The 57430-nt window shown below is 55.2% G+C and carries 55 protein-coding genes and 1 pseudogene (1 of these 56 cut by a window edge); 36 read left to right on the top strand and 20 right to left on the bottom strand.

All coding sequences use genetic code 11. From position 1 onward, the window contains the following. The 8 genes in view from ACAM29_RS08330 to ACAM29_RS08295 are tightly spaced (each overlapping or abutting the next) and all read left to right on the top strand, a layout consistent with a single transcriptional unit that may run on beyond the window. A protein-coding gene (locus ACAM29_RS08330) for an outer membrane lipoprotein carrier protein LolA (RefSeq protein ID WP_369623842.1) crosses the window boundary here: on the top strand, window positions 1–382 show its 3' portion. Its footprint begins 182 nt before the window's first position; the window shows 382 of its 564 coding nt (coding positions 183–564); its start codon lies beyond the left edge, outside the window; its stop codon occupies window positions 380–382. Beyond that, window positions 379–2718: an MMPL family transporter gene (locus ACAM29_RS08325; protein ID WP_369623841.1), complete on the top strand. Its 2340-nt coding sequence runs from the start codon at window positions 379–381 to the stop codon at window positions 2716–2718. The genes ACAM29_RS08330 and ACAM29_RS08325 overlap by 4 nt, the downstream gene beginning before the upstream one ends. Beyond that, window positions 2693–3925, top strand: coding sequence for an NAD(P)/FAD-dependent oxidoreductase (locus ACAM29_RS08320; protein ID WP_369623840.1), 1233 nt, complete (start codon window positions 2693–2695; stop codon window positions 3923–3925). The genes ACAM29_RS08325 and ACAM29_RS08320 overlap by 26 nt, the downstream gene beginning before the upstream one ends. After that, window positions 3913–4467 carry a DUF3261 domain-containing protein gene (locus ACAM29_RS08315; RefSeq protein WP_369623839.1) on the top strand — a complete coding sequence of 185 codons (555 nt, stop codon included), beginning with the start codon at window positions 3913–3915 and terminating at the stop codon, window positions 4465–4467. Before ACAM29_RS08320 ends, ACAM29_RS08315 begins: the two co-directional genes overlap by 13 nt. After that, window positions 4464–5633, top strand: a complete 1170-nt coding sequence (locus ACAM29_RS08310; RefSeq protein WP_369623838.1) for a beta-ketoacyl-[acyl-carrier-protein] synthase family protein — start codon at window positions 4464–4466, stop codon at window positions 5631–5633. The genes ACAM29_RS08315 and ACAM29_RS08310 overlap by 4 nt, the downstream gene beginning before the upstream one ends. Then, window positions 5630–6082 carry a hypothetical protein gene (locus tag ACAM29_RS08305; protein ID WP_091827387.1) on the top strand — a complete coding sequence of 151 codons (453 nt, stop codon included), beginning with the start codon at window positions 5630–5632 and terminating at the stop codon, window positions 6080–6082. The genes ACAM29_RS08310 and ACAM29_RS08305 overlap by 4 nt, the downstream gene beginning before the upstream one ends. Continuing rightward, entirely contained in the window at window positions 6079–6804 is a 726-nt protein-coding gene (locus ACAM29_RS08300) for a 3-ketoacyl-ACP reductase FabG2 (protein ID WP_369623837.1), read from the top strand. The genes ACAM29_RS08305 and ACAM29_RS08300 overlap by 4 nt, the downstream gene beginning before the upstream one ends. Further along, on the top strand, window positions 6804–8030 hold the full coding sequence (locus tag ACAM29_RS08295) for a beta-ketoacyl-ACP synthase (RefSeq protein WP_369623836.1): 1227 nt from the start codon (window positions 6804–6806) through the stop codon (window positions 8028–8030). Before ACAM29_RS08300 ends, ACAM29_RS08295 begins: the two co-directional genes overlap by 1 nt. Window positions 8031–8137: 107 nt before the next feature. Here ACAM29_RS08295 and nadC read toward each other — a convergent pair whose 3' ends face one another. Then, window positions 8138–8983 (bottom strand): carboxylating nicotinate-nucleotide diphosphorylase, encoded by an 846-nt coding sequence (gene nadC / locus ACAM29_RS08290; RefSeq protein ID WP_091827452.1) that lies wholly within the window; start codon window positions 8981–8983, stop codon window positions 8138–8140. A gap of 97 nt (window positions 8984–9080) precedes the next feature. Between nadC and ampD the strand changes: the two genes are divergently transcribed. From ampD to ACAM29_RS08270, 4 genes are all read left to right on the top strand, one after another. After that, a complete protein-coding gene (ampD, locus tag ACAM29_RS08285; protein WP_369623835.1) occupies window positions 9081–9626 on the top strand; it encodes a 1,6-anhydro-N-acetylmuramyl-L-alanine amidase AmpD in 546 nt (181 codons plus the stop codon). 61 nt (window positions 9627–9687) lie between these two features. Continuing rightward, on the top strand, window positions 9688–10752 hold the full coding sequence (locus ACAM29_RS08280) for an ABC transporter ATP-binding protein (RefSeq protein ID WP_091827383.1): 1065 nt from the start codon (window positions 9688–9690) through the stop codon (window positions 10750–10752). 156 nt (window positions 10753–10908) lie between these two features. Further along, window positions 10909–14307 carry an ATP-binding protein gene (locus ACAM29_RS08275; protein WP_369623834.1) on the top strand — a complete coding sequence of 1133 codons (3399 nt, stop codon included), beginning with the start codon at window positions 10909–10911 and terminating at the stop codon, window positions 14305–14307. Next, entirely contained in the window at window positions 14304–15215 is a 912-nt protein-coding gene (locus ACAM29_RS08270; RefSeq protein WP_091827381.1) for a response regulator, read from the top strand. The genes ACAM29_RS08275 and ACAM29_RS08270 overlap by 4 nt, the downstream gene beginning before the upstream one ends. 5 nt (window positions 15216–15220) lie before the next feature. On the opposite strand, the gene ppiC is transcribed toward ACAM29_RS08270, so the two are convergent. The 9 genes from ppiC to ACAM29_RS08225 all read right to left on the bottom strand — a co-directional run bounded on the left by ppiC (window position 15221) and on the right by ACAM29_RS08225 (window position 23236). After that, window positions 15221–15499, bottom strand: a complete 279-nt coding sequence (ppiC, locus tag ACAM29_RS08265; RefSeq protein WP_091827380.1) for a peptidylprolyl isomerase PpiC — start codon at window positions 15497–15499, stop codon at window positions 15221–15223. Window positions 15500–15647: 148 nt separating this feature from the next. Beyond that, entirely contained in the window at window positions 15648–16886 is a 1239-nt protein-coding gene (locus tag ACAM29_RS08260; RefSeq protein WP_369623833.1) for a hypothetical protein, read from the bottom strand. Window positions 16887–16964: 78 nt separating this feature from the next. After that, window positions 16965–17510: a DUF6624 domain-containing protein gene (locus tag ACAM29_RS08255; RefSeq protein ID WP_091827376.1), complete on the bottom strand. Its 546-nt coding sequence runs from the start codon at window positions 17508–17510 to the stop codon at window positions 16965–16967. A 246-nt stretch (window positions 17511–17756) separates the two neighbouring features. Beyond that, on the bottom strand, window positions 17757–18101 hold the full coding sequence (locus tag ACAM29_RS08250) for a hypothetical protein (protein ID WP_369623832.1): 345 nt from the start codon (window positions 18099–18101) through the stop codon (window positions 17757–17759). 190 nt (window positions 18102–18291) lie between these two features. Then, a complete protein-coding gene (locus ACAM29_RS08245; RefSeq protein WP_091827374.1) occupies window positions 18292–18693 on the bottom strand; it encodes a DUF2007 domain-containing protein in 402 nt (133 codons plus the stop codon). A gap of 93 nt (window positions 18694–18786) precedes the next feature. Then, entirely contained in the window at window positions 18787–19221 is a 435-nt protein-coding gene (locus ACAM29_RS08240) for an HIT family protein (protein ID WP_369623831.1), read from the bottom strand. Window positions 19222–19322: 101 nt separating this feature from the next. After that, window positions 19323–19865: a hypothetical protein gene (locus ACAM29_RS08235; protein ID WP_139253929.1), complete on the bottom strand. Its 543-nt coding sequence runs from the start codon at window positions 19863–19865 to the stop codon at window positions 19323–19325. Between the two features lie 729 nt (window positions 19866–20594). After that, on the bottom strand, window positions 20595–21185 hold the full coding sequence (locus ACAM29_RS08230; RefSeq protein WP_369623830.1) for a class GN sortase: 591 nt from the start codon (window positions 21183–21185) through the stop codon (window positions 20595–20597). After that, window positions 21182–23236, bottom strand: coding sequence for a marine proteobacterial sortase target protein (locus ACAM29_RS08225; RefSeq protein ID WP_369623829.1), 2055 nt, complete (start codon window positions 23234–23236; stop codon window positions 21182–21184). The genes ACAM29_RS08230 and ACAM29_RS08225 overlap by 4 nt, the downstream gene beginning before the upstream one ends. A 229-nt stretch (window positions 23237–23465) precedes the next feature. Here ACAM29_RS08225 and creB point away from each other — a divergent pair, with 229 nt between their 5' ends. Next, window positions 23466–24134, top strand: a complete 669-nt coding sequence (gene creB, locus ACAM29_RS08220; RefSeq protein WP_369623828.1) for a two-component system response regulator CreB — start codon at window positions 23466–23468, stop codon at window positions 24132–24134. Continuing rightward, window positions 24131–25597, top strand: a complete 1467-nt coding sequence (gene creC / locus ACAM29_RS08215) for a two-component system sensor histidine kinase CreC (RefSeq protein ID WP_369623827.1) — start codon at window positions 24131–24133, stop codon at window positions 25595–25597. Before creB ends, creC begins: the two co-directional genes overlap by 4 nt. A gap of 126 nt (window positions 25598–25723) precedes the next feature. On the opposite strand, the pseudogene ACAM29_RS08210 reads toward creC, so the two are convergent. The 3 genes and pseudogenes from ACAM29_RS08210 to ACAM29_RS08200 all read right to left on the bottom strand — a co-directional run. Beyond that, window positions 25724–26011, bottom strand: a pseudogene (locus ACAM29_RS08210) (transposase); the annotation flags it as partial. Window positions 26012–26154: 143 nt separating this feature from the next. After that, a complete protein-coding gene (locus ACAM29_RS08205; RefSeq protein WP_217633024.1) occupies window positions 26155–26691 on the bottom strand; it encodes a hypothetical protein in 537 nt (178 codons plus the stop codon). A gap of 161 nt (window positions 26692–26852) precedes the next feature. Next, window positions 26853–27128: a hypothetical protein gene (locus ACAM29_RS08200; RefSeq protein ID WP_369623826.1), complete on the bottom strand. Its 276-nt coding sequence runs from the start codon at window positions 27126–27128 to the stop codon at window positions 26853–26855. A gap of 331 nt (window positions 27129–27459) precedes the next feature. Here ACAM29_RS08200 and ACAM29_RS08195 point away from each other — a divergent pair, with 331 nt between their 5' ends. After that, window positions 27460–28410, top strand: coding sequence for an IS110 family transposase (locus tag ACAM29_RS08195; RefSeq protein WP_369625128.1), 951 nt, complete (start codon window positions 27460–27462; stop codon window positions 28408–28410). 28 nt (window positions 28411–28438) lie between these two features. Here ACAM29_RS08195 and ACAM29_RS08190 read toward each other — a convergent pair whose 3' ends face one another. Then, a complete protein-coding gene (locus ACAM29_RS08190) occupies window positions 28439–28918 on the bottom strand; it encodes a hypothetical protein (RefSeq protein ID WP_091827361.1) in 480 nt (159 codons plus the stop codon). Between the two features lie 57 nt (window positions 28919–28975). Next, entirely contained in the window at window positions 28976–29941 is a 966-nt protein-coding gene (locus ACAM29_RS08185; protein ID WP_091827360.1) for a DUF4238 domain-containing protein, read from the bottom strand. Window positions 29942–30446: 505 nt separating this feature from the next. Between ACAM29_RS08185 and ACAM29_RS08180 the strand changes: the two genes are divergently transcribed. Together ACAM29_RS08180 and ACAM29_RS08175 are read left to right on the top strand one after the other, a co-directional pair. Further along, the gene (locus ACAM29_RS08180; RefSeq protein ID WP_091827040.1) at window positions 30447–30764 is read left to right on the top strand and encodes an MTH1187 family thiamine-binding protein; all 318 of its coding nucleotides are present in this window, start codon (window positions 30447–30449) and stop codon (window positions 30762–30764) included. Window positions 30765–30775: 11 nt separating this feature from the next. Beyond that, entirely contained in the window at window positions 30776–31288 is a 513-nt protein-coding gene (locus ACAM29_RS08175; protein WP_091827041.1) for a M48 family metallopeptidase, read from the top strand. A gap of 33 nt (window positions 31289–31321) precedes the next feature. Here ACAM29_RS08175 and rlmF read toward each other — a convergent pair whose 3' ends face one another. Continuing rightward, window positions 31322–32275, bottom strand: a complete 954-nt coding sequence (gene rlmF / locus ACAM29_RS08170; protein ID WP_369623825.1) for a 23S rRNA (adenine(1618)-N(6))-methyltransferase RlmF — start codon at window positions 32273–32275, stop codon at window positions 31322–31324. Between the two features lie 307 nt (window positions 32276–32582). On the opposite strand from rlmF, the gene urtA reads away from it, so the two are divergent. The 13 genes from urtA (at window position 32583) to ACAM29_RS08105 (ending at window position 43896) form a co-directional block, all read left to right on the top strand. Then, window positions 32583–33869, top strand: coding sequence for an urea ABC transporter substrate-binding protein (urtA, locus tag ACAM29_RS08165; protein WP_091827043.1), 1287 nt, complete (start codon window positions 32583–32585; stop codon window positions 33867–33869). A gap of 61 nt (window positions 33870–33930) precedes the next feature. Beyond that, window positions 33931–35544 (top strand): urea ABC transporter permease subunit UrtB, encoded by a 1614-nt coding sequence (gene urtB / locus ACAM29_RS08160; RefSeq protein ID WP_369623824.1) that lies wholly within the window; start codon window positions 33931–33933, stop codon window positions 35542–35544. After that, a complete protein-coding gene (gene urtC / locus ACAM29_RS08155) occupies window positions 35541–36686 on the top strand; it encodes an urea ABC transporter permease subunit UrtC (RefSeq protein ID WP_369623823.1) in 1146 nt (381 codons plus the stop codon). Before urtB ends, urtC begins: the two co-directional genes overlap by 4 nt. Further along, window positions 36683–37516, top strand: coding sequence for an urea ABC transporter ATP-binding protein UrtD (urtD, locus tag ACAM29_RS08150; protein ID WP_369623822.1), 834 nt, complete (start codon window positions 36683–36685; stop codon window positions 37514–37516). The genes urtC and urtD overlap by 4 nt, the downstream gene beginning before the upstream one ends. Further along, complete coding sequence (urtE, locus tag ACAM29_RS08145; RefSeq protein WP_354409223.1) at window positions 37513–38208, top strand: urea ABC transporter ATP-binding subunit UrtE; 696 nt, start codon at window positions 37513–37515, stop codon at window positions 38206–38208. The genes urtD and urtE overlap by 4 nt, the downstream gene beginning before the upstream one ends. A gap of 10 nt (window positions 38209–38218) precedes the next feature. Further along, window positions 38219–39106, top strand: a complete 888-nt coding sequence (locus tag ACAM29_RS08140; RefSeq protein ID WP_369623821.1) for an urease accessory protein UreD — start codon at window positions 38219–38221, stop codon at window positions 39104–39106. 40 nt (window positions 39107–39146) lie between these two features. Next, on the top strand, window positions 39147–39449 hold the full coding sequence (ureA, locus tag ACAM29_RS08135) for an urease subunit gamma (protein WP_206840752.1): 303 nt from the start codon (window positions 39147–39149) through the stop codon (window positions 39447–39449). A 13-nt stretch (window positions 39450–39462) separates the two neighbouring features. Continuing rightward, window positions 39463–39807 (top strand): urease subunit beta, encoded by a 345-nt coding sequence (locus ACAM29_RS08130; RefSeq protein WP_091827049.1) that lies wholly within the window; start codon window positions 39463–39465, stop codon window positions 39805–39807. Next, window positions 39807–41513 (top strand): urease subunit alpha, encoded by a 1707-nt coding sequence (ureC, locus tag ACAM29_RS08125; RefSeq protein ID WP_369623820.1) that lies wholly within the window; start codon window positions 39807–39809, stop codon window positions 41511–41513. The genes ACAM29_RS08130 and ureC overlap by 1 nt, the downstream gene beginning before the upstream one ends. Window positions 41514–41523: 10 nt before the next feature. Next, window positions 41524–41976 carry an urease accessory protein UreE gene (gene ureE, locus ACAM29_RS08120; RefSeq protein WP_091827051.1) on the top strand — a complete coding sequence of 151 codons (453 nt, stop codon included), beginning with the start codon at window positions 41524–41526 and terminating at the stop codon, window positions 41974–41976. Then, window positions 41954–42625 carry an urease accessory protein UreF gene (locus ACAM29_RS08115; RefSeq protein ID WP_369625127.1) on the top strand — a complete coding sequence of 224 codons (672 nt, stop codon included), beginning with the start codon at window positions 41954–41956 and terminating at the stop codon, window positions 42623–42625. Before ureE ends, ACAM29_RS08115 begins: the two co-directional genes overlap by 23 nt. Before the next feature lie 29 nt (window positions 42626–42654). Further along, a complete protein-coding gene (gene ureG / locus ACAM29_RS08110) occupies window positions 42655–43302 on the top strand; it encodes an urease accessory protein UreG (protein WP_206840760.1) in 648 nt (215 codons plus the stop codon). Window positions 43303–43329: 27 nt separating this feature from the next. Continuing rightward, complete coding sequence (locus tag ACAM29_RS08105; RefSeq protein ID WP_206840762.1) at window positions 43330–43896, top strand: HupE/UreJ family protein; 567 nt, start codon at window positions 43330–43332, stop codon at window positions 43894–43896. A 60-nt stretch (window positions 43897–43956) separates the two neighbouring features. On the opposite strand, the gene ACAM29_RS08100 is transcribed toward ACAM29_RS08105, so the two are convergent. From ACAM29_RS08100 to ACAM29_RS08090, 3 genes are all read right to left on the bottom strand, one after another. Then, the gene (locus ACAM29_RS08100; protein ID WP_369623819.1) at window positions 43957–46557 is read right to left on the bottom strand and encodes a DUF349 domain-containing protein; all 2601 of its coding nucleotides are present in this window, start codon (window positions 46555–46557) and stop codon (window positions 43957–43959) included. Window positions 46558–46697: 140 nt separating this feature from the next. Further along, window positions 46698–47858 carry a hypothetical protein gene (locus ACAM29_RS08095; RefSeq protein WP_369623818.1) on the bottom strand — a complete coding sequence of 387 codons (1161 nt, stop codon included), beginning with the start codon at window positions 47856–47858 and terminating at the stop codon, window positions 46698–46700. Window positions 47859–47923: 65 nt separating this feature from the next. Next, window positions 47924–48352 carry a YchJ family protein gene (locus ACAM29_RS08090; protein ID WP_369623817.1) on the bottom strand — a complete coding sequence of 143 codons (429 nt, stop codon included), beginning with the start codon at window positions 48350–48352 and terminating at the stop codon, window positions 47924–47926. An 87-nt stretch (window positions 48353–48439) separates the two neighbouring features. Between ACAM29_RS08090 and sbcB the strand changes: the two genes are divergently transcribed. Both sbcB and ACAM29_RS08080 read left to right on the top strand, forming a co-directional pair. Next, window positions 48440–49894 (top strand): exodeoxyribonuclease I, encoded by a 1455-nt coding sequence (gene sbcB, locus ACAM29_RS08085; RefSeq protein ID WP_369623816.1) that lies wholly within the window; start codon window positions 48440–48442, stop codon window positions 49892–49894. After that, window positions 49860–50483: a hypothetical protein gene (locus tag ACAM29_RS08080; protein ID WP_369623815.1), complete on the top strand. Its 624-nt coding sequence runs from the start codon at window positions 49860–49862 to the stop codon at window positions 50481–50483. The genes sbcB and ACAM29_RS08080 overlap by 35 nt, the downstream gene beginning before the upstream one ends. Here the strand turns inward: ACAM29_RS08080 and ACAM29_RS08075 are convergent. Beyond that, a complete protein-coding gene (locus ACAM29_RS08075) occupies window positions 50462–53326 on the bottom strand; it encodes an insulinase family protein (protein ID WP_369623814.1) in 2865 nt (954 codons plus the stop codon). The genes ACAM29_RS08080 and ACAM29_RS08075 overlap by 22 nt on opposite strands. A 151-nt stretch (window positions 53327–53477) precedes the next feature. On the opposite strand from ACAM29_RS08075, the gene ACAM29_RS08070 reads away from it, so the two are divergent. The 4 genes from ACAM29_RS08070 to ACAM29_RS08055 are packed head-to-tail and all read left to right on the top strand — an operon-like array spanning window position 53478 to window position 57344. Further along, window positions 53478–53861: a DUF6394 family protein gene (locus tag ACAM29_RS08070; RefSeq protein ID WP_091827060.1), complete on the top strand. Its 384-nt coding sequence runs from the start codon at window positions 53478–53480 to the stop codon at window positions 53859–53861. 4 nt (window positions 53862–53865) lie between these two features. Next, complete coding sequence (locus ACAM29_RS08065; protein WP_369623813.1) at window positions 53866–55569, top strand: TrkA family potassium uptake protein; 1704 nt, start codon at window positions 53866–53868, stop codon at window positions 55567–55569. Then, window positions 55569–56465: a DMT family transporter gene (locus ACAM29_RS08060; RefSeq protein WP_369623812.1), complete on the top strand. Its 897-nt coding sequence runs from the start codon at window positions 55569–55571 to the stop codon at window positions 56463–56465. Before ACAM29_RS08065 ends, ACAM29_RS08060 begins: the two co-directional genes overlap by 1 nt. Window positions 56466–56474: 9 nt before the next feature. Continuing rightward, window positions 56475–57344: a TIM44-like domain-containing protein gene (locus ACAM29_RS08055; RefSeq protein ID WP_354409187.1), complete on the top strand. Its 870-nt coding sequence runs from the start codon at window positions 56475–56477 to the stop codon at window positions 57342–57344. The last annotated feature ends 86 nt before the right edge of the window (window positions 57345–57430 follow it).

Below are 57430 nucleotides of genomic sequence, written 5' to 3'. Positions count from 1 at the left end.
CGAACAGGATGTCGAAATCAGCTGGCATACGCAGGTTCCCATCGAAAGTTTGCTGCGGTTGACGCCCAACCAGATCACCAGTGAGCAGGACGGTACATTACTGTCGCAGCTGGAAACACGCAGTAACCCTGTTGTTGAGCTGTTCAGCGAAATTTTTTTCGGTGTAATGACCGCACGCTGGGACAGGCTGGATAAGCATTTCAGTGCCGAGACCCATGTCAGTGGTTCCGATTGGCGTGCAACGCTGATACCCCGAGAAGCACGTGTGAAAAGGGTTATATCCAGAGTTGAATTACAGGGTGACCGCAACCTCAGACAGGTGCTGCTGTACGAAGAGGGAGGGGACTGGACCCGTATCCAGTTCCACGATTTGCAGCAATGATAACGTCTCGTGCTGGCAGCAAAGTGGCTGCCTGGGGGTGGCTGTTGGTTGTGCTGGCACTCGGCTTTGGTGCCTTGCGCCAGGGGACTGTCATCGATACCAGTTTGATGGCACTGCTTCCAGCCAGTGAGCAGCAACCGCTCATTCAAAAAGCGACCGAAAAACAGGCAGCGGCTTATGCCGACAAGTTGCTGCTGGTGATTTCGGCGGAGGATGAAGCCTTGGCGCGGGCGGGTGTTCGGTTGGCGGTAGAGCGCCTGAAGGCTCTGGATACCCAAACTCGTCTGACCTGGCAGGCCCCTGAGTCAGACGCTGAACTGGCTGAACTTTATCCCTACCGTTTTACCCTGCTGAGCGATGAAACCCGGAAGAGACTGTCAACCGACAACGGTAGCGTGCAGTTTCAGTTGGCTCTTCAGCGGTTGTTGAATCCCATTTCCGGGTTTGCGAATGAGCCTTTGCAGGATCCCTTTGGTCTCTATACCGACCTGATGGTTTCATTACAGTCGGGTCTGCCAATTCGTTTCGACTCCGGCTTGTTGCGTCTTTCTGCTTCAGATAAGCCAGCTTACCTGCTTAGTCTGCAATTGCTTGAAGATCCGTTCAGCCTTTCGGTACAACATGCAGTCACTGCCGTGCTTGATCCGCTGATGCTGGAACTGGAACCGCAGGGGATAAGTCTGCAGCGCTCGGGGCTCCTACTGCATGCCGCTGCCGGTGCCGACCAGGCTCGTTCCGAGATGTCCACCATCGGGCTGGGTTCGGTGCTGGGTATCATCCTGTTGATCACCTTCGTGTTCAGAAGTGCTCTGCCGCTGGCACTGGTGCTGCTGCCTGTCGCAACGGGTGCTTTGGTGGCCATGGCAGCTACTCAACTCTTGTTTGGCCGTATCCATATGATCACGGTGGCCTTTGGCGCAGGCCTGGTGGGGGTGGCCGTTGATTACGCGTTGCATTTTCTCTGCGAGGCCCGCGTGTTGCCGTCTCACGAGACAGCCCGAAAACTGTTCGCCGGGCTTCTTTTGGGGCTGATTTCCAGCGTACTGGCCTATGCTGGGCTGGCACTGGCTCCTTTCCCGGGACTTCGTCAGATGGCCCTGTTCTGTGCAGTAGGCCTTATCGCTGCATGGCTGACCGTACTGCTCTGGCTGCCGGTGCTGAACCGCCAAAAAGCAACAGGCCCGCTATCTGCAGCGGTTTGGCTGGACCGTTGGCGCAAGGCTTGTCCGCAGATCAGCCAGTCGCCCTGGTTGGCTGGGTTACTGCTGATACTGGGCTTGGGCAGTACTGTTGTTATCTGGCAGGGGAGCGCCCGTGACGATGTGACGTTGCTGCAAACCTCTCCGCCGGCACTGTTGCAGGAAGACCGAAACGTACAGTCCCTGCTGGGGAATGGCAGCAGCGCTGCTTTCCTGTTGGTGACGGGGAGCGACCTTGAGCAGGTGCTGCAGACCGAAGAACGCATTCACTCAGCGCTGATAAGCCTTCAGAAGGAGTCATCTTTGCAGGGGTTCAAGGCTCTGTCTCAGGTGCTGCCCTCGCAGCAGCGCCAGCTGCAAAATGCTGAACAGGTGCGTGCACTCTATGCTACCCAGTGGCCGCGGCTGGCCGACCTGCTGAAACTGTCTCCACAGCAACGCGCCACAGCCCTTGAAAATATGCAGCGTGCCACCGCTGCAGTGCTGACGCCTGAAGAGTGGCGGCAACAGCGACTAAGTGGGGCATGGTCACAACATATCATCAGTGATGATACTGATGTTGCGACCGTCATCCAGCTACAGGGCGATGTCAGCAGTTCTTTGAAGCAGGCGCTGACGGCTCTGACGGAGCAGGAGCCCGATGTGTATTTTGTCGACAGGATGAGTGATATGACTGATCTGTTGGCGGGGTATCGCACCGAAATAACATACTGGCTATTGCTGGCCTACGGCTGCGTGATCTTGATGCTGGTGCTTCGTTATCGGCAGCATTGCTGGCGTATTCTGTTGCCGCCGCTGCTGGCTTCCCTGATTACCCTTGCCGGTTTCCTGCTGTTCAACGGCGGTTACAACCTGTTTAACCTGATCGCATTGATGCTGGTTCTGGGCATTGGTCTGGACATGGGTATTTTCCTTAACGAAACCGGTGACAGCGATCATACCTGGCTGGCGGTCAGTCTGTCGGCGCTGAGCAGCCTGCTGGCGTTCGGGCTGCTGACCTTGAGCCAGACGCCGGTGCTTTATCATTTTGGTGTCATTATCCTGCCCGGCCTGCTGCTGACCTGGCTGCTGGCACCCCTTATGCGCAACCCCTCTACAGGAGAGATAGTGAATGGCAGAGTTACAGGGACGTTATGATGTAATTGTGATTGGCGCTGGTCCCTCCGGCTCTGTCGCAGCTACATCATTAGCGAATTATGGCTACCGGGTGTTGGTCCTGGAACAACAGCATTTTCCCCGTTTCTCCATAGGCGAGAGCCTTTTACCGCAGAGCATGGAGTTTCTTGAGCAGGCCGGCATGCTGCAGGCCGTGGTCGAGGCCGGCTTCCAGTACAAGAATGGCGCCGCGTTCTGTCGAGGTCATGAGTATGACTATTTTGACTTCCGGCAGAAGTTCTCTGAAGGCTGGGGTACCACCTTCCAGGTGCAGCGCGGTCGCTTTGACAAGACCCTGGCCGATGTGGCGGAGCAACGTGGGGTCGAAATTCGTTACGGCCAAGTGGTGACAGCGGTTGATCAGTGTGCAAGTGACATTGCTGTAGAAGTGCAGCCTGAGCAGGGCGACGCTTACCGCGTGAGCGCGGATTTTCTGCTCGATGGCAGTGGGTTTGGGCGTGTCCTGCCGCGGTTGCTGAGTCTTGAAAAAGCGTCCCAACTCGGCACACGCATTGCGCTGTTCACCCATATTGAAGACAACATTCGTGACAAACGTTTTGATCGCAATAAAATCCTGATCACGGTACACCCTGAAAACCCGGAAATATGGTACTGGCTGATTCCCTTCAGTGATGGACGTGCATCGGTGGGTGTCGTGCTGCCGCGATCGCTGTATGACGATGTCAGTATGGAGCAGCAGGCAACTCTGCAGCGTTATATTGGTGAAGGCGGGATGTTGAGCGAAGTTTTAGCCAATGCGGTATTTGATACTCCAGTCAGGACACTGGGTGGGTACTCCTGTGATGTAAACAGCCTTTATGGTGAGCGTTTTGCCCTGCTGGGCAATGCCGGCGAGTTCCTGGATCCGGTTTTTTCATCCGGTGTGACCATCGCGCTCAAATCAGCCACTCTGGCGGCAGCCACTGTGCACCGACAGTTACAGGGACTGGAGCCCGACTGGCAGAGCGAGTATGCAGCTCCCCTGAAAACCGGGATCGATACGTTCAGGGTATTCGTGGAAGGCTGGTATGACGGTCGGTTGCAGGATGTCATTTTTGCCGACAATAAAGGCGATGCGATCAAGGCAATGATCAGTTCCATTCTGGCGGGCTATGCATGGGATACGCGCAACCCCTATGTTCGCGAGCCTAATCGACTGACTACGCTGGCCGAATTATGTCGTGCTTGATGCGTTATCTGTTGCCGGCGATGCTTTGCCTGTTATCTGGCTGTTCGCTTTTCAGTCCTGCGCCTGATCTGCCTCCGGCTCTGGCACTATTGCCTCCGTCTGAAGGTCCGGCACCGGTACTGTTGAAACAGACCGTTGCCATGGAAGCGCAGGGCGAACGTTTTCAGTTTCTTGTTGTGAGCCGTTTTGATGCCAAACAGGCCCGGCTGGTGGCATTAATGCCGACCGGCCAACAACTGACAGCACTGGAGTATGACGGCGTACGACTGCAGCAAAGTGCTGCTGTTCCGCTGGAGCTGCCGGGCAGGGCGATCCTGGCTACCATACAGTTCGCTCTCTGGCCGGAAGCGTCGGTACGCAAGCATTACCCGGCAGTGCAGGGCTGGACCCTTCGTCTAGAGGCGAATCGGCGTCAGTTGTGGCATCATGGCGCACGTTTTCTGGATATCGTCCAGGAGGTGGATACCACGCGAGTACGCAACTATCCGGGTGAGTATCAGGTAATCATCAAGACACTTGAGCAAAAGGACCTGGAACAGTGACCCGGTGCTATCTAAATGCCTTGTCAATGGTCAGTGCCCTGGGAGCCGATTGCAGTGCTGCATCGGTCAGTTTGACAGCGGGCGAGCCGCGATTGACTGTGACGGACCAGTTCAGCCCCGGGACAGCGATGCCACTGGGCCTTTATACCGGGGCCTTGCCGGAAATAGCGTTGTCAGAGCCGTATTGGCACAGCCGCAACAATCGCATGGCCCTGCTGGCCTTGAATCAGATTCGTGAAGCGGCTGCCGAAGCCCGACACCGCTTTGGCTCTCACCGCGTTGGCGTTGTCATCGGTACCTCAACTTCGGGCATCAGTGACAGTGAAGCCTGCCTGAAACATCGAGCTGCAACCGGGGGCTTGCCGCAAGAGTATCACTACCGATTGCAGGAAATGGGCGCTACAGCCGCTTTCATAGCTGCCGAACTCAAATTGACCGGGCCTGTATATGGTATTTCTACTGCGTGCTCATCCGGTGCCAAAGCGCTTGCTTCGGCACGCAGGCTGCTGAGAGCAGGTGTCTGCGATGCGGTGATTGCGGGCGGTGTTGATACGCTGTGTCATTTGACCGTGCAGGGCTTTTCTTCATTGGAGGCAGTCAGTCATAAGCGTTGTAATCCATTCAGCACGAACCGTGACGGCATTAACATAGGCGAGGGTGCCGGCTTGTGTCTGCTCAGTCGCGAAGAGGGGCCACTGGAGCTGGCCGGAATTGGTGAAAGTTCGGATGCACACCACATCTCTGCACCTGACCCAACCGGGGCCGGGGCGATGCGCTGCATGCAGGCAGCTCTTGATGATGCGGACATTTCCCCTGAAGCCGTTGGCTATATCAACCTGCACGGCACGGCGACAGAGCTGAATGATCAGATGGAGGCGCACGCTGTGGCCGAAGTATTTGGCAGCACGGTGCCCTGCAGTTCGACCAAACCGTTTACTGGCCACACACTGGGGGCTGCGGGCGCAATTGAAGCCGTGATTTGTGGCCTTGCACTGTTGGATAGGTTTATTCCCGGTCATGTCTGGGATGGGCAACCGGACCCGAATTTACCCCCCCTGAATCTTGCCGCCCTGCAAAGTGAAGTCACTGATTTTGACTACGCCTTAAGCAACTCCTTTGCTTTCGGCGGCAACAACATCTCCGTGATTTTGAGACGAACCACATGAGAGCTGAATTCAGTGTTGATCAACTGGTGCCCCATTCAGGGCAGATGAGCCTGCTGTCGGAAATTACAGGGTATGGTGAGGACTGGTTATCTGCGGCGGTTGATATCACCCCAACGTCCATGTTCCTTGAAGAACAGGGAGTTCCCGCCTGGGTCGGGCTGGAATATATGGCGCAGGCGATAGGAGCCTACGCGGGTCTGCAGGAAAGGCTCAAGGGGCATGAGCCCAGGGTGGGGTTCCTGCTGGGAACACGCCGGTACAGTATCCCCGTGCCTTATTTCGCACCGGGGGAGCGTATTCAGCTGAAGGTTATCAAGAATATGCAGGCAGAAAACGGCCTTTGTGCCTTTGATTGCGAGCTGACGGGGAATGGCTACACAGCGACGGCCAGCCTCAATATTTATCAGCCGGATGATGCCGAAACGTTTTTACGGGATGCCATGTCATGACAGCTACTATTTTAGTGACCGGTTCCAGCCGTGGGATTGGTAAGGGGATTGCACTGCGCCTGGCACAGGATGGTTACGATATCGTCCTGCACTGCCGCTCGGGCCTGGACTCTGTGCAGGCGGTCGCTGAAGAGATTGAGTCACATGGTCGCAGTGTCCGCATTCTGCAATTCGACATTGCGGACCGAGAAGAGTGCCGTCAGGTATTGGAACAGGATATTGACACACATGGTGCCTATTACGGTGTGGTATGCAATGCCGGGATTGCGCGTGATAACGCCTTTCCGGCCATGCCGGAAGAGGATTGGGATCTGGTGCTCAGGACCAACCTTGACGGGTTTTACAATGTACTGCATCCGCTGATCATGCCCATGATTCGACGTCGAAAGCCAGGACGCATTGTTACCCTGTCTTCCGTGTCCGGTGAAATGGGCAATCGTGGACAGGTCAATTACAGTGCCGCAAAAGCCGGCATCATCGGAGCGACCAAAGCGCTGGCTGTCGAGCTGGCCAAACGCAAGATAACGGTGAACTGTGTCGCACCGGGGCTGATTGAAACCGAAATGACCGAAGACCTGCCCCTGGAAGAAGCACTGAAGATGATTCCCATGCAACGAGTCGGCAGAGTCAATGAAGTGGCCGGTACGATCAGCTTCCTGATGTCCGAGGAAGCCGGATATATCACGCGTCAGGTGATTTCAGTAAACGGTGGAATGTATTAATGAAACGGGTTGTTGTAACCGGAATGGCCGGCTTTTCACCGATTGGAAACGACTGGCCAACCATTAAGAAAAATCTGGTTGCTGGCCACAGTGGTGTAGTCAGGATGGATGGCTGGGATTGCTATGATGGGTTGAACACCCGGCTGGCAGCCCCCGTGCCGGATTTTAAAATGCCCTCGCACTACAACCGCAAGGCATTGCGCAGCATGGGGCGGGTAGCTCAGTTCGGTGTATATGCGACAGAGCGTGCGCTTGAAGATGCAAACCTGCTGGGCTGGGAACAGCTTGGCAGCGGCCGTGTCGGCATTTCATTTGGTTCATCGGTCGGAGATACCAAAGCCTTCGTGGATTTCGGCAATATGCTGATGAACTGCTCCTCGGATGGACTCAATGCCAATTCCTACATCAAGATGATGGCACACACCGGCCCTGTGAACATTGGTGTTCATTTCGGCATTCGTGGGCGCGTGATCACCACGTCAAGCGCCTGCACTTCGGGTAGCCAGGGCATTGGCTATGCTTATGAAGCGATCAAGTTCGGCACTCAAGATGTGATGGTGGCGGGCGGCAGTGAAGGGCTATGCGCCACCGAAGCGGCCGTGTTTGACACTCTTTATGCCACCAGTGTCGTTAATGACACCCCGCATCTGTCGCCTCGTCCCTTTGACCGTGATCGAGATGGACTTGTGATAGGCGAGGGGGGCTGTGTCCTGATACTGGAGGAGCTGGAACATGCCCGAGCCCGCGGAGCCAAAATTCATGCTGAAATTATCGGCTTCGGCACCAACTCTGACGGGCGTCATGTGACTCAGCCCAATGCCGCAACCATGGAAATTGCTATCCGCCAGGCGCTGGATAGCGCACAGTTGCCCCCCAGTGAAATCGGCTATGTCAGTGCCCACGGAACAGCCACTGATCGTGGTGATATTGCTGAAAGTCAGGCCACTCACGCCGTATTCGGTGCTTCCACGCCTGTCAGCTCACTTAAAAGCTATACGGGCCATACGTTGGGCGCCTGTGGTGCATTGGAAGCCTGGACAGCGATTGAAATGATGAATGAAGGCTGGTTCTCGCCAACCATCAATCTGGAAAACGTAGACCCTGAGTGTGCCGAGCTGGATTACCTTATGCACGAAGGGCGACATATCGACACCGAGTATGTCATGAGCAACAACTTTGCGTTTGGTGGTATCAATACTTCATTGATTTTCAAACGCTGGAACTGAGTTTTCAGCATACAGGGAGCGGGGGCTCCCTGTATGCTTGCTATTGAAGTTCCTACCCTGCAGCAATGATCGGTGGCAAGGCAAGCACCCACAGGTACTTATGCGTGTTACCCTTCCACAATCCGCATCGACAGGTCCACCGCCTGGCAGTGCTTGGTCAGGGCGCCAATCGAGATGTAATCGACTCCGGTGTTGGCGTAGTCGAGCAGGGTTTCATCCGTAATATTCCCCGATGCTTCCAGCTTGGCACGCCCGTTGGTCTGCTTGACCGCTGCAATCATCCGCTCGGGGCTGAAGTTGTCCAGCATGACAATATCGGCGCCGGCGACCAGCGCCCGTTCCAGTTGCTCTTCTGTCTCGACCTCGATTTCCACCGGCTTGCCCGGGTGGTTGTGGCGGGCGGTTTCGATCGCCTTCTCAATGCCGCCACAGGCCATGATGTGGTTTTCCTTGATCAGGAAGGCATCGTACAGGCCGATGCGGTGGTTGAAACAGCCGCCGCAGCTGACGGCGTATTTCTGTGCCAGCCTCAGGCCCGGGATGGTCTTGCGTGTATCCAGCAGGCGCACCGGGGTGCCGGCGACGCGCTGAGCGTATTCGTGGCTGAGGGTAGCGGTGCCGGAGAGTGTCTGCAGGAAGTTCAGTGCCGCGCGCTCGCCGGTGAGCAGTGAACGGGCGGAGCCCTGAAGCCGGAACAGCACCTGATCACGTTCGACCTTGTCTCCATCCTCAACCAGCCACTCAACCTGTACCTCAGGGTCAACCTGACGAAACACCTCATCCACCCAAGCACGGCCACAAACGACCGCTTCCTGACGTGAAATCACCCGTGCCTGTGCCCGGTCACTGGCTGGAATCAGCTCGGCGGTGATGTCACCGTTGCCGACATCCTCATTCAGGGCTGTACGGACGTTTTCTTCGATGGTGGGCTTGAGCTCGGTCAGCGTCAGCAGCATGGTGGCGGGCCTGTCGTATGATGTACTATGGAGTGCGCATTTTAGCGGAAATCGCGCGGCGATAGTACGTCAAACGGGAGTGGTATTCAGTCAGATGACAGTCGAAATTGAACAGCACCGCATCAAGGGTGCCCGTTTTCTGCCTTCACCCAACTGCAACGCCCGGCCCGAAGACGAAATCTCGCTGTTGGTGATTCACAATATTAGCCTGCCGCCCGGGCAGTTTGGTGGTGGTCATATTGCCGAGCTGTTTACCAATCGACTGGACCCGAGTGGACACCCTTTCTTTGCCGAAATCGAGGGGCTGGAGGTTTCCGCCCATCTGCTGATCGAGCGAGATGGCCGCATGACCCAGTTCGTACCCTTCGATCGCCGCGCCTGGCATGCGGGCCGGTCCTGCTTTCAGGGGCGAGAGGCCTGCAATGATTTTTCCATCGGCATCGAGCTGGAAGGGACCGATGATTGCCCCTATACCGATGCCCAGTATGAATGTCTGGTCGCGGTGACTCAGGCGCTTATGACAACCTATCCGCAGCTTGGCCCTGAAACCATTACCGGTCACAGTGATATTGCACCCGGTCGCAAGACGGATCCTGGCCCTGCATTTGACTGGGCGCGTTTTCTTGCTGCCCTCGGATGATCTGAGAATGGTTTTCATCTATCATATACGCCCCTGAAACTCTGCCTGCTGCGAGGATTAGATGTCAGCTCTGCTCCGTATTGAAGGTCTAAAGTGCGCGTACCAGTCGCAGACGGTGCTGGCCAGTGTCTGCTTTGATATCGAGCCTGGCGAGATCGCCTGTCTGCTGGGCCCCAGTGGCTGCGGCAAGACCACCGTGCTGCGTGCCATTGCCGGCTTTATTGCCCCTCAGGCGGGTGAGATTCGACTCGGTGAACAGCTGATCAGCAGTGCCGCCCATGTGGTACCGCCGGAGCAGCGCGGAATGGGAATGGTGTTTCAGGATTACGCCCTGTTCCCGCACCTGAATATTGCCGACAACATCGCCTTTGGTTTGCGCCGCATGCCCGCCGCCGAAAAGCAGCGTCGGGTAAAAGAGGTGCTGGAGCTGGTTGAGCTGCCTGACCTGAGCAAACGTTATCCGCATGAACTCTCCGGTGGGCAGCAGCAGCGTGTGGCGCTGGCCCGCGCCCTTGCCCCCGATCCTCGTCTGCTGTTGATGGACGAGCCATTCTCGAATCTGGACACGGACCTGCGTCGTCAGTTGTCGCAAGAGGTGCGCCAAATCCTCAAGCGTCGTGGCATTGCTGCAATCATGGTGACGCATGATCAACAGGAAGCCTTCACCATCAGTGACAAGATCGGCATTCTGTCAGCCGGCCGCGTACAGCAGTGGGGCACTCCCGAATCCCTGTATTATCAGCCTGTCAGCCCCGAAGTGGCTGCTTTTGTTGGCAAGGGTGAGTTGTTTCAGGGCAAGGTGACAGACTCCAGTGCCGTTGAAACTGACCTGGGGCTGCTGGAGTTTGCCGAGCCGTTGGGGGTTGATGCGGGCTGTGATGTGCAACTGTTTCTGCGCCCGGGTGATCTTTACCTGAGCCATGACGGAGGTGTACCCGGTGAGGTGTGTTCGGCTGAATTCCAGGGCAGCCTGACGCTCTACTGCATTCGTCTGCATACGGGGCGCGAGATCGAAGTGCTGGAACAGGGGCTGCATCGCTATGGCGAGCGTGAAAAGGTTGGTGTGCATGTAACCGCTCACCGTCCGATCCTGTTTTCCTCCTGCCCGGTTCGTAACCCTTATTGACCTGATCTGGCACGAAGTCTGCTGTATCCGTAATACATAACCCCATAACGGGCAGATTGACACGGGCTTGCACCTCTGTGGTGCTGAATAAGCCCTGTTTTTGCTCGTCTGCACTTTTATGGTGCTCGATAACGGGGCAGAACGGGATACCGCAACATGAGTGCTTCACAACGTATCTATAAGGTTCGGCGCCGCTACAACAAATGGGTGGCGGATCAGACGCTGGAAGACTTTGCGCTGCGCTTCACAGCCCGTCAGGGCCGCCGCATGAGCATTGAGCGTGTTGCCATGACGGCACTGGGCGCAACCGCCTTTCTGGCTCTTGAGGGTATCGCTGCAGCTGTTACGCTGACTTACGGTTTTACCAACACACTGGTTGCCATGCTGGTGGTGTGTGCTCTGTTTTTCATCACCGGATTGCCGATCGTCTATCATGCGGCGCGCAACGGTCTGGATATTGATCTGCTCACGCGTGGTGCCGGCTTCGGCTACCTTGGATCAACGATCACCTCGCTGATCTACGCCACCTTCACCTTCATTTTCTTTGCCATTGAGGCCGCGATTCTCGCCGCCGCACTGCGGGCACTGTTCGGCCTGCCGCTGGCGCTGGGCTATCTGCTCAGTGCGGTGGCGGTTATACCGATCGTGACCCATGGCATTACCGCCATCAGTCGCTTTCAGCTGGGTACCCAGCCACTGTGGCTGTTGCTGCAGGTCAGCGCGCTGGCAGTGGTGATCGTGCATGAGGCCGAACAGTATCAGGGCTGGACCGAATTTATGCCCGCAGGCATCCAGGCCGACAATTCATTCAACCTGTTGCTGTTCGGTGCGGCGGCATCGGTGTTCTTCGCCATGGTGGCGCAGATTGGCGAGCAAGTGGATTATCTGCGCTTCATGCCCGAGAAAACAACCGAGAACCGCCGTCGCTGGTGGTTCTGGCTGATTCTGGCGGGGCCGGGCTGGGTGTTTATCGGCATGATCAAAATGCTGCTGGGTTCATTCCTGGCCTATATTGCGATCACCGAGGGCAGCAGCTTTGTGCAGGCCAGCGACCCAACCCTGATGTATCAGCGGGTTTTCAGCTATCTGACCCACTCGGAAGGCATGGCGTTATTGATGGCCGGACTGATGGTGATCATCTCGCAGATGAAGATCAATGTGACTAACGCTTATGCCGGCTCCATCGCCTGGTCCAACTTCTTCTCGCGTTTGACACACAGCCATCCCGGCAGGGTGGTGTGGCTGGTATTCAACGTCACCATCGCCCTGATCCTGATGGAACTTGGAATCTATGAAGCGCTGGAAGCGATACTGGGCGTGTTTGCCATTGTTGCCGTCAGCTGGCTGGGGTCTCTGTCAGCTGATCTGATGATCAACAAACCGCTGGGGCTGAGCCCGGCACGTGTCGAGTTCAAGCGCGCTCACCTCTATGACATTAACCCGGTGGGCGTTGGCTCAATGGGCACGGCAGTGCTGGTGGGCATGCTGGCCTATCTGGGTGTGTTCGGTGAGACAGCATCGACTTTGAGCCACTTCATCAGCCTGGGCTGCTGCTTCCTGATGGCACCTTTGCTGGCATGGCTCACCGGAGGCCGATTCTATCTGGCACGTGAGTCGAATGAGCTGAAGATGCTGCAGGTTGCCAGCCCGGCAGAGCAGCATCGATGCGGCGTGTGTGAAAACCATTTCGAAACGGAAGACCTGAGTTTCTGCCCGGCATACGACCTGCCAATCTGCTCACTGTGCTGCTCGCTGGATGCCCGCTGTCTTGACAGCTGCAAGCCACATGCCCGCTTCGGACAACAGATGGTCGACTTCTTTCGACTGTTTTTTCCGCAGGCCGTGGTCAACCGAATCAACTCCCGCCTTGGGCGTTTCATCGGCCTGTTGCTGACCATCAATCTGCTCAATGCCGCCCTGCTGGCGGTCATTCATCGACAGATGGACCCGGGTGACCCGGCCGGCAGTGCGCTGGTGGGGCAAACGCTCTGGGCGCTGTTTTTTGTGCTGCTGATCGTATCCGGCGTCGTTGCTTGGCTGTTCCTGCTGGCGCAGGAGAGCCGGGTAGTGGCACAGCAGGAGTCCAACCGTCAAACCCATAAGCTGCTGCAGGAGATCGAGGCCCACGAACAGACCGACCGTGAGCTGCAGGCCGCTAAGGAGCTGGCAGAGCGAGCCAGTGATGCCAAGAGCCGGTATATGACCGGCATCAGTCATGAACTGCGCACACCGCTGCAGTCGATCATCGGCTATGCCCAGCTGCTGCAGGGGCGCAGTACCGTGCAGAAGCAGGATCGGGAAGGGCTGCGCATCATACACCGCAGTGGCCAGTATCTGGCCGACCTGATCGAGGGACTGTTGGACATCTCCCGCATTGAGGCAGGGCGATTGGAGCTGAACCGCAGTGCCGTCGCCTTGCCGGAGCTGGTGGCCCAGCTGGAGCAGATGTTCAGTTTTCAGGCAGCACAGAAGCGGGTGGGGTTCAGCTGCGAGATACTGAATCCGCTACCGCATGTGGTGATGACGGATGAAAAGCGGCTGCGCCAGATCTTGATTAATCTGCTGTCCAATGCCGTGAAATATACCCTGGAAGGTGAGGTTCACTTTCGTATTCGCTATCGCAATCAGGTCGCGGAATTTTCCATTGAAGACACCGGTATCGGTATTGATGCAGCTCATCTGGAACGCATTTTTGACCCCTTCGAACGGGTGCGGGATGCGGATACGCCCAATCTGCCCGGCACCGGGCTGGGGCTGACCATCGTCAAGCTGCTGACCGAAATCATGGGGGGCGACCTGCAGGTCGAGAGTCACCCCGGCAAGGGCAGTTGCTTTCGGGTGTCACTGATGTTGCCCTGGGCCGAGGCTGCCGAAACCCGTCCGGAAGTGCAGCAGCCGATCAGCGGCTATGTGGGGGCGCGCAGGCAGATCTGCGTGGTTGATGATGATCCGGTGCTGCGGGGGCTTCTGGCCGACCTGCTGATGCCTCTGGGGTTCAAGGTTCTGGAGGCCCGTGATGCACATCACTGTCTGGAGCTGGTGCAGCGCACAGCGCCTGACCTGTTTCTGCTGGACATCTCCATGCCGGGCATGGATGGCCTGACCCTGGCCGACCGGTTGCGAAAAACCGGTCACAAGGTACCGATCCTCATGCTGTCGGCCGACGTGCAGGAGCAGCGCCGTCAGCCTGCGGGCGAGGCGGTGTATGATGACTATCTGGTCAAACCGATCAGCAACCAGCTGCTGCTGGAAAGGGTAGGGCACTACCTGCAGCTGGAGTGGATTCGCACAGCCGCCACTGTGGCGCCGCCTGTCAGCGTGCCCGTTACCCCGTTGCCGCCCAATGACCTGACGGCCTCGTCACTGCCTGATCATCCTCTTATTCGGGAGCTCAGAGGCAGCGCCGAGATCGGCTTTCGCCGTGGGGTACGTGAAGCACTGGAGCAGATTGAACGGGAACAGTTGGTCAGTCGTACGGTTCTGACTGAACTGCAGACACTGGCAGACTCGATGCAATTCGCACAACTGGCCGAGTATTTGGAGCAGACCTCATGACAACTCAAACGACTCAACGTGATGTCGTGCTGGTGGTGGATGACTCGCCGGATGCGCTCAGTCTGATCAACGATGCGCTGGAAGAGGCCGGCATGGACGTACTGGTAGCGTTGGAGGGGCGTCAGGCGATGACCATCGCACGTCGCATTCGTCCCGACATCATCCTGTTGGATGCGATCATGCCGCACATGGATGGCTTCGAGACCTGTCAGGCGCTGAAGCAGGACCCCGCCCTGTGTGCGATCCCGGTCATTTTCATGACAGGGCTGACTGAAACCGAACATGTAGTGCGAGGACTGGATGTTGGCGGGGTGGACTACCTCACCAAGCCGATCAACCCGGATGAGTTGCTGGCCCGCATGCGCGTCCATCTGGGCAATGCACGGCTGACCCAGTCCGCCCAGTCCGCTCTTGATACCACGGGCCAGCATTTACTGACTGTCGCGCCTGAGGGGCATGTGCAGTGGGCGACGCCGCAGACACACGCCTTGCTGTCACGGGCCAACGCCAGTGAACTCTGGCTTGAAATGTCGTTGCGCCCCCAGCTGGCGGACTGGCTGCGACGCAGCCCGGCCGTCAATGACCAGCTGGCCCTGCGTGGGCTGGACTATGCCCTGTCCGTGCGCCTGCTCAGCCATCAGAGCAACGGCGACTACCTATTCAAGCTGGTCGATGAGCAGCGGGGGACGGGCCCCGCCCTGTTGCAGCATCAGTTGGGATTGACGACACGTGAAGCGGAAGTGCTGTACTGGATCGCCAACGGCAAAACGAACAAGGAGATCGGTGAAATCCTCGGCATGAGTCCACGCACGGTCAACAAGCACCTGGAGCAGATCTACCCGACACTGGGCGTGGAAAATCGCACCTCAGCCGCTGGCGTCGCGCTGCGGATTATGGTCAGGGAATGAGCTGATCAGTTACGGTACAGCGTCTTGATCAAATGGTAGCCGAAGCGGGTCTTGATCGGCCCGTGTACCTTGAGCAAGGGGCGCTTGAATACCACGTCATCGAATGCTTTCACCATGTCGCCGCGATGAAACTCACCCAGATCGCCGCCGCGCTTGCCGGACGGGCAGATGGAATAGCGCTTGGCCAGCGCATCGAACTTCTTGCCCCGTTTCAACTGGTCAAGAATATCCAGCGCCTCTTTCTCGGTTTTTACCAGTATGTGCAGTGCGGCTGCGGTCGCCATATCGTGTCTCGCTGATCAGGTCAAAAATCGGCGCTATTGTACCAATAAAGGCAGGCTTTCGCTCAGTGCAGCAGACGACCTAAAGCGGTCACCCAGCCTTTACTCCGATGGAGTCTGCCGGCGATTTCTGATGTATTTGTCAGGCATATTATTCAAACTGAAATACCAACGGTAAAACAAAAGAGACGATGAGCGACCATACTGCATATATGGGCATATATCTCGCGATGATAGACTCAAGATTTGAGAGCCCTTTTCCGTCTTTTATGTGACCAATATACCCAGATAACAATAAAACCAAATGAACAAAAATAAGGATGTTTGCGCCAGATACTACTATCCGGTTTAAAGTGACACCGTACTCTGCCCAACGAAACAAAATTGCAGATAGTGCGACTAAGTTTACTATCAATGTTGACCCAATCAAACAAATATTTATATAGTCTGGAGCCTCTACTGCAGATGCTCTTCTTTTTCCAGATATTGAAAAAATAGTTAATGCCAATATTACAATCAAAAGCCCATTGAAAGTAATAAGAAAATCCCTGTCAGTATAAGGACTCTTACCCTGATAAACTGTCGCGATCAAGTAGGCCAAAATGGTAATAAGGAAAAGTGGTGAAAATACGTTAGATAATATTGGAGCAAATTTACTTTGACGATTTTGAACCGAATCGAATAAATACGTTGCGACTACTGGTGAAGAAACAAGTCCAATTACAACAACGTACTCCATATACCACCTATCAATAGGCAGATCTATAAGGCTAAAAAGGCCTAGAGTAAGCGCTGTCAGAATCATGCCACCCAGCAGTATAAGTACAGAATATATACCCATTTCGCCAAGATACCGGATAAAATTTATCCTTGAATCAACATTAAGCCATTGATCAGACATGAAGCTAACTGCTAAAAGGCTCAATGTAAATAATGGCAGATGAATCAGTGCCATTGTTATAGAGGCTGATCGAGAGTTATCGGGGAGAACCAATAGGTATGAAATGCAAGCAGCTAATGCCAAAACTATAAACCATGCAAATTTTTTCTTGCAAGTTGAGATTATAAAATAAGAAATTATTGCCGAAATGGTTATTATTGGAGCAAACCTAGAGTAGTACCAATCATCATGAACGTCGAATATCGATGGTATTTTTACAAAAAAACCTGCAATAGAGCATATTATAACTAGGTGGAAGGTGGATATTTTGGGTGCTGCAATTTTGGGCAAGTAGCTTAATCGAGCATGCCAAACATTCAAGGTTTCAGAGTTTTCTTCAACCAATAAAGCCTTTTTTAGGTCAGCCTCAAATAGCTCAGGTGAGTTTCTATAGGCTTCTTCTAAGGATTGGGGCTTATCTATATTGTCTAAAATAAAGTTATCTGACATATTTATTTCCTAACGCAGAGCGCACCGGTCTTCTTGGCGCAGCGAAGCGGAGACCAGGACGTTCGAGAGTGCGTTTGGTTAACGGGTGTGCTGGGTATTGGCACGACGCTTCCGCTCCTGCTCGGTCATTTGCTCCAAGCGCTCCTCCAGGGAATTAAGCCCAAGGCGAGCACGGCGCTCATTAACCGTAGCAGAATCCTCAATGGGAAACGGTGTTGGCCACCCATCTTCATCAATATCAAACTGGGTGCCGTAATATTGGGGCTCGCCGGATAGCGTCCGTACTCGGTCCTGAAGGAACGCCAATTGCCAGCCTGCCACATCTTCTCTCACAATGGCATTTTCCAGCAGGGAAACACATTCCGCCATGAACTCGATATCTGAAACGGAATGCTGAGCGACAAGCCAAGCAGCCTTGGCAGCATCCTCACCAACCAACGAAATGCTGGGCCAACCATGAGCACCGATAATCTCCTTGAGGCGAGAAGCGTTGTGCTCATGTAGAGCTTTCATCCGGGGATGATAAGACTCAGATGGCAGCTCTCCGGAATCAAAAAGTTGCTGCAATAATCGCTGGTCTTCCGTCATCATCGTGACCAGTTCATCTGCAAGATTCTGATTCATGGGCTCCTTCCCTGTGAGCGAGGCGAACGATTTTGAACGCCTGGTTATGTGTTTTCATTGTCACTACCGCTCTCTTCTTTTAAGGCTATCAATGTTACCCATGAACTAATAGCCCCTACAATTATGCTTCCCGGGAGAACAATGAACAGCCATAGAGGACCTAAACCAAAATCATCGGTTAGATTGGATCCGCATAGAGACGAAGGTCCCAGCTCACTTGTGTGCGAATGAAATTCTTTGTTAGCTTTAGCCTGAATATATATAAACGTAAGACACAAGTCCTAAAAGCCACGGCCCACACCAAATCGCCAGGAATCCAAGAAACGTAATAATGCCTTCCACACCTCGTGTTGCAATTAGATATGCTGGGAAAGAAATAGGCCATAGAATGTAAATAAGAAACCCAAAGTCAAATGGTCGGTGAATATTGCGGGCTTTTGAATCTTGAGCAGACCACATTGTGGATAGTATAAAGAACATAAATGCCCAAAGTGTCTGGGTTAAATCAGAGACCACTTCACCCTTTGCATTCATGATAATTTCGTCAGCCCCCATTCCTAGGGACATGAGAAATAGCACAATGACATACATCTCTCTCTAATCCTTCTGAAAAGCTAACATTTAAAAAAAGCCGGCGCGTTGTTCCATTGGCCTCAGAATAAATAGCAAATAACTTCTCTGGAAAATTATAAACTACTATCTGATTTAATTCTTACAGTGATTTTTTACTAGTAGGTCCCAGTGAGTGAAACGAACGTTTTTCAACGTTTTCAACGTTTTGTTATGTTTTCCAGAAATATCCACATTTCTTACATCTTAAGCCATGTTTATAGAAGAATAATGGAAAGCCTAAAAATATGAAAACTAAAAATGCACTTCTTTTACCTTTTGTATAATTCTCGACATCCAAAGATTCACATTGAGGACATTTTTCAATAGGCATATCAAACTCAGAGTTGACGCTATCAGAAAAATCCTCTTTCAGAATATCGAGCGCACTCACTGAAAATTCACATGGTACTTGAAGCCTTACACCACCCATTGCATTAGAGTAAAGCCACTGCATATTGACGGTATGTTCATCCGCTACGAATGAAGGAATTCCCTCACTTTCTAATAGCCCTTTAGCTATATTGGCCTCATGCGGGAAAGAAAATCTTGCTACGGTTACTAAAGTACCCACGCCCCCTCCCTGAAGTCATAACGCTTGCAGCACGCGTGCCCACGAAATGGAGCCGGAGGCGCAATGCAGTGGGCGTCGCCGTGCCTGCATTTTTTATGCATGTGGACTTTCTAATTGTGCAATGATTAACGCAGCTATTTCTTCAAGCTTCCCAACCTCTTCAAACTGCACGCCATGGTCTTTTATCACCAACAAAGGACCTGGAAAAACATGAAAATGAAAATGCCCCACAGTTTGACCGGCAGAAGAGCCATTGTGCTGGAATATGGTTGACCCAGTCACCCCCATAGCGCGCTCGAGAGCTTTACCTATTTTCTGAACGGTTAGCATGCATGCTTGAGCAGCTTCTGCAGACAGATCGTAAATTGTGACCGCTTGTTCCTTGGGTACTACTAATACGTGACCATCCTTCTGCGGCATTATATCCATGAATGCGAGCGTTAAATCATCCTCATAGACCTTTACACAGGGGGCCTCTCCAGCAATGATCTTCGCGAAAATATTATTAGTGTCGTAGATTGGGTTCACGGATTTCTCCAGCTTACGGAAATGCCTAACGCCGACAACACGCGCGGTTACGGAATGGAGGCGCAGCCGCAATGCAGTAACCGTCGCCGTGATTGTATTGGTTAGGCATCGATGCCGCCCAGTCCCGCTTTGACTCTCCGTACTGAATTGGCATACGAATGAGCCATACCGGCTGAAATTACTTCTGACTCCGCATGAGCAACACGATTACGTAAAGCTGCCAAGTCTAAAATTGCTCTGATTGTTTCGTCGCTGACTCTTCCAGATTTGGCAAGAAGATCCACCAACGAGCGCACACTTGTCTCCTCGTATGCACTTATACCAACGAGATCACGGATAACGCTCTCAAGCTCGCTCCACGAGCACATAACTAAGTCCGTAGGCACAGTCGCTATGCGACTAAATCTCGGAGTGTCAGGACCGCGTTCTTCCACATTATCTGAGCGTTTAGGCTCTGGCAGATCGCGTTCTACCTCAGCAAGAATCTTGCTCGCTTCCCGTTCGAACTCAAGCTCCAAATCTTTGTATTTAAGCCTCTTAAGCGTTGGCACCAGTTTTGACAAAGGTGCACGCAGCAAGCCAACCACCACGACTATCGTGAATGGCCAGACTACCAACTCAACTACTTGCACCCATGTTTCCATACTTATGATTGCCTAACATTATTAATACTACGCATGCGCATATTTGCTCTCAGTCGCAGACTGGAGAGTTGTTGTAAGCATATGAAGAGAAAGGATAAGTCGAGATACCACAGTCATTCTCTTCCGGTGAAAACGAGCTTGCGCATTTTGCAGCTTTGCCGTGCGCAGTATCCTGCAACGGCCAGTCCATAGTCCTCTGATAGTGAATGATTTTTCAGCCTGTTACCAGTCGCAAATGAGCACCGGTACGCGACAAAGTGAGCGCGGAAAGCATGTTGCCATCAATACACTGTATAAAATCACAAAAAGCCAGGTTGACTTTTCCACAGGTGCTCGGCGCTCGAAACGATTGGATGTCTCTCGTGAAGTTCCTCTCTGTGCGCTGGACCGCCCCATAGCCGGGATTACAAGAGGTGGCCCGAAGCAAATGTTAGCTGGGTTGTTAACCTAACCTAGTATACAAGCCGTTCAGTATTATCATTAACGCTGAGCACAACGGTGACCTTGGAAGGGCTACGAAGTAACCATGGAAAGGACGTCCGGCGACTATCGGCCGCGTACTGCTGCGACTTGTTAACATTCAGTCCCGAGGCGCCCAATTTCCCTCATCATCAAAATTTGGTGATTGGCGCATACCAAAAGCATTCCACATCAAATCGATCTTAGGCCTCCTAGTCAGCTTCACACAGAAGGTATTGAGCACTGATCAATATGATGAACATTATGCTTTTACTCAGTATGCAGGGGCCTCTCAGGCTCAACAGCAGAGGCCATTACAACCAGCCGCTGAGTTCCCCCTGCGGTGAGCGCATCAAAAGGATAACAGGTCACCAGTATCAGTCCATCTGGAAAGGCAGTGGGCGTCAGCCGGGTAACGGCCGAATCCACCACCTGAATCTGATCAACCTGGTATGTCACATTTCCGTTATGGTCGCTGAGCATCAGCGTCTGGCCTGGTTGTATATTCCGCAGGAAGCTGAAGTGGGTATCTCTGTGTCCGCTGATAATCCGTGCGGCATGGGTCATCGCATGTGCCTGCATATTTTCACCGGGGCCAAAAGCCAGCGAGCTGCCACTGTCTCCGGCCAGTACAATCTGATCAATGTCCATATCAGGCACGCTCAGACGCGCAACCGGCCAGTGGTCGGCCCAGGGCCAGGGTTTTACTGCTGTACCGCTGTCCAGACTTTCGGCCCAGGCATCGGCCAGCAGCCATTGCGCCAGCCGGGCTTTGACAGGAATCCACAGGGCTGTTGAGGTGAGGATCAGACCAGCAGCCACAAGGGCTGCCAGTATGAGGTTACGGATGCTGAGGGTCATGCGCACCACCTTGAACCGGACTTTCTGCGCCGCTCCACAATCATGACGGAAAGTGCTGCCAGCAGGGCGGCAAGTCCTCCGGCGAGGGGCAGCTGATACCCGGTAGCGCCCTGGGCCATCCCCAGATCAAGGCCGTGGGGTTTGGCTGCAGGCACCACCAGAGTTTCGCTCTCTTCCTGTTCAGGACGGACAGGTGTTTTATCAACGGCAACCAGGCTGGTGTATGGCGTAACCAGGTGATATTTAAGACCCAGCGCAATGATTTCAGAACGGATCTGTTCTTCGCTGACACCTCTGAGATAGCCACGGCGCCAGTCCTGCACCGCACGCTGAGCCCAGTCTGTCATGATCCCCCGGGTATTATCCGCCGGTGCCAGTGTCAGTGTTTCCTGCCAGGCGGCATCACCGGTACGGCCACTGATACGAACTTCGCCTGTGCCGTTTGCCAGTTTCATCGACACAGCCAGCGGCTCACCGGAGTAAAGGTCAGGAATTACCGATGGCATCAGGTCTTTAATCCCATCGCCTTCGATCCTGATATCGGTCATGGCCGGTTTTTCCAGCTTGCTGAAGAGCATTTGCATGCTGCTTTCAGATTCAGACGGAGACGCAATATACGTAAAGGTGCCCCGTCCGGCTACTGCGGCTTCTTCCATAAAGTAACTGTTGGGTGCGCTGCCAATACCCACGGTGAACAGGCGGGTGTTATCGAGACGGCTGCGGATCAGATCAAACAGTTGCTGTTCGTTGGACACACTGCCATCGGTGATAAACACGATCTGGCGCAATCTGGGGGTGTCATCATTGCTGCGTATGCCTGACAGTGCAGCAGTCAGTGCAGGTGCCATTTCGGTACCACCGCCTGCCTGCAGTGAGTTGATATAGCTGGCGGCCTGCTGACGGCGCCGGATATCGGCTATAACCGGCTGGTTAAAGAGCGTATCGGTTGAAGAGTTAAACTGAATCACGTTAAACGTGTCATCAGATGCCAGCCCGTCTATACCGGCCTGCAGCGCTCTGCGCGCGGCTTCAATTGAGGTACCGGCCATGGAACCTGACGTATCAATCACAAAGACCACTTCCCGGCTGTAGCGTGCTGTGTGCAGATCCTGAGGCGGCATAAGCATCAGCAGACCATAGTGTTCATCCCCATGCTGCTCTGAGAAAAACGCCGCCGAAGGTTCGGAGCTTTCCACCGGTGTCCAGTTCAAAACAAAATCACGGTAGTCATCCGGCTCATCCGCCAGCAGGCTGATGAGGTAGCGGCCATCTTCTGTCTGTTGCTGACTGATCTGATGTGAAGGGCTGTCCAAAGAGCTGAGTCTGAATCCAGGTTGCAGACTAAGGCTGATCTCAACCGGCCCCGGAGTAGGGCTGACGGCGTTGTCGTCATCGCCGCTTGTGGCCATCACGGTTTTACGTTCACCCGGCAGTATCTGCCAGCCGCTGCTCAGGGTTGCCTGTCCCTCAACCACGCGGCGCACTTCTGCGGGCTGTACCGGGTTATAACGTGGGGTGATTGCTAGCGGGAAACCGGCGCTGAACCGGCCATCTTTCCAGACCAGTGTCTGCTGGTACTCAATACTGATGGTGACCTCGCCACCCGGCGGAATATTGGCAACGGATGTGTGAAACAGGTTGGGGCGGTCCTGCTCGGTGAGCGCGGCGTTCTGTCCCTGAGATTTTGCCTGCTCGTAGGTTGCCCGGGCCTGCTCTTTTTCCTGAATATCACCCTCGATAATGCGGTCTCCTATCTGCATTTTCAGGTGATCAACGGCTGCCTCACCGGGCAGAGGGAACAGATACAGTGCCTCTGCCCAGTTATCTGTGGGGTTATGGAATACCTGGGTCACCTGAGCGCGCAGTACAGAACCTGTAATCTCCATGGCCACACGGGTGCTGACCAGCGGCATATCCTGTTTTTGCCCCTGCTCATCACGGGATACCAGGGTACCGTGGGTAACCGCATCAGCTACCGCATTCTGTGCACACCCCATCATCAGACAGGCCAGAATCAGTGGGCGAATGCCCTTGTGTGAAAATGTATGCATTGCTCTATTCCTCATTAATATGAGGGGGAGTATCTGCTTTCTGTTTGAGGAAAATGTGAAGTGAGTGTGGAGTCCTGTTTTTCTGTGAAATAAGAACGCCAGGTTACACCCAGGCACAGGTGGCACACACCCTAGTGGTAATGTAAGCGGCTTTACACTAGCTGATCTGCCAAAGATAATGTGGGCCTCTGCACCACTTATGGACCGGCGTTTTAACAGAGGGAACACCATGGCGGTACTGATTGTTGAGGATGAACCCTCTATTGCTGACACCATACGCTATGCTCTGGAAACCGAACGGATGGTTAATATCTGGGTCACCACCGGGCAGCAGGCTCTGGATGCACTCCGCGAGGGTAATATAGAGCTGGTTCTGCTGGATATCGGCCTTCCCGATATGAGCGGATTTGATGTCTGCCGGGTCATCAGGCAGGCATCCTCTGTGCCGGTGGTGTTTCTGACCTCTCGCCATGAAGAGATCGACCAGGTGCTGGGCCTTGAACTGGGCGCTGATGATTACATCACCAAACCCTTCAGCCCCCGGGTACTCACGGCCCGTATCCGTGCTCGCCTGCGTCAGCCTCAGGAAGCTGCGAATATCAGCTCTGCCGGCTTCAGTCACGATGCAGATGGCGCCAGAATCATGCTGAATGGTATCTTGCTGGATCTGAGCCGCTATGAATACCGCCTGCTACTGTTACTGATGAGCAATCCCGGTAGAATCTATTCCCGTGAACAGTTGATGCAACAGGTGTGGGAAGAGCCTGAACGCAGCTTTGACCGCACTGTCGATACACACATCAAAACCCTCCGGCGCAAAATCCGCGACATCAGCGCAAACTGCGACCCGCTCAAAACCCGCCGTGGCCTTGGCTACAGCTTTGAGGCGGACGCATGAGCCTGAGATCACGCCTGATTCTGGTGTTTCTGTTTTCAGTGCTGACAGGCCTTGGCAGTGTGGTTTACTGGGTACTCGATGAGCTGGAGCCCCGTTATAAAGAAGCTCAGGAAGAGATTCTGGTCGATATATCAGAAATGATGGCTACTTTGATCGCGAATGAAGGCGTCAGCTTCAGCGAAAGCGGTGGCACCGTGATCGACACACATCTGGCTGAACGGCTCTTTGCAGGGCTGGCCGGCAGGCCGCTAAACGCACAGATTTATGATCTGCTTAAAACCGAAGTTGATCTGAGAATGTATATCACCGATGCCAAAGGCACCGTGATTTTTGATTCCCATTACACCGATACCGGCCGCGATTATTCCCAGTGGCGCGATGTCTATCTGACTCTGCGCGGTCATTATGGTGCCCGCAGCAGCGACGATGTAACCGGCCGTAGTGATACCGAACGGCTCTATGCCGCAAGCCCGGTGCTGTATCGCGGTGATATTATCGGTGTGGTGTCCACCGGAAAGCCCACCCGCAACATTAACCGCTTTATCAGCCACCTGAGCACCAACCTGCTCTGGATTTCACTGGTCGCTGCACTGGCAACGCTGTTGACCGGTCTTGTGATCACCCTCTGGATTACACGGCCTTTGCTCCGCCTTGAACAGTATGCCAGAGGGGTTTCCAGAGGCGAACGCCCCGTGCTGCCTGCGCTTGGTCATAATGAAGTTGGGCGTGTGGGTAAAGCGCTTGAAAGCATGAAAGCCGCACTGGATGGCAAATCCTATGTGGCAGATTATGTGCAGAGCCTGACGCACGAACTGAAAGCCCCGATCGCCGGTATCCGTGGTGCCGCAGAGCTGTTACAGGAACCGATGTCCGATGCACGGCGCAATCAGTTTCTCAATAATATTATTGAGCAAGGTTCAAGGATGCAGGAGCTGATCGAGCGCTTGCTGAAACTGGCCGCCATTGAATATCAGAGCAGCCTGGAACGACACGACAGAGTTGTACTGAAAGAGCTGATCACAGCAGTCTGCCGGAGCCTTGAAGACTACGCCAGCCGGCACAGAGTCAGCCTTGAATACAGCTGTGCCCCTTCCTTGTCCATCACCGGCGACAATACCCTGTTGCAGGATGCACTGAGCAACCTGATCCGGAACGCCATAGAGTTCTCACCGCCGGAGTCAGTTGTACTGATCGGTGCCATACAAAACGATGCTTCTGTTTACATCAGCGTACAAGATTCCGGGCCCGGGGTGCCGCCTTTTGCCGAAGAAAAACTGACCCAGCGCTTTTTCTGTCTGCCCCGGACAGATGGCAGCAAGGGCAGTGGGCTGGGGCTGAGTTTTGTTCATGAAATCATGCAACTGCATAACGGAAAGCTGAATTACCACCGCGAAACAGAACCACCAGCCACTGTGTTCTCACTGACACTGCCAGCTGAGTCTAGCCTGCCGAACGGAGTTTGATTTTATAGACTGAGTCATAATGGTATTCCTTCAATGGCATTTTCTCTCATTCAAAGTCACCATCGCATATCAGACAACTTTCAGCCTTCACGTTTAGCTTCCTCATTTTTCGCACGAAGACTGGCCTTTAGACAGCCATTGGTTCATCTCTTCAAAAACCTGCCGAGCTAGCCCGTGGCGTTCCAAAAGATGGCGGAAGTTCAGGATGGTGGTGTGATCAGGAATTGCTTTATCCAGTGACAACCGAGCAAACAGGCGCCTGGAAGCAATTTCATACAGTGCATCCTCCATGGCCGGATCACTGAGATTGTACCATTGCTGCATACAATGAATCTGCAGCATGGTGGACAAGGGGCACGGCCGGCGGCCATTGCCGGGCTTGGGATAATGAGGTTCGATAACAGCTTCGAGACGTGCCTATGCGTCCTCGATCATGTGCAGTCAGCATTGTCTCATGTGGAGGACTTGATCACGTCGCCGTAACGGGCCGAAGCTGCGTAGTAGCGAAGGTCCAAGCCCAGAAAAGCTGGGCTGAACGTTGACGGCTTTGTTAGGTTTTAAATATTCCATGTTAACGCTATAAGTGCTACGAAAAAGTAAAGAATATATGGAATTGGTTTTCCGTATCTTTGTAAAAATATTTTCTTGCGTAAAAAAATTGAAAGAAATAAGAATAACAAGAACAGCATGGCGAATGTATAAATATAGATGTTGCTAAGGCTTGGTACTATTTGGGCTTTGAATAAGCGTAGATTCTCAACACCTGCTCCTGCCTTCAGAAGAATTTCTGTTTCTTCGTTCTTTGATATTTTGAAGTCGCCGTAGTTTAAGGTCTGATAGTACCTCCTACCCGCACCAGTAATTGCAGATTTTTGAATTATATTGGTTTTGGAGTATTCGTAAGTTTCTGAAGTGATATGTATCGACACCGGTACTTTGGTGGTAACAGTATCAATATCACCTCCGAAATTTACGATCAGCCTGAACTCAGAAGTAACCCCTGGGTTTACCAAGCATGCCCCTTCGTTCGTTGTTAGAAGATCAATGCTGCAAACTTTATCTCTGCCAAGGAGTTCATAGTTAAAGGCAGCCAAGTAGCAACAAAGAAAGAAGAGGGAAGCTCCGAATAGAGACTCTGTAAACGTAGGTAGCCGCATCGTAAACCTAACGCCTTGCACACGGGCCGACTGAGGCGCAGCGTAAGGAGGTCCGAGCCGCGCAGCGGCGCTTTGCGTGCTGAAATTTGTTATGTGTTTTACTCACACGCCGACTCCAGTTTACGGATAAAAGGCTTTACCGTGGGGTGAGCTTTTACCCAATGTATACCGAGAAATTCCTCGACACTGCGACCATTTAATATTTTTTGCAATTCTTCAGCTGTATTCGCGTGAAGGAGGGCGTGGCAATTGTGCATTACAGTTTCACTTAGCACTGCGCCAGGATCACCTAGTTCATCGCCCCATTCTTTCTGAATCGCTGAAACTAGCTTTCCGGCCGCTTTCCTCACTTCTGTTTTCTTCGCAGGCATCATTTATTGTTCCGAGACTCGTAGCTCACTAGGACACATAACGCCGTGCTTAGGGGCCGTAGTGAAGCGCAGCGTAACGGAGGTCCCAGCGCAGCGACTACAGCACCTTGTATGGATAATTCTTTGCGTTTTCCGGGTAAATTGGGACCCACCTTCAACGGCCATTGAGGGCCTTCATGCAGCAGCTCGGTGTAGCGCCGGCTCCTCTTTCGAGAGACCGATAACAAGTGTGTAGCGCTGCATGACTCGTTAGCGATAACTCGAACAGTCATCGGCACCCAAAGGGCATCACAGGCCCCGAGCCCGCATAGCAAGGCAGAGTTAGCTTATGACCATACACACAGAAAGCCAAATTGAAATCAACGTCGGCGTTGATGTCGGCAAATCCAAACTCGATATCGTCCTGCATCCGCTGGACCTCCATTTCCAAATTCCAAACGACGAGGAAAGCATTCTCAAAGTCATTCACGTACTGAAAAAGCGCAACATCAAACGCATTGTGGCCGAAGCCACAGGGCGCTATGAGCACGCCTTCGTGTTCGCCTGTGACCAGGCCAATCTTCCCATTGTTGTCGTCAACCCTATCAGTGTCAGACGCTACGCCCAGGTCATCGGCATACTTGCCAAAACAGATAAGGTCGATGCTAATCTCATCGCCCATTATGCAGCAACTATCCAGCCTAAAATCAAACCTATCGCGGACAAACAGTCTCGTTTGATCAAGGACTTACTTGTTCGGCGTACTCAGTTGCTCGAAATGCAGACCATGGAGAAAAACCGCCTCCAGATCTTACCCAAAGCCCTGCACCGTTCTATCAAAACATTGCTGCGCTCGCTGGAAACGCAGATCAAGGCTATCACCAAACTGATCGATGAAGCCGTTATGCAGGTCAAGCATTGGCGCACCCAAACCGAGATCCTGACCAGTGTGCCGGGCGTCGGTAAAGTGCTCGCCTACACTTTGCTCAGCGAACTGCCTGAACTCGGCAAGCTCAACCGCAAAGAGATAGCTGCACTCGTCGGTGTCGCACCCATGAACCGCGAAAGTGGCTCCTGGAATGGCAAACGGCGCATCCGCAGAGGCCGTCACCGTATCCGCACGGTCATGTTCATGGCGATGCTGTCATCGATCCAATGCAACCCTGTGTTCAAACGCTTCTACGAGCATCTGAAAGCCCAGGGCAAACTGCCTAAAGTGGCCATCATCGCCTGCATGCGCAAGCTGATCGTGGTGCTCAACACCATGCTCAAGAATGAGACACGATGGGGCGAAAATATGGCTTAAATATTTAACTAGACACCACAGCTACTTGTTATATCTTTTGCTCAATCTCTCGTAATTTCTCTTGTGCATAGCCAGTTGACCCATCGTATTTTTCGGACATGTACTCAAATAGGCAATTTAATGCAGACAACTGCTGCCGAGATAGCCAGGAAAAATTATATGCTGAATCAGGGCTATTTAAATCCAAGTGTTCAAAGTATGACGGCAGAAACCAATGAAGATTTTCAGACAGATCTCGTTCTTTTATTATAATTCTTAGCATTGACGGAAGCAGCCAAATGACGGCTTTCTGGCTTATAGTAGAAAATTCATCGTACAAAACCATTACGCCTTCATAAGGAAGTTCTGGCTCTCGAAATTTAGATATACCAGAACTTATGATTTTCCGCATTCTATCGGACTCGTCATATACATAAAGGTCATCTTCCGATGGCCTTTCCACGAACGGAAATGCATTTTCAATTCTCTCCAATACTTCTTCTTTTGTTAAATAGCCTTCGTATTCCATGGCACACACTTTCTTGAAGTATAACGCCCGCGTAATAGGCGCGAGCTTGCTAGCGTCCTAATTGACGCGTTTGTTATGAGTTTTTAACGCCGCTTCAGAGCTTCCAAATACAGTGCGATACGATTTATCAACTATTTTTTCGTTGAATATTTTTACATCTTCAAGTCCAATTGAGTAAGCTAAGTGATTATAATCTTCCGATTTATTAATCATATAGGCGTATTTAGGTGATAAAGGGATATAAAAATCAGCACTTTCCGGTGCCTGTCTTTCTTTAATCGAAGCCAAAGATGAATGCACATTAATGATAGGATTATCACTGGTTAAAAATGGGTGGCCAGTATCATTGGTAATGAATATATGATTATCCCTATCTTTTGACTCGTACAAACTACACCCAATACTTATGCCAAACATGAAGCTTAAAAACCACCAATTTTTTTCAAGGAGCTCTAAGAGCTCTTTGTATTCGACTCCAATATCTGGATTCGATTTAATGGCCCTCATCGACTTTTCTTTAAAAGATTTTGTTCTCGACATTTGATGACCGACATATGAACAAAACGCAATCATGTTATCTTTTGACATTAGACATTCGGAATTGCCTTGTGCCAAATTTGAGATTACTTCGACCGCGGTGTCTTCAATAAAAGAATGCAGATTCTCCAAGCTATTGTGTTCTATTGCCTTCTGAACAGACAAAATCTCCTCTGGAACATGTTTTACCCTAGAAATGAAACTCGATACATTTGATAGTTTTATAAAATCATCTAGGTGTGACATATGAATTTCTTGAAGAAACTGCGGCGAGCTCGCCGAAATTTTCTTTATAAACTCTATATCCATATGATTTAGCTTGCTTATCTTGTAGAAGTCAGTTTCTCTTGCAAGCCCTTTGACGCTATCACAAGCAATTTTACCTTTTTTTGATATATAGAATATATTGTTATCTGTCGCCCAACTCTTTAGATAAAAACTCCAAACATAATGATGATTTCGTTTAATTTGCTTATGCTTTTTCATAAAACTTGGCAATCCCTAAATCCTTGGGTGACTCATAAAATTATAATACTGTGCATGCGCATATTTAATCTCAGTCGAAGACTAGGAACGTTGTCGTAAGCACCTGAAGAGAAAGAAGAAATCGAGATACCACAGTCATTCTCTTCCGGTGAAAACGAGCATGCGCGTTTTGCAGCTTTGCCGTGCGTGTTATCCTGCAACGGCCAGACCATAGTTACCTGATACTGAACGATTTTCCCGCCTGTTGCCAGTGACAAATGAGCATCGCTAAGTGACAAAGCAGGCAACACCGGCACGTGGCCTTCAATACACTGTATGAAATCACAGAAACTCAGATCAGCTTGTCCACAGGCCAAGTGGTGCACGGATCGATCAGCTGATTCCTGCGAATGCCTGCAAATTGCGCAAACCAGCATATCCCGGCCGCTGCCTTTCACCTTTTGCCCGACACGGAGGTAACATAGGCAGCCTGTAATCTTGCCAACACGGCCAAGCAGGAGTGCCTATGAAAGTCATGATTGATCTCTGTGTTATTCCGATCGGGGTAGGTGTTTCGGTATCCGAGTATGTTACGGCCTGCCAGCGGGTGCTGGAAGATGCCGGTCTTGAACACCAGTTGCATGCCTACGGTACCAACATAGAAGGGGACTGGGATGACGTCATGGCAGCGGTGAAGCGCTGTCACGAAGTTGTCCATGAGATGGGGGCGCCGCGTATCAGCTCGTCCATGCGTCTGGGGACCCGAATCGACCGGGAACAAAGCATTCAGGATAAAATTCAGAGTGTGGCCGACAAGCTGGCAAACGATTCAGAACTGGGGTGAGTGACAGGCCCATGAGCAAGCCCAAAGCGTTCAATTACCTCAGTGGCTACAGTCAGCAGGTTCAGCAGCAGGCACAGGCGTTGCTGGATAACGAAAAGTCCGGCGCCTGGCTATTGAAGAAGTACCCTCAAGCGCATGAACTGGCGTCCGAAAGGGCCCTGTATGACTATGCGCAGGGGATCAAAAACCAGTATATGCGCAGCTCGTCGCCGATCAGCAAGGTGGTCTACGATGACAAGATACACATCATCAACAATGCCTTGGGTCTGCATACCTATGCGTCGCGGGTGCAGGGCAAGAAGCTGAAATCGAAAAACGAGATTCGGATCTCTTCGCTGTTTCGCAAGGTGCCGGAGCCGTTCCTGCGCATGATTCTGGTGCACGAGCTGGCACACCTGCGCGAGAAGGAGCACGACAAAGCGTTCTACAAGCTCTGTTGTCACATGGAGCCGGATTACCACCAGCTGGAATTCGAGCTGCGCCTGTACCTGTGTCATCGCGATCGCTTTGGCGATCTCTGGTGAAATTTAACGGGATGGCGGCACGTACAGGATCAGTTATATAAACGTCCATGCCAGTATGCGGGTGATTTTATTACCCTGTTTCATCTCGATTTCTCGCACTTCAACGGCGCCAAGTTTGCGGATCAGTTTGGTGGCAGGCTTCAGGTTTTCGGCTTTCGATACCAGGCTGGTGAACCAGCGGCACTGTGTAGAAAAAGCTTGGCTTTCTTTAATCATCTTCTTAAGGAAAGCCTGTTCGCCGCCCTTGCACCAGAGTTCCGCTGCCTGGCCGCCGAAGTTCAGCCTGGCCGACGTGGCCGTTTTATCACCGCGGTTACGTGCCAGGTTGTTGAGTTTACGGCGGGTACCTTTGAGTGCTTCTTCCTGGGAGGCATGGAAGGGCGGGTTGCACACGCTCACATCAAAAAACTCGCCGGCCTGAATAACCCCCTCAAAGATGTGATTCTTGTCGTGTTGCGTACGCAGGGTGAAGCGCTCTTGCAGACCGGGATTCTTGGCGATAATCGCGGCGACGTTATCCAGTGATTGTGGATTGATATCAGAACCCACGCATTGCCAGCCGTATAGCTGGCAGGCGAGTAGCGGGTAGATGCCATTGGCGCCTGTGCCGATGTCCAGCAAGGTGACGCTGGGCGAGGCATCCGCTTGATTGGCATCAGGCGCGCCAAGGCCAAGCAGGTCTGCAATGTAATGGATGTAGTCGGCTCGTCCGGGAATGGGCGGGCACAGCGCGCCTTCAGGAATATCCCAGTCAACAATGCTGTAATGCTGCTTTAACAGCGCGGCATTCAGGGCTTTTACCGCCAGCGGGTCGGCGAAGTCGATAGACAGGTTGCCGTACGCATTCTTGCTGACATATTGGGCCAGCGGAGGGTAGCTGTTGAGCAGTGCAGGAAAATCATAGCCGTACCTGTGCAGATTTCGCGGGTGCAGGCCTTTGCGATCAGGTTGGGCAGGGCTTTTTTCTGTATGACGGCGTGGGCGCACAGCAGTATATCCGAAGTTCAGGCTTCAACCGGTGGGTGATATCGAGTGAGGCCGAGATTATAGCGCTGGTCCATAAGCAGGGTATACAGGGCCCCTGCCTGCGCTGTTGCGACCCCCTGCAAGTCCTGTCCCCCGTCCACTACGTCATTTGACGTACCCCTCTGCGTCATTGCGCGCATACCCCCTCTTGCCCCCCTTGGGAATAATCGGTCAGGCACTGAGTTGTTTTCCCGGCCTCGTCGAGGCCTGACCGATAACGAAGGTTTCGCCCGCACTGCACGGATGCGGAACCAAAGGGGGTACTGCAATGAAGATCAAATCACTGGCTGCCGGCGTTGCTCTGACGATTGGCGTTTCTTCTCTGTCCTTCAATGTTCTGGCGGCGGATACCATCAAGGTGGGTGTGCTGCACTCACTGTCCGGCACCATGGCGATCAGCGAAACCACGCTGAAAGACACCGTATTGATGATGATCGAGGAACAGAACAAGAAGGGCGGACTGCTGGGCAAACAGCTTGAGCCGGTTGTGGTAGACCCGGCCTCGAACTGGCCGTTGTTCGCCGAAAAAGCGCGTGAGCTGCTGACCCAGGAAGAGGTCGATGTCATCTTCGGCTGCTGGACCTCGGTATCCCGCAAGTCGGTCCTGCCGGTACTGGAAGAACTGAACGGCCTGATGTTCTATCCGGTGCAGTATGAGGGCGAAGAGTCCTCCAAAAATGTCTTTTACACGGGGGCTGCTCCCAACCAGCAGGCGATCCCGGCGGTGGATTACCTGATGAACGAGCTGGGTGCTGAGCGCTGGGTGCTGGCCGGTACCGACTACGTGTATCCGCGCACCACCAACAAGATCCTCGAAGCCTACCTCAAGTCCAAGGGCGTGGCGGAAGAGGACATCATGATCAACTACACCCCCTTCGGTCACTCCGACTGGCAGTCGATTGTCTCCGATATCAAGAAGTTTGGCGGTGCCGGCAAGAAGACCGCGGTGGTGTCCACCATCAACGGCGATGCCAACGTGCCGTTCTACAAGGAGCTGGGCAACCAGGGCGTCTCTTCAGAGGATATCCCGGTGGTGGCCTTCTCCGTGGGTGAAGAAGAGCTGTCCGGTATCGACACCGGCCCGCTGGTCGGCCACATGGCCGCCTGGAACTACTTCCAGAGCGTGGATACTGACCTCAACAGCGAATTTATCCAGAAATGGCACGCGTTTACCGGTGATGACTCGCGTGTGACCAACGACCCGATGGAGGCTACCTATATCGGCTTCAACATGTGGGCGCAGGCAGTAACGGCTGCCGGGACCACCGATGTGGACGCGGTCGAGCAGGCGATGATCGGCCAGGAAGTACCCAACCTGACTGGCGGCGTTGCCGTGATGAACAAGAACCACCATCTGAGCAAGCCGGTGCTGATCGGTGAAATTCAGGACGACGGTCAGTTCGAGGTGGTCTGGGAGACCGAAGGTGTCGTGGCGGGTGATGCCTGGTCCGACTTCCTGCCGGGCTCCAAAAATCTGATTGCTGATTGGACCGCGCCGATCACATGCGGCAACTACAACGTGGAAACCCAGTCCTGTGGTGGTCAGGCCAACTGATCCATCGACTCTCAGCGGCCCCGTCTGACGGGGCCGCCTGCACAACTTCTGGAGTGACCCCGTGAAACGATTACTGGCGATCTGCTGTTACTGCTTCGGCCTGCTGCTGTCGTTGTCGGCAACGGCCGCCGAAAAACCTTTGCCACCCGCGCTGGCTCCGCATCTGGAGGCGCTGACCGAGGCGTCCCTGAGCCAGACGATACCGGTGCTCGAAACCCTGGAAGCCGAAGGGGGGGAGGCGGTGCAACCGCTGTTTCTCCATCTGCTGGAGGGGGATCTGTATTTCATCAAGTCCAGCCGCCAGGTGATTGCCGTCACCGAATCGGCCGGCAAGGATACCTTCATCGACATGCTCAGCGGTGTGGAAATCGAACCGCTGTCCAGTCGTGAGATCAAGAAAATTCGCGTCAACAACCGTCTGCGAGGCCATCTGCGTGATGCTATCGCACGCCTTCAGTTGGGCTCCGCCAGTGCATCGGTGCGTGAAAGCGCCGTGCGTGCACTGTTGTCTGACCTGGATGCGAATACCCTCAGTGTCATTCGTGAGGCGCGCCTGAATGAAAGCGCCGCAAACGTCCGTGAGGTGATGGACATGGCGCTGGCCCTGAACCGCCTCAACACCGCTGCAGAAGCGTCGGACCGCATTGAAGCGATCGGCCAGCTGGAGGGCAGCCTTGAAGGTGATGTGCGCAACGCGCTGAACCGCATTGCCGACAACGACCCTTCACCTCAGGTACAGCAGGCCGCGCAGAAGGCATTAGTTGGAATCGAGCAGAAGGTTGAGTTCTACGCTTTCATCGACCAGCTGTTTTTCGGCCTGAGCCTCGGCTCCGTGTTGTTGCTGGCGGCGATTGGTCTGGCGATTACCTTTGGCGTGATGGGCGTGATCAACATGGCTCACGGCGAGATGATCATGCTGGGGGCCTACACCACTTACGTGGTACAGCTGTTGATGCCGAACCATATCGAATATTCGCTCTGGGTTGCCATTCCGGCCGCTTTCGTTGTGTCCGGCATGGCCGGTGTACTGCTGGAACGTCTGGTAATCCGTCATCTGCATGGCCGCCCGCTGGAAACCCTGCTGGCAACCTTCGGGGTCAGTCTGATCCTGCAGCAGCTGGTCCGGACGGTGTTTTCGCCACTGAACCGTCAGGTAGCATCGCCCGAATGGATGAGCGGCTCCTGGGAGATCAACCCGGTCCTGTCGCTGACGCTGAACCGTCTTTATATCCTCGCCTTCGCACTGCTGGTGTTCTTTGCGCTGATGATGTTGCTGAAGAAAAGCTCGCTGGGGCTTAACGTGCGGGCCGTTTCACAGAATCGCAACATGGCCAAATCCATGGGGATTCCCACCGGTCGCGTTGATGCGCTGACCTTCGGCCTGGGCTCCGGTATCGCCGGCATCGCCGGGGTGGCGCTGAGCCAGCTGACCAACGTGGGGCCAAATCTGGGCCAGTCCTACATCATCGACTCCTTCATGGTGGTGGTGTTTGGTGGCGTGGGCAATCTGTGGGGCACGCTCGTTGCGGCGTTTTCGCTGGGTATTGCCAACAAGTTCCTGGAGCCGGTTACCGGTGCCGTCCTCGCGAGCATTCTGGTGCTGGTCTTCATCATCCTGTTTATCCAGAAGCGTCCCAAGGGACTCTTCCCGCAGAAAGGGAGGGCGGCTGAATGAACTGGCTGACTCAGCTATTTGCCGCCGGTCGTACCCCCGGTAACCGGGTACTGCCATTCGTGATCGTGTTGCTTGGTGTCACCACGCTGGCGTCAATGGCCAACCTGATGCTGCCGGAAAGCTCGCCGCTGCACGTCAGCACCTACACCATCACCCTGCTGGGCAAGTATCTCTCCTATGCGATGCTGGCGCTGGCGGTGGACGTGATCTGGGGGTACTGCGGCATCCTCAGTCTGGGCCACGGGGCGTTCTTCGCACTTGGCGGCTACGGCATGGGCATGTACCTGATGCGCCAGATCGGTGATCGGGGCGTGTACGGCAACCCGGATCTGCCGGACTTCATGGTGTTCCTCAACTGGGACAGCCTGCCCTGGTACTGGATGGGCATGGACCAGTTCTGGTTTGCGATGCTGATGGTGCTGGCCGTGCCGGGGCTGCTGGCGTTCGTGTTCGGCTGGCTGGCATTCCGCTCCCGTGTGACCGGTGTCTACCTGTCGATCATGACTCAGGCGCTGACCTATGCGCTGATGCTCGCCTTCTTCCGCAACGAGATGGGATTTGGCGGCAACAACGGCCTGACCGACTTCAAGGAGATTCTTGGGTTCGATCTGCAGTCCGATACCACCCGCGTGGCCCTGTTTGTCACCACGGCGCTGGTGCTCTGTGCGGTGTATGTCATCAGCCATCTGATTCTCAAGTCCCGCATGGGCAAGGTGATCGTGGCGATCCGTGACGGCGAGGCCCGGGCCCGTTTCCTGGGTTACCGCACCGACCGCTACAAGGTATGGCTGTTCGTCTTTTCCGCTTTGATTGCGGCCATGGCGGGTGCGCTCTATGTACCTCAGGTCGGCATCATCAACCCGGGCGAGTTCTCGCCGCTCAACTCCATCGAAGTGGTGGTCTGGGTTGCGGTGGGTGGACGCGGCACGCTGTATGGCGCGGTTATCGGTGCACTGCTGGTCAACTACGCCAAGACCCGCTTTACCGCCATCATGCCGGAAGGCTGGCTGTTTGCACTGGGGGCGCTCTTCGTTCTGGTAACGCTCTATCTGCCCAAGGGACTGGTCGGGCTGCGAGGACAGTTGGCAGCGCGTCGTAACAACAAGGCCGGCAAGGCAGTGAAACAGGAGGTGCACTCATGACCGCACTGGACAACGCGCGCGAACTGATGCGCCCCGATCGCGTCTGGCCCTTTCTGATCCCGCCGGCAGCTCCGGTCGATGTATCGCATCAGGTGCTGCTGTACGTGGAAGGGTTAAGTGTCAGCTTTGATGGCTTCAAGGCTTTGAATGATCTCAACCTGTATATCAATGATGGCGAGCTGCGTTGCCTGATCGGTGCCAACGGGGCCGGCAAGACCACCCTGATGGACGTCATCACCGGCAAAACGCGCTGCGACCAGGGCAGTGTCTACTTCGGCCAGACCATCAACCTGCTGGAGAAATCCGAGCCGGAAATTGCCCAGCTGGGCATCGGTCGCAAGTTCCAGAAGCCGACGGTATTCGAGGCGCATACGGTGTTCGACAACCTGGAGATGTCACTGAAGACGGCCAAGGGGATCTGGCAAACGCTGATGGCGCGCCTGGCCCCACGCGAGCTGGAGCTGATCGACAGGGTACTGGAGACCATCGGCCTCAAGGATCAGCGCTTCATGCGAGCCGGTGCACTGTCACACGGTCAGAAGCAGTGGCTGGAGATCGGCATGCTGCTGGTGGCCGAGCCGCGCCTGCTGCTGATTGACGAGCCAGTGGCCGGCATGACGGCGGAAGAAACCGAAAAAACCGCTGAGCTTCTGACCTCGCTGGCAGGCGAGCACACCGTTGTGGTGGTGGAGCACGACATGGAATTCGTGCGCAGTATCGCCCGTACCGTCACTGTACTCCATCAAGGCACGGTATTGGCCGAGGGCACCATGGAGCAGGTGCAGAACAACCGTGACGTCATCGAAGTGTATTTGGGAGAGGACGCATGATCTCCATCCGCAATGTAAACCAGCTCTATGGCGGTACCCAGATCCTCTGGGATCTGGATCTGGAAATAGAGCAGGGGTCCTGTACCTGCATCATGGGCCGCAATGGGGTCGGCAAGACCACCCTGCTCAAGTGCCTGATGGGGCTGCTGCCGATTCAGAGCGGCGAGATCCTGATGGAAGGGCAGGCGCTGCACACGCGTCCAGCCGAATATCGTGCCCGTGCCGGTATTGGCTACGTGCCTCAGGGGCGTGACATCTTTCCGCTGCTGACGGTGGAGGAAAATCTGCGTATTGGTCTGCCGATTCGCAAGGACAAGGCGAAGGATATTCCTGACAAGATCTTTGAGCTGTTCCCGGTACTGGGTGAGATGATGCATCGCCGCGGCGGAGATCTGTCCGGCGGTCAGCAACAGCAGCTGGCCATCGGGCGTGCGCTGGTGCTCGATCCCAAGGTGCTGATTCTGGATGAGCCCAACGAGGGCATCCAGCCCAACATCGTCAAGCAGATTGGCGACGTCATCCTCAAGCTCAACGAGGAGGAGGGGCTGACCGTGATTCTGGTGGAGCAGAAGCTCGGCTTTGCGCGACGTGTCGGCAAGGAGTTCCGCCTGATGGAAAAGGGGCGGATTGTGGCGGCGGATCGCATGGATAACCTCAATGATGAGCTGATTCGTCAGTATCTGGCGGTCTGAGGAGTGCAGGATGAACATGCCGCTGATGCCACGACCAGGCTCGGATAACGGCACCACAGTGCCCTCGCGCTGGCATGCCCGTCTGTCGCTGGGCATCAAGCGCACTCCCCGTGGCAGCCGTGTCGCCAGTGCCGAGCGCTTCGGCCCGTTGCATCTGCAGAAGCCCTTCTACCCGGAAGGTCCTGATCTGGCGCACCTCTACCTGCTGCACCCTCCGGGCGGAATGGTCTCTGGCGACCTGCTGGAGATTGAAGCGCGTCTGGAGCCGAACACGGCGGCGCTGATCACAACCCCCGGAGCCGGTCGCGTTTACCGCGCCCGTCCTGACCGTACCCTGCAACACCAGCGCGTGCGGCTGGAGGTGGGCGAGGGCTGCAGCCTTGAGTGGCTGCCGCTGGAGACCATTCTTTACCCGGACGCTCGCACCCGGCTGGAAGTGGATGTAGAGCTGGCCACAAATGCCCGCTTTATCGGCTGGGAGGTGACCAGTCTGGGGCTGCCGGCACAGGGCGAGGGCTTTGGCCGCGGTGAGCTACAGCAACGGCTGCAGATTCGCCGAGAAGGCCGCATCCTGCTGCGCGAACAGCTGATGATCGATGGGCGGAGCCCGGCGTTGCTGATGGGAAAGGCGGGCTTGCAGGGACAGCCGGTGAACGGGCTGCTGGTAGCGGGGCCGTTTACGCCGGAACAGGCTGAGCCACTGCTGGAGCCGCTGCGAGCGTGTTGCGAACGAGACGAGCTGCTGGCTGGCGTGAGCCTCAGTGGCGAGTTTCTGCTGATCCGAACATTGGGATGTTGCTCGGAGCGCACCCGGCTGTGTCTGGAACAGTGCTGGGGCCTGATTCGGCCAGATCTTATCGGCCGCGAGGCCTGCGCCCCACGCATCTGGGCGACCTGAATTGAACAGACCCACAGCAGGTGGGCTGGAGGAGAAACCGATGGAACTGCTGCCAAGAGAGAAAGACAAGCTGCTGATATTCACGGCAGCGTTACTGGCGGAGCGTCGCCTGAACCGTGGCCTGAAGCTGAACTACCCGGAAGCGGTGGCCTACATCTCCATGGAAATCATGGAGGGCGCCCGTGATGGCCGTACCGTGGCGGAGCTGATGGGCTACGGCAAGACCCTGCTCAGCGCCGACCAGGTGATGGAGGGCGTGCCGGAGATGATTGACGAGGTACAGGTGGAAGCGACCTTTCCCGACGGCACCAAGCTGGTCACCGTGCATCAACCGATTGTGTGAACAGGAGAATCCCATGATTCCCGGAGAAATTCAGACAGCCGCCGGCGAGATTGAGCTGAACGTTGGTCGCAAGACCATACGCGTGCGGGTGGAAAATCACGGAGATCGACCGGTACAGGTCGGCTCCCATTACCATTTTTATGAAGTGAACCCGGCGCTGGTGTTTGAGCGTGACGCGGCCCGTGGCTATCGCCTCAATATCGCCTCCGGTACTGCCGTGCGCTTCGAGCCTGGACAGGGCCGGGAAGTGGAACTGGTCGAGTATGCCGGCAGCCGTACCATCTACGGTTTCCGTGGCGAGGTGATGGGACCGCTGGACACTGCAGCAGGCGGAAGCTCAGCAGGAGGGCACAACTGATGGCCAAAATGGATCGACACAGCTATGCCCAGATGTTCGGCCCCACAGTTGGGGACAGGGTACGACTGGGCGACACCGAACTCTGGATTGAGGTCGAAAAGGACTACACCACCTACGGCGACGAAGTGAAATTCGGCGGTGGCAAGGTGATCCGTGACGGTATGGGCCAGAGTCAGGTGACCAACGACACGGCCATGGATCTGGTGATTACCAATGCCCTCATTCTGGACCACTGGGGCATCGTCAAGGCCGATGTGGGCGTGAAGGAGGGGCAGATTCATACCCTCGGAAAGGCGGGCAACCCTGATATTCAGGATGGTATCGACATCGTCATAGGCCCCGGCACTGAAGTGATCGCGGGCGAAGGCTGCATCCTGACGGCCGGTGGGATTGATGCCCATATCCACTTCATCTGCCCGCAACAGGTGGAAGAGGCGCTGATGTCCGGCGTGACCACCATGATCGGCGGTGGAACGGGCCCGGCTACCGGTACCAAGGCAACCACCTGTACACCGGGGCCTTGGTATCTGGGCAAGATGCTGCAGGCCACCGACCAGATGCCGATGAATCTGGGCTTTCTCGGCAAGGGCAACGCCAGTCGCCCCGAAGCGCTGCGTGAGCAGCTGGATGCCGGTGCCTGTGGTCTCAAGCTGCATGAGGACTGGGGTACCACACCGGCCAGCATCGACTGCTGTCTGAGTGTGGCCGAAGAGTACGATGTGCAGGTGGCGATCCATACCGATACCCTGAATGAGTCCGGCTTTGTGGATGACACCTTGGGGGCGTTCAAGAACCGCGTCATCCATACCTATCACACCGAAGGGGCCGGTGGCGGCCATGCGCCGGATATCATCCGTGCAGCAGGCTACTCAAATGTACTGCCGTCTTCGACCAACCCCACGCGCCCGTACACGGTCAACACCGTGGATGAGCATCTCGACATGCTGATGGTCTGTCACCATCTGGACAGCAACATTCCCGAGGATGTGGCCTTTGCCGACTCCCGCATCCGCAAGGAGACCATCGCGGCTGAGGACATTTTTCATGATCGCGGCGCCTTCAGCATGATTTCGTCCGACTCTCAGGCGATGGGACGTGTGGGCGAAGTCGTGACGCGGACCTGGCAGACGGCGCACAAGATGAAATGCCAGTTCGGGCTGTTGCCGGAAGACAGGGTACTGGGAGCCGATAATTTTCGCGCGCGCCGCTATGTCGCCAAATACACCATCAATCCGGCGATCACCCATGGGGTGGCCCATGAAGTGGGGTCCATCGAGTCCGGCAAGCTGGCGGATCTGGTGCTCTGGAAGCCGGCGTTTTTCGGCATCAAACCGGCGATGATCATCAAGGGGGGCATGATCGCGGCGGCGCCCATGGGCGATCCCAATGCCTCCATCCCGACGCCGCAGCCGGTGCACTACCGGCCCATGTTCGGTGCCGAGGGCAAGGCGGCGGCACAAACCTCCGTCACCTTTGTCAGCAAGGCAGCCCTGGAGTCCGGTTTGCGTGAACAGCTGGGGCTGAGTCGACGTTTGGTTGCCTGTGGCAATACCCGCAACATCAGCAAAGCCGACATGATTTTGAATGACTGGCAGCCGGACATTCAGGTGGACCCACAAACCTATGAGGTGCGGGCCGACGGCGAGCTGCTGACCTGTGAGCCTGCTGATGTGCTGCCCTTGGCGCAGCGATACAGCCTCTTTTAAGGAGAGACGCATGTTTGAAATCCATGAACGGCTGGGCACCCATTGCCATGCCCCCATCGCGGCGAAAGTAAGCCTGACCCATGACCAGCGTGATCGTGGCCGATTGAAGCTGGTCAGTGATACCGGTGAAGAGGTGCGTGTCTTCCTGGAACGGGGCAAGCCGCTGCGAGTTGGTGAATACCTGAAATCATCCTGTGGGCGTCACATTTTGGTCGAAGGGGCCAAAGAGTCGGTGCTGGAGGCGCGCTGTGATGACTGGAACACTTTTGCACGGGCCTGTTACCACCTCGGCAACCGCCATGTGCGCATTGAAGTAGGTGATCGCTGGCTGAGGATCAAGCCGGATCATGTACTGGAGGAGATGCTGCAGCTGCTGGGGCTGGAAACCCGGCAGGCCGAAGCGGTATTCATGCCGGAATCCGGAGCCTATGCCCATGGCCATGCGCACCATCACGACCACTGACCATGCCCTGCTGCGTCTGTTGCAGCTGAGCAGTGTCAGCCTGCCAGTGGGCGGCTACGCCTTCTCGCAGGGGCTTGAGTACGCCATCGACAGTGGCTGGATACACAAGGCAGATCAGGTGGCGGATTGGCTGGAGCTGCAATTGCTGCATGCTCAGGCGAAGACCGATCTGCCATTGTTGAGGCTGGCTATGCAGGCTGATAGCGATGGACGTTGGCAAGCGTTGAACGACCTGTCGCTGGCCTGTCGCGAGACCCGCGAGCTGCGCCTGACCGACAGCGCCATGGGCGAAGCCTTGCGACGGGTGCTGAAGAACCTGGGCATTGACGTGCCACAGGTGCTGCAGCAGGAGGTCAGTTTCATCGTGCTGTTCGCCTTTGCCGCGAAGCACTGGGGGCTCGAGTTTGATGCCGCCGCATTGGGACTGGGCTGGTCCTGGCTGGAAAATCAGGTGGCCGCCGCCACCAAGCTGGTGCCACTGGGACAGACGCAGGCACAGCAGCTGCTGAATGACCTGCAACCGTTACTGCCGCAGGCGATCGAGATCGCAAAAAGCGTTGAAGAAGACTTTATCGGTGCTGGCCTGCCCGCATTGGCAATCGCCAGCAGCCGTCACGAAACACAGTATTCACGGCTGTTTCGCTCTTGAGGAGCCGCCGTTGAGAAGAGGAAACCAACATGAGCAAACCGAAACAGACGTTGCGAGTGGGCGTAGGGGGGCCGGTGGGCTCCGGCAAGACGGCGTTGCTGCGCTCGCTCTGTGCCGCCATGCGCGAGTATTACGATATCGCCGTGGTGACCAACGATATCTACACTCAGGAGGATGCCAAATTCCTCACCGAGCATGAGGCATTGAGTGCCGACCGCATTATAGGGGTCGAAACCGGCGGCTGTCCGCATACGGCCATCCGTGAGGACGCCTCGATGAATCTGGCGGCGATCGACCAGCTGGTGGCGCGCCACGGAGCACTGGATGTGGTGTTTGTCGAAAGCGGTGGTGACAACCTTAGCGCCACGTTCAGCCCCGAGCTGTCTGATCTGACCATCTATGTGATTGATGTCTCGGCCGGTGACAAGATTCCGCGCAAGGGCGGCCCAGGGATCACCAAGTCCGATCTGTTGATTATCAACAAAACCGACCTGGCACCGCTGGTGGGAGCCTCGCTGGAGGTGATGGATCGGGATGCGCGCAAGATGCGCGGTGATCGCCCCTTCATCTTCGCAAACCTGAAAAAGGCTGAAGGACTGGACGACATTATCGGTTTCATCATCAGCGAAGGCATGCTGGAAGCCAAAACTCTGCCACCGGCCCGTGCGGTGGTGTGATTGAATTCAATTATGAAGGGGATAACGATGAAAAAAGCACTGATTGCGACTGTCGCACTGTTGCCGGGCGTGGCGCTTGCGCACACGGGACATGAAGTATCGGGTTTTATCAGTGGCCTGGCGCACCCGGTAGGTGGTGCTGATCACTTGCTGGCGATGCTGGCTGTGGGGCTTTGGGCTGCCCGTTTGGGTGGCCGTGCACTCTGGTTGGTGCCATTGGCCTTTGTGGCCACCATGCTGTTGGGCAATCTGCTGGCGCTTTCTGGTGTTTCTTTGGTGTTCACCGAACAGGGAATTGGCCTGTCCGTAGTGGTTCTGGGGCTGTTGCTGGCTTTTGCTGCACGCTTTGTAACACCTGTCTGCATGGCAATTGCCGGCAGCTTTGCGCTGTTCCATGGCTTGGCTCATGGCGCTGAAATGCCGCTTAATACCAGTGGTTTCAGCTATGCCGCCGGCTTCACGCTGGCCACACTGGCGTTGCATCTGGCTGGTATGCTGGTGGGCAAGATCGGAGTTGAAGCGCGTGCAGCGCTCTTCAGCCGTGTAGCCGGTGGGGCAATCGCTTTGACCGGTATGGCGATGGTCGTCGCCTGAAGAGATATGCAGGACGGGTGTTTCTGTTGATGGGTGGCCACAGGCCACCCATCTGCATCATCATGCGTGCGTCAGTATGTCCGAAAAACGTTTGCGCAGGTCAACAAACTGCCATGCAAACGGCAGTGTCAGCCATTCCAGCTCAAGGGATTGCAGGGCCGCTTCAGATGGCTCGTCATCCTGTTCGGCCAGTGCCTGGCCGAGCCGCTCCATCTGGTATTCCATGCGCAGCACTTCATCTTCTTCAGGTGTGGGTTGTCCGAGCATGATCTCAAGTCGGATACACAACTCACGCGCCTGAGCTTCAGACAGGGCCAACTGCTGATCGATGGAGCGGTTGCCCGCACTGATCAGGCGGATCGCTTCCAGTCGCTGGCCGATGCGCTCGCGCCACAACTGACCGGGAGAAGGGCCGGTAACCGCTTCCGTCAACAAGGTAGAAAGCGTTTCCGAGCGTGCGGTTTCGGCCAGTTCCTCTTCTGCCTGCTCGGCCAGTTGAGCCAGCCTTTGCAAGGCTTGCAGAGGTGTCCCGGACAGCAGTATTTCACGCGCAGGGGATGGTTTCTTGGCAGTCTGCGCCTTGCGGGCCTGTTTGAGTCGGCTGAAAATCAGGTCGCACTGTTCACGAAATGCCTGCCACAACCCGCGTTCGCGGCTACGGAAGGTTGCGCCGGCTGCTTTCCACTGCTGTTGTAGCTGCTTGGCTTCGCTGGCAGCGGCTTCGATATCCTCTGCGCTTGCCAGTTCGGCGGCGCGAGCAATAATGCTTTCTTTCAGTTCGGCACACGCTTGACGGTGGGCCCGAATACGGCCATCGAGATCACGCAGCAGGCTATTGAACTGCTGCTGTACCGGTTTGCCGGGTGCCCGGTCAACCGGCGAGAACGTTCGCCACTCCTCGCGTGCGGTACGGCCGATCGCTTCGACGGCATGCCAGTCGGCCTGACTCCAGTCCATACCGTGGATGAAGCTGTCGAGCTGGTTACAGATTTCGCGTCGCTGCTTCAGGTTGTGCTCACGCTTCTGCCGCTGAGCGCTGAACCACGCCTGGCAGGGTGCATAGGCTTTTTCGCCAGCATCGTGAAAGCGTTTCCACAGCTTTTGTGAATGCACAGGATCAGTGTGGTCAATCTCCTTCCACTCCTGTTGCAATGCACGTATCTGGTCGGCCAATGTCTGTGGGGGCTGTTCTGCTCCGACCAGCGATTCCATCTGCTGGCACAGTTTTTCCTTTTTGCCGTTGGCTGCGAAACCTTGCCAATCCTTGAGTTCTACGAGCCTTGCAGTGAGTTGGCGGTAGCGTGAATCCAGGCTTTCAGGCAAACCGGAATGCTGTTCAACATGCCGCGCAAGACTTTTGTGGGTGGATTCGGCGGTACTGATTTCGCCCTGATCAAGTTGCTGCTCCAGCAAGCGCAATTGCTGGAGCAGTTCATCTTCCTGCCTGCTGGATTGCGCATTTATCTGTTTAACTGTCTGCTGCAGCTGTGTGATCAGTTCCTTCAGCGACTGAAGCAGCGTTGGCAGTGGGCGTGAATCGGGCCACTCGACTGAGCGCAGCAGGCGCTGAGCTCGGCGCAGTGTTTGTTCCGGGCTACCTTCCTGCTGTTGCAGCAGCGATTCAATATGTGGGCTTTGTTGCTGCAGCCGTTCAGTTGCCGCCATACAGTGTTCGGCGTTTTGGCTGAGGCTTTGCCACTGCTGACGCTGCTCGCTGGCGGGTTCGTAACGGCTGTTCAATTCATCCCATTGATGCTGCAGGCTCTGCAGGGCCTCTGCCTCAATTACATCGCCGGCAACCAACGCTTCCAGTTCTGCCAGCAGCTCATGCGACGCGTGCCGGTCCAGCTCCAGCTGTTTGAGTTGTTCCTGCTCCTGTCGTTCCGCTTCTGCTGCGGCCTCAAGTCGGGCCTGTATCTGCTCGATCCACTGTGTAAAGAGGCGGTTGCTGTCATTATCGGCAGCCGGCAGTTGCTGCCACTCCTGCGACAACGCTTGAGAGCGGGCATGCAAGAACTGCAGGTCGGCTCCCACGGCAAGCTGTTCAAGTTGTTGCAGCAGTTGGGTGCGCCGTTTGGCATGTTCGGTTTCAAGTCGGGCCTGTTCGCGCAAGCGGTTAAGCTTGTCGCGGCTGATGCGGTGTACGGTTTTGTCACGGCCACGACTCTGACGCTGCAGGTTTTCCAGCAGGTCGGCGCGCTCTACGCGCTCGGCCGCTTCACGGCGCATGGTAGCCAGGCGGGCATGCAGAGCCACCTGCATCAGCACGGCTTCGTCATCTATGCAGTTGAGGGCGCTTTGTTGCAACTGTTCGCTGCTGACATTGATGATAATTTGGGTACGGGTATCGGCATCGTCAAGTCGCCTGAGCAGTTCGCTCAGACTGTCGGAGCCTTCACCGTTCAGGCATTCGCTGACGCGCAGCCCTGCCTGTTCACGGACTTCAGGGTCGGAGGAGTGCGATAGCACGTCTAGCAGGGAGTCCGTGTCACTCAGACGTCCAACCGCTACTATACGGACCTGGCGGTTGTCGTCATGCAGTGCCAGCTGACACAGGATTCTGGCTTGGTCAGGCTGGTCCGGACATAGTTTGCTGACGGCACTTAAGCGCACTTCAGGATCTGAATGACGCCATCTTGGCTTGAACAGGTTTGCAAACATCAGTCACCACTACCGGAGAAGAGTCCCGGCATCCATTTTCATGCAGATGAGCGGGCGGGCGCCTATTCTACCGGTCAGGGTAGTGCAAGGAAAAGCCTTGACAGATGCTGAATACGGGCAATATCTGAGGACAAATTTTTTCAGATACTCAGATCAACGTGTTGAACAGTGCCAACCCGGCCATCTTCTGATAGGAAAATGCTGCTTGAACGGATCACTCCAAGTCGGCTTTCTGTCATGCCCGACGTCAGCGAAAACTCGGTATCAGCGGCGTTGAGCCAGATTGCGCCGATATTCTTGCTGGCCAGTGTCATCAGTGAGCCCTGTCCTTCTGCACCCGGTGACCAGAGCCGAAGGCGGGAGAAGACACTGTCACCGGCATCAATAAAACCGTTGCCATCTTCGTCAAATTGGGCCAATTCCGCAAAACCGTTGCCGGATTGAGCGCCAAAAAGCTCCGATCCATCATTTATTACGCCGTCGGAGTTTTGATCGAGTGCAAGAAATGCACGGTTTCCCGCCAGAGTCGGTACCTGATCAGCTTGCCCGTCCAGATCCAGGTCAAATTCAAACCGGGTTTGGCTCAGCTGGGCCGCATCACCGTCAAAGTTGATCACCAGCGGGTCTGACAGGCGAGCGCCGATGCGCAGAATTTCGTGCTCTTCCTGCGTAATCGAGCGCGCCATCTGCAGAGACAGGTTGATATCGATACGACGGCCATCGCGGGTGATGACCTGTCCACTGGCCTCGAAACGGGTGGACTCCTGCTCATGGATGCGGCTGTGGCGTTGGTATTCAAGGCCGACTTGTGGTTCTGCAGGTGTTTCAGGTGTATCTGCTGCCGGTTTTGCCTGGTTGGGGGCACTGATTTCAGCGCCGCTTGCGTGCTGAAGAGACGCAGGATCGATCAATTGCAGGCGAATGTCCTTGCCGGTGATCGCCTTGTGCAGTCGGGTGATCAGCTCAAGCTTCAACTGGTCTGAGGCCTCAAGGCGTAATTCGAAGGGCGCCTCTGGGGGAGCGGTTTCGGTCGTTGATTCAAGCGGAGTGCCACGAGTCAGTGCTGCTACGGGTGATGCCGGCTCGTTATTGCTGTTTTTGGCATTCATGGCCAAGCCTGCCGAATAGGTCAGCAACTCGCGGCGCTCGATGTGACTGGCCTCGAACAGGGTGTCGACCTGGCGTGCACCGGTTACGGGGTCCTGGCTGACTCGACCGATACGCAGTTGCTCATGCTGTTCTTCGCTGCGGTTGTAGTTGCGCTCGCTGGCAAGTTGCAGGTTGTGACTTTGGATCTGCATGACCGGACTCCTCTGGTGACAGGAGTCATATCGGCCAAAGCTGGTGGAAGTTTAGACAGATGTTCTCAGCTGGGGATCAGTTCAACTTCACCATCCAGATAGACCCAAAGCCCGGACTCACGCTCGAAGCGGGAGCGTTCATGCAGGATGGCACCGCCTTCCGGGCTCTCAAACGCAGCCTTGAACTCGACCAGACCTGTATCGTCATTTTTTTGTCCCGCTTCCGTGGTGACAATCTCCAGGCCGGTCCAGGTGGTGATCTGGGTTTGTTCGGCCAGCAGTTCGGCATCCTGTGGTGAGCGTTTGGCTTCGGCCGTCGTTTGCACCAGATAGTCCACTGCACCAATGGCAAAAGCGGTATAGCGCGAGCGCATCAGGGCTTCAGCCGTTGCCGCAGGCTTACGGCCACTGATGGCAGGTTCGCAGCAGAAAACAAAAGGTTTGCCGGAGCCGCAGGGGCATTGAGTGTCCAGATCCTGAGTGTCGGTCAGCATGCAGATGATCCCTGAGTGTTGAAATGTTAATCTGATCGATAGGCTGATCTAACCATTACCCCTATAAAAAGTCGAGATATACCTCCAATGGCGGCGCAGACCCCCGAAACCTTCTTCTGGCACGATTACGAAACCACCGGTATCGATCCGGCGCGGGATCGCCCGCTGCAGTTTGCCGGTGTCCGAACCGATGCGGACTTCAACATTATCGATGAGCCGGTAATGCTCTATTGTCGCCCGTCCGAGGATGTGTTGCCGCATCCCAAGGCCTGTCTGGTCACCGGCCTTACGCCCCAGACCGCATTGAAAGAGGGGGTGACCGAAGCCGAGTTCATCGCACGCATTCATGCCGAGTTGGCCCGCCCCGGTACCTGCGGGGTGGGGTACAACAGTATTCGCTTCGATGATGAGATCACGCGCTTCACACTGTATCGCAATTTTTATGACCCCTATGCTCGTGAATGGCAAAACGGTTGCTCACGCTGGGATATCATCGACATGTTACGGCTGACGCGCGCGCTGCGACCGGAAGGTATCGAGTGGCCTCTGTACGAGGATGGCCGCCCGAGTATGCGGCTGGAAGACTTGACCCGTGCCAATGGCATCGACCATGGCAGTGCGCACGATGCACTGTCGGATGTATATGCCACCATTGCGGTTGCCAAACTGGTCAAGGAGCGGCAGCCCAAGCTGTTCAATTATGTACTGCAAAACCGTGGCAAGCGTGCGATTCAGGCCCAACTGGATGTGGCCAGGATGAAACCGGTATTGCACATCTCCTCCAAATATCCGGCAGAGTGGGGCAATGCCGCCATCGTTGCACCGCTGGCTTCGCATCCGAGCAATCGCAACAGCACGTTGGTGTGGGACCTGCGCGTCGATCCAACGCCTTTGTTTGATCTTGACGTGGCCTCACTGCAGACGCTGATGTACACCCGGCGTGACGAACTGCCGGCAGATGCCCCTCAACTGGCACTCAAACAGGTGCTGGCCAACAAGTGTCCGATTATTGCTCCGGCAGGGATGCTCACGGCCGTAGAAGCTGAACGGCTGAAGATCGATGGGGACATCTGCCGTCGTCACCTGCAGATGCTGCGAAATGAAACTGGAGTGGCCGCCAAGGTGGCCGATATATTTAACTCACCCATGCCTGAAGCCGATGGTGATCCTGACCACATGCTGTACAGTGGCGGCTTTTTCTCGGACCACGACCGGGCGTTGATGGAACAGGTACGTGAGTCCGAACCGGACGCGCTGGCCGGGCTGCAACTGCCGTTTCAGGACCCGCGGCTGGAAGAGATGCTGCTGCGTTACAAGGCACGTAACTTTGAGTACACGCTGACCGAAGAAGAAGCCGTGCGCTGGGAAGAATATCGCAGCCGTAAACTGCTGCAGGGTGACGCCGGCTGTTACAGTCTGCCTCAGCTGTTCAATGAGATGAATGAAATAGCCCAGTCCGGCACTCTGTCGGAACGGGACCGTCACATTCTGGAGGAGTTGGCACTCTATGCCGAATCGATCTACCCGGGCGAGTATTTCTAGTGGCCTGCTGCTGGTACTCGGTTGCCTGCAGCCGGCAGCAGCTGAAAGGCAGCCACTTCCCTACGATGTGACCCGGGTAGACCGTTACAGTGGCGGCCAGGTTCATGGGCGTGATGCCTACGAAGGGATGGCCAGGGGAGACTATGACCGGGAAAGCATGCGTGAGGTGGCTTTCACCAACCGGGAAACGTCGCTGCCGCCGGTACAGCTTGTTTACCCTTCCGATCCGCCGCCGGTGCAGGAGGTTGTGGTAGCGCCTCAGGTTGAGGTAGTACTGTGGGGCGAAGACCTGGTATTTGACCAGATCCGGCTGGATGCCGCGATTCAGCGCTGTGTGTTTGAGCGGATCTGCACTGATGAGGTCAAGGCGATTCCCGGAGTCTATCTGGGCGATGATCACAGCGGTGACTCGGAGTGGAGCGGGCGTGATGATGAGCTGGAGGTTATTACCGAAGCGGAGTCAGGCTCTGAGCCCGGGCTTGAGGTTCTCGGGCCGGGTCGAACCTTCATTGAGGTGCCGGCACAATCGGAGCCCGAGCTGCAGCCCGAGCCCGATGTGGAGCTGATTCAGCTGCCTGACCCGGGGTAGGGCAACGTTGCACCCAGCTGCTCCTGCTTGAGTGCATCCAGCCGCTCGGCACTATCCTGCATCGCATCCGAACTGATTTCATGCTCAACCGAGCTGCCGAAGCTGCGTATCAGCAGTTGTCGCTGCAGCAGCTGCTCCATAGTCTGCAACAGGTCTGCCCGGCTCAGCTCGCGGGTAATCTCGCTCAACTGCTCGCGGGTATCAAAATCATGATTGCCCCGGTCAATCTCACGCCAGAGTCGGTCGCTGCGTGTGCGAAGGTCATTGTCCTGCTGGTTGATCCGGCTTAGCAGGCTCTGGCGATAACGATCCAACTCCTCCTGTGGCATGGTGATCAACTGCTCCAGCATCTGTTGCAGGAATAACTTGTATTCACCGTGCAACCGGATAGGGTCCGTGTTGGGTGACTGAACGACCAGCGCTACCCCGGCCCGCTCGCGCAGAGGCATGAACTGGCTGGAAACAATGTAACCGAACTGCTTTTCCGTCCGCAGACTGGTGTAGAACGGTGTACTGATGATCTCGTTGATCAGCGCAGTCGCGGCCCGTGTTTTCAGACTTTCATCGGGTCCCTGAAGATAGAGCAGGGCGGTGGAGTCATGATGTTCGGTTTCAAGGTTGTCGATCAGAAACTCGTTTTTAGGCAGCAGTACAACCTCGACAGGCACTGCTTGCCAGGGGGAGTTGTTGGGCTGAAGCTGTTTGCGGACACTGCGGGCCATTTCGATCGCCTGGTCACGGCTCAGGTTGCCATGTGCAAGCAGACTCAGTTCTGCCGGCTGCAACAGGAGTGGGTAGAATTTTTCCAGGTCGCTCAGCGAGAGAGATTCCAGTTTGGCCAGCTTCTGCTCGGTAGACCAGCTTCGCATCAATCGTGTATAGAGCTGATCAAAAGCCAGATTATAAGGCTTGTCTTTCAGGCTGTTATTGAGTTGTTCATGCAGCTGGCGCTTGATGCGGTCAAAGCGAGCCTGTTCGAGGGATGGCTGGCGCAACGCCTGCAGAATTTTTTCGAGCAACAGCGCCTGTTTGTCATTGAAACCGGACAGGCGCAGGCTGATGCCACGCTGGTGTGGGTAGAGGTTGGCGGACAGTCCCGCAAGAGACGCGTCGTACAGCGTTTCGTTGAGTTGATCTTCTACCATGCGGGTGTAAAGGCTGGCCAGCAGCGCCTGCTCAGGGCCCTGGTTGGCAACAGGTGAGAGCAGAGTGAAGTAGAAGTCTGCCCTTGGACGCTCAAAATCGCTGTCGGGCAAATACCATAGGCGAGCGCCGGGCTCAGACCATGCTTCCTGGGGAATTGTCTGATTTGCGCTGTCAATCAGGCTGAAGTTGGAGGCGATAAACGGATTGCGACCACGCACCTGCAGTTGATCCAGTACAGCTGGCTCACGCCAGCGCTGGAGGCGGTCGGCTGCGATCGTATCAATACCGTAGGCGGTGTTGTAAAGCGGCTCGATCTGCTCGGTCTTCAGACCTTTTCCTTCCAGTGTCAGAAGCAGGTTGTCGGGTGTCATGCGATCAAGATAGCGGCTGATCAGTTCAGCATCGAACTCGCCAAGATGATAGTCGCCCTTGAGCAGGTATTCAGTGGGGTAGCGACCGGCGGCCTGCGACAGCTGCATCACCAGGTGAGTTGGGTCCAGCTTGTCTCTGAAACGGAACTGCACCTCGGCCAGCTGCTGCTCTTCACGGTACAGCTCAGGGTCGATGCCGTCTCGGCGCAGCAGCTCGATAAAGCTGAATATCGACGCGGTGACACGGTCGATTTGCTCCCGGCCCTGCTCGGTCAGATCGACCTGAATGCGCAGCATGGCACTGTCGGGCAGATCAAGTGCGGGATAGGCCGACAGGCCACGGGCAAGGCCGGCCTGCTTCAGGTAACTCAGCAAGCTGCCCTTGCCTTCGTATCCAATCAGGCTACTCAGGTAGTAAAGAGGCTTCTGCTGCCAATACTCACGGTAGGACGGCATGGGGAAGCTCAGGCTAAGCTGGCGCGTATCGCGCAATGTTTCGATATTGAGCTGCGCCGGCAAACGATCGGCTTCGAACAGTGGTGCCGTGTCAACAAAAGGTTTGGCATTGCGGTTGGGTACGGCCGCGAAATCTTTCCTGACCTGTTGTTCCAGTGTATCCAGTGACTCGGTGCCAAGTACGGCAAGCGTCATCAGGTTGGCGGAGTAATAGCGCTCATAGAAGCGGATCAGTGCATCACGGATTTCACTGTCGCTGGTGTTGGACAGGGTTTTCAGATTGCCGACGGCAAAGCGGCTGTAGTGATGTTCCGGGTTCAATACCTGCTTGCTGGCTTCGAAACTGCGTCGGCTGTCGTCACGGCGCTTGGCCTGAAACTCAGACTCAACGGCATGCCGTTCCCGGTCCACGTATTCAGGGCTGAACAGCGGCGCTATGAAAAACTGGGCAAAGCGGTCCAGTGCACCAGGCAGGGCCGAAGCCTCCACGCTGAAGAAGTAGTTGGTGTTTTCGTAGGCGGTAAAGGCGTTGTGACTGCCGCCATGGGAGCTGATGAAGGACTGGTAGCTGCCTGCTTCAGGATATTTTTCGGTACCCAGGAACAGCATGTGTTCAAGGAAATGCGCCAGCCCTGGTCGGTCGGATGGGTTGGCATTTGAGCCCACTCCGACATTCATCGATACGGCTGCCTTATCGGCATCAGGGTCGGACACCAGAATCACGTTCAGGCCATTGTCGAGTTCAAACTGTCGGTATGATCGAGTGTCGAGCGTGCTCTGAATGATTTCAGCCTGTACCGTCAGGCTCAACAGCAGCATGGCCAGCAGCATCAAGGCCTTGCTGAATTGGAAACGGAAAAGTGACTGCATGTGACCTCGTTGGAAACTGATCGGGTGAATGTCTGCCATCTACGACTGCGCGGGGGTAAATTGGTTCGATTCCCGTGCAGCATTCGCTATGATGCGTTTATACGGGTGCCAAGTGCAATCCGACTGGAACACTGACTTTCAAGGAATACCCATGAACCGGGAAAAGGTAATCTTCGCGTTTTTTATTGTACTGGCGCTGACACTGAACTTCGGTTTTGTGTTGGGTGAGATCGACAACATAAAACACCATGATGTGTTTGAGCTGTTTGCTGCCTTGGTAGTAAGTTTGATCTGTACCGTCCTCAAGTTCGGTGATCGTACCCACCTGGGTGCTTTGATGCTGGCAACCAGTCTGGTTGCTGATCTGCAGTTGATCATCGCCGCCGGCATCTGGGGGTATGGAGAACAGATGGCCGCCAGTGGCATGACACCCAAACTGATGGCCAGTGTGGTCTCGTTTGCGGCGGGGGCGCTGGTGGCCAACGTGATCTCGGCGGTTCTGCTGGTGGTTGAAACCGCGTTGGTACGGCGCTGAGCGCATGAACAACCTGCTGTTTCTGTTCCTGCGCCGACTGCGGGCGCCGTTGATCACGCTGATCAGCGTGTATGCGGTGTCGATTTTCGGCATGACCTTGATTCCCGGCCAGGATGCCGATGGCAATGTCTGGTACATGGATTTCTTCCATGCCTTCTATTTCGTGTCCTATATGGGCACGACGATCGGTTTTGGCGAGATTCCATACGAATTCACCGATGCACAACGGATGTGGGTCACCTTTACCATTTATGCAACAGTCATCACCTGGCTGTATGGTATCGGTACCATGTTGGCCGTACTGCAGGAGCCCATGTTCGGCCGCCTGATGCGGCTGCGCGGCTTCAGAAGTCAGGTGCGTGATCTGCAGGAGCCGTTTTATCTGGTGTGTGGCTATGGTGTGACCGGGCGGTTGTTGGTGAGACGGCTGGTAAAAAGAGGTATGCGTGTAGTCGTTATCGATGTTGATCAGGATCGAATTGACGCTCTTGAGCTGGATAATCTTGTAACTCCGGTGCCAGCACTCTGCGCCGATGCGTCCTTGCCGGATGTGCTGGATCACGCAGGTCTGCAGCACCCCAGATGTGTCGGGGTCCTGGCGCTTACCAACCACGACAGGGTGAATCTGGCCGTTGCCATCGCCAGTAAGCTGCTGGTCCCCAAGCGCCAGGTCATTACCCGTACCAACTCGGATCTGACCACCGCCAACATGGCCTCGTTCGGCACCGACATGATTGTTGATCCTTTCCGTGCCTATGCGGACTATCTGGCATTGGCGGCACGATCTCCGCACAAGCACCTGGTGTATGACTGGCTGATGAATCCTCGTCACCGCAAACTCTCCAGTGCGTACAAGCATGCGGAAGGACGCTGGATTATCTGTGGTTATGGTCGCTTTGGCCGGGCGCTGGCAGCAGCGTTTGCGGCAGAGGGAATGGATATGACCATCATCGACCCAGACCATGACAGCGTTACCCCGCTTGAGGGAGCTGTGGTCGGGGTGGGGACCGAGGCACATACTCTGATTGAAGCCGGTGTGGAAAGCGCCGTAGGCATCATTGCCGGTACTGACAGTGATACCGATAACCTCTCCATTATCATGACAGCGCGTGAACTCAATCCGAAACTGACCACAGTCGTGCGACAGAATCTGCATCAGAATGCGCTGGTGTTTCGTCACTCCCGCTGTGACTATGTCATGGAGCCGGGGCGAATCATTGCCAATCGGATACTGGCGCAGCTGAAAACCCCGCTTTTGTCGGAGTTTTTGCAGCATCTGCAGCAGGAAAGCAATGTTTGGGCACATGAGCTGCTCAATCGCATGAGCAACACAGTGGGAGATGATGAGCTCGACAGCTGGTCAGTCCGGATTGATTCTGAGGATTCGCCGGCTGTCGTCAATATGCTGCAGCAAGGACACAGTGTTCCGCTGCGGGTGTTGTACCGCAACCCACGGCAACGGGACAAGATGCTGCCCTGTTTTGCGCTGCTGCTGCGTAACGCTGATGGAGTCCGTATACTCCCGGGTGAGCTGACCGAGCTGAAGGAGGGCGACGAAATTCTCTGCTGTGGGCTTGGTAATGTATTGCGCCAGATGGAGTGGACGGTGAACAACTACAACGTGCTGTATTACGTGATCACGGGCGAGGATCCGCCCCACAGTCTGCTGGCTCGATTACTGCGGCGACAGGAGCGGGAAGCCCTCTGATGCCTTATCTACTGCTTGTACTGACCACCCTGTTTTGGGCAGGCAACTTCGTGCTGGCCCGTGCCATTCATCTCGATCTGCAGCCGTTTACTCTGGCGTTTCTGCGCTGGACTCTGGCGCTGCTGATCATCGCCCCCTGGTGGCTGGGGCGGGCCTGGCGGTTGCGTCAGGTGCTGCGAGAAAATCTGCCGTTACTCACGGTGCAGGGCATTCTGGGAGTGGGCTGCTTCAATACACTGGTATATTTCGGCGTGCAGCATACCCAGGCATCCAATGCCATGTTGATGCAGTCCGCAGTGCCGGTAGTCATCCTGTTACTGGGGGCGCTGTTTCTGCGTGAGCCGGCCAGCCCCAGACAATGGCTGGGCGTGGCGCTGTCACTCGGCGGGGTACTGGTGCTGGTCAGTCGCGGCAGCCTGGAAGTGATGGCCGCGTTCGATTTCAATCGCGGTGATCTGTGGATCTTCCTGGCCATGCTCAGCTGGTCGCTTTATACCCTCAGCCTGCGCTGGAAGCCAGCTGCGCTGGATGGTTTTACGTTCTTTGGTTTTTCCGTGCTGGTGGGGGTCGTCGTATTGTTTCCGTTCATGCTTTGGGAACAGGGGGGCAGTACAGCCTTCAAATTAACGGAACCCTTTGTCTGGACCGTGATCTATATGGCGATCTTTCCGTCGATCCTGTCGTTCCTGTTCTGGAATTACGGAGTTGAAAGGCTGGGCGCGGCCACGGCCGGGTTGTTCATTCACCTGATGCCGATGTTTGGCCTGCTGCTGGCAACTGTTTTTCTCGGTGAAAGACTGGGCTGGTACCACCTTACTGGTGTGCTGCTGATCTTTTCCGGCTTGTATATTGCAATACTGGCGCAATCCCTGCGTCGGTTACGAAAATCTGTTTGAGGAGACTCGATGAAAACATTGATGACCACCTGCTTTGCGTTGCTGCTTGGCTTTATGCTGATGCCGCAGGAAGCGGAGGCCAAACGCCTTGGCGGCGGTTCAAGCTTTGGCAAAAGCTACACGACACCCAAGCGGGTCGCACCTGCCCCCGCGAAAGAGCAGGCCGCTGCTCCCACGTCGCCCACCAAAACCGCCGGAGCACGCAGCGGTCTGGGTGGCATGATGGGTGGTCTGCTGGCGGGTGGTCTGCTGGCAGCGCTGTTCATGGGCGGTGCGTTTGAAGGCATTCAGCTGATGGATATTCTGTTGCTGGCCGGGGTCGGGTTCATACTGTTCAAGCTGTTCAGCAGCAAGCGTGCGCAGGCGCAACGGCAGCAGCCCGCCTATGCCATGCCCGATGGTGCCATGGCACGCCAGGCACCGCAGCCTGAGCCGGCTGCTCCGGTTATGCCGGCCTCTGCAGGAGCCAGTACCGGTTCCGACTTTGCCCCGGCCGAACTGAATCTGCCGCAGTGGTTCAACGAGCGAGCCTTTGTCGAGGGTGCCCGCAGCCACTTCATGAATCTACAGACCGCCTGGGACAGCCAGAACTGGGATGAGATTCGCGACTACATGTCTGACGAGATGTTCGCGGCGCTGCAGCAGGAACGTGCCAAACTGCCTGAGCAGCAGCATACCGAAGTTGATTCGGTGATGGCTGAGCTGGTGAACTTCATCGACAACGGTGACCATGTGGTTGCCAGTATTCACTTCTATGGCTGGATTGCCGAGTCGGGCCAGCCGACCAGTGAGTTCAGCGAAATCTGGCATCTCAATCGCGATATGACAGCTGACGGCAGTGACTGGAAGATTGTCGGTATCGAACAGCCGAACGTGTAACGCCCTTCTGCCGATGGCCCCTGTGCCACCGGTTTGTCAGATGCACCTTCAAGGTGCATCTGCACCTCTTTAGGCACTCTATGCAC

This window comes from Marinobacterium sp. BA1 (assembly GCF_041155135.1).
Lineage (GTDB): Bacteria > Pseudomonadota > Gammaproteobacteria > Pseudomonadales > Balneatricaceae > Marinobacterium > Marinobacterium iners.
This window is presented reverse-complemented; position numbering and strand designations above follow the sequence as displayed.

Coding starts and splice junctions, on each gene's coding strand:
- ACAM29_RS08325 (WP_369623841.1), top strand. CDS start 379: ATGATAACGTCTCGTGCTGGCAGCAAAGTGGCTGCCTGGGGGTGGCTG.
- ACAM29_RS08320 (WP_369623840.1), top strand. CDS start 2,693: ATGGCAGAGTTACAGGGACGTTATGATGTAATTGTGATTGGCGCTGGT.
- ACAM29_RS08315 (WP_369623839.1), top strand. CDS start 3,913: ATGTCGTGCTTGATGCGTTATCTGTTGCCGGCGATGCTTTGCCTGTTA.
- ACAM29_RS08305 (WP_091827387.1), top strand. CDS start 5,630: ATGAGAGCTGAATTCAGTGTTGATCAACTGGTGCCCCATTCAGGGCAG.
- ACAM29_RS08300 (WP_369623837.1), top strand. CDS start 6,079: ATGACAGCTACTATTTTAGTGACCGGTTCCAGCCGTGGGATTGGTAAG.
- ACAM29_RS08295 (WP_369623836.1), top strand. CDS start 6,804: ATGAAACGGGTTGTTGTAACCGGAATGGCCGGCTTTTCACCGATTGGA.
- ampD (WP_369623835.1), top strand. CDS start 9,081: ATGACAGTCGAAATTGAACAGCACCGCATCAAGGGTGCCCGTTTTCTG.
- ACAM29_RS08280 (WP_091827383.1), top strand. CDS start 9,688: ATGTCAGCTCTGCTCCGTATTGAAGGTCTAAAGTGCGCGTACCAGTCG.
- ACAM29_RS08275 (WP_369623834.1), top strand. CDS start 10,909: ATGAGTGCTTCACAACGTATCTATAAGGTTCGGCGCCGCTACAACAAA.
- ACAM29_RS08270 (WP_091827381.1), top strand. CDS start 14,304: ATGACAACTCAAACGACTCAACGTGATGTCGTGCTGGTGGTGGATGAC.
- ppiC (WP_091827380.1), bottom strand. CDS start 15,499: ATGGCGACCGCAGCCGCACTGCACATACTGGTAAAAACCGAGAAAGAG.
- ACAM29_RS08260 (WP_369623833.1), bottom strand. CDS start 16,886: ATGTCAGATAACTTTATTTTAGACAATATAGATAAGCCCCAATCCTTA.
- ACAM29_RS08255 (WP_091827376.1), bottom strand. CDS start 17,510: ATGAATCAGAATCTTGCAGATGAACTGGTCACGATGATGACGGAAGAC.
- ACAM29_RS08250 (WP_369623832.1), bottom strand. CDS start 18,101: ATGTATGTCATTGTGCTATTTCTCATGTCCCTAGGAATGGGGGCTGAC.
- ACAM29_RS08235 (WP_139253929.1), bottom strand. CDS start 19,865: ATGGAAACATGGGTGCAAGTAGTTGAGTTGGTAGTCTGGCCATTCACG.
- ACAM29_RS08230 (WP_369623830.1), bottom strand. CDS start 21,185: ATGACCCTCAGCATCCGTAACCTCATACTGGCAGCCCTTGTGGCTGCT.
- ACAM29_RS08225 (WP_369623829.1), bottom strand. CDS start 23,236: ATGCATACATTTTCACACAAGGGCATTCGCCCACTGATTCTGGCCTGT.
- creB (WP_369623828.1), top strand. CDS start 23,466: ATGGCGGTACTGATTGTTGAGGATGAACCCTCTATTGCTGACACCATA.
- creC (WP_369623827.1), top strand. CDS start 24,131: ATGAGCCTGAGATCACGCCTGATTCTGGTGTTTCTGTTTTCAGTGCTG.
- ACAM29_RS08200 (WP_369623826.1), bottom strand. CDS start 27,128: ATGATGCCTGCGAAGAAAACAGAAGTGAGGAAAGCGGCCGGAAAGCTA.
- ACAM29_RS08190 (WP_091827361.1), bottom strand. CDS start 28,918: ATGGAATACGAAGGCTATTTAACAAAAGAAGAAGTATTGGAGAGAATT.
- ACAM29_RS08185 (WP_091827360.1), bottom strand. CDS start 29,941: ATGAAAAAGCATAAGCAAATTAAACGAAATCATCATTATGTTTGGAGT.
- ACAM29_RS08180 (WP_091827040.1), top strand. CDS start 30,447: ATGAAAGTCATGATTGATCTCTGTGTTATTCCGATCGGGGTAGGTGTT.
- ACAM29_RS08175 (WP_091827041.1), top strand. CDS start 30,776: ATGAGCAAGCCCAAAGCGTTCAATTACCTCAGTGGCTACAGTCAGCAG.
- urtA (WP_091827043.1), top strand. CDS start 32,583: ATGAAGATCAAATCACTGGCTGCCGGCGTTGCTCTGACGATTGGCGTT.
- urtC (WP_369623823.1), top strand. CDS start 35,541: ATGAACTGGCTGACTCAGCTATTTGCCGCCGGTCGTACCCCCGGTAAC.
- urtD (WP_369623822.1), top strand. CDS start 36,683: ATGACCGCACTGGACAACGCGCGCGAACTGATGCGCCCCGATCGCGTC.
- urtE (WP_354409223.1), top strand. CDS start 37,513: ATGATCTCCATCCGCAATGTAAACCAGCTCTATGGCGGTACCCAGATC.
- ACAM29_RS08140 (WP_369623821.1), top strand. CDS start 38,219: ATGAACATGCCGCTGATGCCACGACCAGGCTCGGATAACGGCACCACA.
- ureA (WP_206840752.1), top strand. CDS start 39,147: ATGGAACTGCTGCCAAGAGAGAAAGACAAGCTGCTGATATTCACGGCA.
- ACAM29_RS08130 (WP_091827049.1), top strand. CDS start 39,463: ATGATTCCCGGAGAAATTCAGACAGCCGCCGGCGAGATTGAGCTGAAC.
- ureC (WP_369623820.1), top strand. CDS start 39,807: ATGGCCAAAATGGATCGACACAGCTATGCCCAGATGTTCGGCCCCACA.
- ureE (WP_091827051.1), top strand. CDS start 41,524: ATGTTTGAAATCCATGAACGGCTGGGCACCCATTGCCATGCCCCCATC.
- ACAM29_RS08115 (WP_369625127.1), top strand. CDS start 41,954: ATGCGCACCATCACGACCACTGACCATGCCCTGCTGCGTCTGTTGCAG.
- ureG (WP_206840760.1), top strand. CDS start 42,655: ATGAGCAAACCGAAACAGACGTTGCGAGTGGGCGTAGGGGGGCCGGTG.
- ACAM29_RS08105 (WP_206840762.1), top strand. CDS start 43,330: ATGAAAAAAGCACTGATTGCGACTGTCGCACTGTTGCCGGGCGTGGCG.
- ACAM29_RS08100 (WP_369623819.1), bottom strand. CDS start 46,557: ATGTTTGCAAACCTGTTCAAGCCAAGATGGCGTCATTCAGATCCTGAA.
- ACAM29_RS08095 (WP_369623818.1), bottom strand. CDS start 47,858: ATGCAGATCCAAAGTCACAACCTGCAACTTGCCAGCGAGCGCAACTAC.
- ACAM29_RS08090 (WP_369623817.1), bottom strand. CDS start 48,352: ATGCTGACCGACACTCAGGATCTGGACACTCAATGCCCCTGCGGCTCC.
- sbcB (WP_369623816.1), top strand. CDS start 48,440: ATGGCGGCGCAGACCCCCGAAACCTTCTTCTGGCACGATTACGAAACC.
- ACAM29_RS08080 (WP_369623815.1), top strand. CDS start 49,860: ATGCCGAATCGATCTACCCGGGCGAGTATTTCTAGTGGCCTGCTGCTG.
- ACAM29_RS08075 (WP_369623814.1), bottom strand. CDS start 53,326: ATGCAGTCACTTTTCCGTTTCCAATTCAGCAAGGCCTTGATGCTGCTG.
- ACAM29_RS08070 (WP_091827060.1), top strand. CDS start 53,478: ATGAACCGGGAAAAGGTAATCTTCGCGTTTTTTATTGTACTGGCGCTG.
- ACAM29_RS08065 (WP_369623813.1), top strand. CDS start 53,866: ATGAACAACCTGCTGTTTCTGTTCCTGCGCCGACTGCGGGCGCCGTTG.
- ACAM29_RS08060 (WP_369623812.1), top strand. CDS start 55,569: ATGCCTTATCTACTGCTTGTACTGACCACCCTGTTTTGGGCAGGCAAC.
- ACAM29_RS08055 (WP_354409187.1), top strand. CDS start 56,475: ATGAAAACATTGATGACCACCTGCTTTGCGTTGCTGCTTGGCTTTATG.